The sequence below is a fragment of the Acinetobacter sp. YH12235 genome (assembly GCF_013417705.1).
GTDB lineage: Bacteria > Pseudomonadota > Gammaproteobacteria > Pseudomonadales > Moraxellaceae > Acinetobacter.
Map to the genome: position 1 here is coordinate 1 of NZ_VPDL01000014.1, position 57671 is coordinate 57671.

General features: G+C 42.4%; 49 protein-coding genes, 6 tRNA genes, 1 rRNA gene, 1 pseudogene and 1 riboswitch (1 of these 58 running past the window's edge). Of the genes and pseudogenes, 22 read left to right on the top strand and 35 right to left on the bottom strand.

Annotation, left to right across the window (positions count from 1 at the left end):
* The 11 genes from FTV13_RS15610 to secA all read right to left on the bottom strand — a co-directional run.
* Positions 1-70, bottom strand: a 16S ribosomal RNA gene (locus FTV13_RS15610); the annotation flags it as partial.
* A gap of 933 nt (positions 71-1003) precedes the next feature.
* A tRNA-Pro gene (locus tag FTV13_RS08780) sits at positions 1004-1080 on the bottom strand.
* 18 nt (positions 1081-1098) lie between these two features.
* Positions 1099-1174: transfer RNA gene (locus FTV13_RS08785), tRNA-His, on the bottom strand.
* A gap of 78 nt (positions 1175-1252) precedes the next feature.
* Positions 1253-1329 (bottom strand) — tRNA-Pro (locus tag FTV13_RS08790).
* Between the two features lie 18 nt (positions 1330-1347).
* Positions 1348-1423 (bottom strand) — tRNA-His (locus FTV13_RS08795).
* A 36-nt stretch (positions 1424-1459) separates the two neighbouring features.
* Positions 1460-1536 (bottom strand) — tRNA-Arg (locus FTV13_RS08800).
* A gap of 35 nt (positions 1537-1571) precedes the next feature.
* A tRNA-Pro gene (locus FTV13_RS08805) sits at positions 1572-1648 on the bottom strand.
* A 154-nt stretch (positions 1649-1802) separates the two neighbouring features.
* Entirely contained in the window at positions 1803-2870 is a 1068-nt protein-coding gene (gene nadA, locus FTV13_RS08810; protein ID WP_179993243.1) for a quinolinate synthase NadA, read from the bottom strand.
* Positions 2871-3022: 152 nt separating this feature from the next.
* Positions 3023-4243, bottom strand: a complete 1221-nt coding sequence (gene argJ, locus FTV13_RS08815) for a bifunctional glutamate N-acetyltransferase/amino-acid acetyltransferase ArgJ (RefSeq protein WP_179993244.1) — start codon at positions 4241-4243, stop codon at positions 3023-3025.
* Between the two features lie 154 nt (positions 4244-4397).
* Positions 4398-4751 (bottom strand): hypothetical protein, encoded by a 354-nt coding sequence (locus FTV13_RS08820; RefSeq protein WP_104426583.1) that lies wholly within the window; start codon positions 4749-4751, stop codon positions 4398-4400.
* A 153-nt stretch (positions 4752-4904) separates the two neighbouring features.
* Positions 4905-7631, bottom strand: a complete 2727-nt coding sequence (secA, locus tag FTV13_RS08825) for a preprotein translocase subunit SecA (protein WP_180011768.1) — start codon at positions 7629-7631, stop codon at positions 4905-4907.
* Positions 7632-7962: 331 nt separating this feature from the next.
* Between secA and FTV13_RS08830 the strand changes: the two are divergent.
* Positions 7963-8604: pseudogene (locus tag FTV13_RS08830) on the top strand (peroxiredoxin).
* Between the two features lie 647 nt (positions 8605-9251).
* The gene (locus tag FTV13_RS08835) at positions 9252-9842 is read left to right on the top strand and encodes a dual specificity protein phosphatase family protein (protein WP_179993247.1); all 591 of its coding nucleotides are present in this window, start codon (positions 9252-9254) and stop codon (positions 9840-9842) included.
* 5 nt (positions 9843-9847) lie between these two features.
* On the opposite strand, the gene FTV13_RS08840 is transcribed toward FTV13_RS08835, so the two are convergent.
* The 4 genes from FTV13_RS08840 to trpA are packed head-to-tail and all read right to left on the bottom strand — an operon-like array spanning position 9848 to position 13863.
* Positions 9848-10894 carry an SPOR domain-containing protein gene (locus tag FTV13_RS08840; RefSeq protein WP_373684505.1) on the bottom strand — a complete coding sequence of 349 codons (1047 nt, stop codon included), beginning with the start codon at positions 10892-10894 and terminating at the stop codon, positions 9848-9850.
* Complete coding sequence (gene folC, locus FTV13_RS08845; protein ID WP_166139533.1) at positions 10885-12168, bottom strand: bifunctional tetrahydrofolate synthase/dihydrofolate synthase; 1284 nt, start codon at positions 12166-12168, stop codon at positions 10885-10887. Before folC ends, FTV13_RS08840 begins: the two co-directional genes overlap by 10 nt.
* Entirely contained in the window at positions 12165-13061 is an 897-nt protein-coding gene (gene accD / locus FTV13_RS08850; RefSeq protein WP_166139531.1) for an acetyl-CoA carboxylase, carboxyltransferase subunit beta, read from the bottom strand. Before accD ends, folC begins: the two co-directional genes overlap by 4 nt.
* Before the next feature lies 1 nt (position 13062).
* Entirely contained in the window at positions 13063-13863 is an 801-nt protein-coding gene (gene trpA / locus FTV13_RS08855) for a tryptophan synthase subunit alpha (protein ID WP_004782187.1), read from the bottom strand.
* A 365-nt stretch (positions 13864-14228) separates the two neighbouring features.
* Between trpA and FTV13_RS08860 the strand changes: the two genes are divergently transcribed.
* The gene (locus FTV13_RS08860) at positions 14229-15560 is read left to right on the top strand and encodes a Na+/H+ antiporter NhaC family protein (protein ID WP_159124158.1); all 1332 of its coding nucleotides are present in this window, start codon (positions 14229-14231) and stop codon (positions 15558-15560) included.
* A gap of 40 nt (positions 15561-15600) precedes the next feature.
* Here FTV13_RS08860 and FTV13_RS08865 read toward each other — a convergent pair whose 3' ends face one another.
* Positions 15601-16638, bottom strand: a complete 1038-nt coding sequence (locus FTV13_RS08865; RefSeq protein ID WP_180011770.1) for an AraC family transcriptional regulator — start codon at positions 16636-16638, stop codon at positions 15601-15603.
* 140 nt (positions 16639-16778) lie between these two features.
* Here FTV13_RS08865 and FTV13_RS08870 point away from each other — a divergent pair, with 140 nt between their 5' ends.
* Positions 16779-17657, top strand: coding sequence for a metal-dependent hydrolase (locus FTV13_RS08870; RefSeq protein ID WP_180011772.1), 879 nt, complete (start codon positions 16779-16781; stop codon positions 17655-17657).
* Positions 17658-17723: 66 nt separating this feature from the next.
* On the opposite strand, the gene FTV13_RS08875 is transcribed toward FTV13_RS08870, so the two are convergent.
* The 3 genes from FTV13_RS08875 to FTV13_RS08885 form a co-directional block, all read right to left on the bottom strand.
* A complete protein-coding gene (locus tag FTV13_RS08875) occupies positions 17724-18716 on the bottom strand; it encodes a DUF2804 domain-containing protein (RefSeq protein WP_180011774.1) in 993 nt (330 codons plus the stop codon).
* A 361-nt stretch (positions 18717-19077) separates the two neighbouring features.
* Positions 19078-20322 (bottom strand): tryptophan synthase subunit beta, encoded by a 1245-nt coding sequence (gene trpB, locus FTV13_RS08880; protein ID WP_175966713.1) that lies wholly within the window; start codon positions 20320-20322, stop codon positions 19078-19080.
* Positions 20303-20947, bottom strand: coding sequence for a phosphoribosylanthranilate isomerase (locus FTV13_RS08885; protein WP_180011776.1), 645 nt, complete (start codon positions 20945-20947; stop codon positions 20303-20305). Before FTV13_RS08885 ends, trpB begins: the two co-directional genes overlap by 20 nt.
* 143 nt (positions 20948-21090) lie before the next feature.
* A riboswitch (cobalamin riboswitch) is annotated at positions 21091-21301 on the top strand.
* Positions 21302-21338: 37 nt separating this feature from the next.
* Here FTV13_RS08885 and FTV13_RS08890 point away from each other — a divergent pair.
* The 7 genes from FTV13_RS08890 to FTV13_RS08920 all read left to right on the top strand — a co-directional run bounded on the left by FTV13_RS08890 (position 21339) and on the right by FTV13_RS08920 (position 29217).
* Positions 21339-23177 carry a TonB-dependent siderophore receptor gene (locus FTV13_RS08890; RefSeq protein WP_180011778.1) on the top strand — a complete coding sequence of 613 codons (1839 nt, stop codon included), beginning with the start codon at positions 21339-21341 and terminating at the stop codon, positions 23175-23177.
* A 94-nt stretch (positions 23178-23271) separates the two neighbouring features.
* Positions 23272-23856 (top strand): cob(I)yrinic acid a,c-diamide adenosyltransferase, encoded by a 585-nt coding sequence (locus FTV13_RS08895; protein ID WP_179993255.1) that lies wholly within the window; start codon positions 23272-23274, stop codon positions 23854-23856.
* A gap of 145 nt (positions 23857-24001) precedes the next feature.
* Positions 24002-24715 (top strand): glycerophosphodiester phosphodiesterase, encoded by a 714-nt coding sequence (locus tag FTV13_RS08900; protein ID WP_104495371.1) that lies wholly within the window; start codon positions 24002-24004, stop codon positions 24713-24715.
* A 424-nt stretch (positions 24716-25139) separates the two neighbouring features.
* Complete coding sequence (locus FTV13_RS08905; protein WP_104495369.1) at positions 25140-26306, top strand: acyl-CoA desaturase; 1167 nt, start codon at positions 25140-25142, stop codon at positions 26304-26306.
* A gap of 138 nt (positions 26307-26444) precedes the next feature.
* Positions 26445-27890 carry a YdiU family protein gene (locus tag FTV13_RS08910; protein ID WP_180011780.1) on the top strand — a complete coding sequence of 482 codons (1446 nt, stop codon included), beginning with the start codon at positions 26445-26447 and terminating at the stop codon, positions 27888-27890.
* A 76-nt stretch (positions 27891-27966) separates the two neighbouring features.
* Complete coding sequence (locus FTV13_RS08915; protein ID WP_180011783.1) at positions 27967-28341, top strand: MmcQ/YjbR family DNA-binding protein; 375 nt, start codon at positions 27967-27969, stop codon at positions 28339-28341.
* A gap of 93 nt (positions 28342-28434) precedes the next feature.
* Complete coding sequence (locus FTV13_RS08920; protein ID WP_257218508.1) at positions 28435-29217, top strand: hypothetical protein; 783 nt, start codon at positions 28435-28437, stop codon at positions 29215-29217.
* 51 nt (positions 29218-29268) lie between these two features.
* Here FTV13_RS08920 and FTV13_RS08925 read toward each other — a convergent pair whose 3' ends face one another.
* The 4 genes from FTV13_RS08925 to baeS all read right to left on the bottom strand — a co-directional run bounded on the left by FTV13_RS08925 (position 29269) and on the right by baeS (position 33803).
* Complete coding sequence (locus tag FTV13_RS08925; protein ID WP_180011786.1) at positions 29269-30621, bottom strand: amino acid permease; 1353 nt, start codon at positions 30619-30621, stop codon at positions 29269-29271.
* A 219-nt stretch (positions 30622-30840) separates the two neighbouring features.
* On the bottom strand, positions 30841-31347 hold the full coding sequence (locus FTV13_RS08930; RefSeq protein ID WP_180011788.1) for a GNAT family N-acetyltransferase: 507 nt from the start codon (positions 31345-31347) through the stop codon (positions 30841-30843).
* Between the two features lie 90 nt (positions 31348-31437).
* Positions 31438-32124: a response regulator gene (locus FTV13_RS08935; protein ID WP_034704234.1), complete on the bottom strand. Its 687-nt coding sequence runs from the start codon at positions 32122-32124 to the stop codon at positions 31438-31440.
* Between the two features lie 14 nt (positions 32125-32138).
* Complete coding sequence (gene baeS, locus FTV13_RS08940; protein WP_180011790.1) at positions 32139-33803, bottom strand: sensor histidine kinase efflux regulator BaeS; 1665 nt, start codon at positions 33801-33803, stop codon at positions 32139-32141.
* A 137-nt stretch (positions 33804-33940) separates the two neighbouring features.
* Between baeS and FTV13_RS08945 the strand changes: the two genes are divergently transcribed.
* The 3 genes from FTV13_RS08945 (at position 33941) to FTV13_RS08955 (ending at position 38633) form a co-directional block, all read left to right on the top strand.
* Positions 33941-34570, top strand: a complete 630-nt coding sequence (locus tag FTV13_RS08945; RefSeq protein WP_180011792.1) for a hypothetical protein — start codon at positions 33941-33943, stop codon at positions 34568-34570.
* 309 nt (positions 34571-34879) lie between these two features.
* Positions 34880-36682 carry an acyl-CoA dehydrogenase C-terminal domain-containing protein gene (locus FTV13_RS08950; protein ID WP_159124145.1) on the top strand — a complete coding sequence of 601 codons (1803 nt, stop codon included), beginning with the start codon at positions 34880-34882 and terminating at the stop codon, positions 36680-36682.
* A 169-nt stretch (positions 36683-36851) separates the two neighbouring features.
* Positions 36852-38633, top strand: a complete 1782-nt coding sequence (locus FTV13_RS08955) for an acyl-CoA dehydrogenase C-terminal domain-containing protein (RefSeq protein ID WP_180011794.1) — start codon at positions 36852-36854, stop codon at positions 38631-38633.
* A 52-nt stretch (positions 38634-38685) separates the two neighbouring features.
* Here FTV13_RS08955 and FTV13_RS08960 read toward each other — a convergent pair whose 3' ends face one another.
* Entirely contained in the window at positions 38686-38892 is a 207-nt protein-coding gene (locus tag FTV13_RS08960; RefSeq protein ID WP_125279369.1) for a hypothetical protein, read from the bottom strand.
* Positions 38893-39065: 173 nt separating this feature from the next.
* Between FTV13_RS08960 and FTV13_RS08965 the strand changes: the two genes are divergently transcribed.
* Positions 39066-39563 carry a phosphate-starvation-inducible protein PsiE gene (locus FTV13_RS08965; RefSeq protein ID WP_159124143.1) on the top strand — a complete coding sequence of 166 codons (498 nt, stop codon included), beginning with the start codon at positions 39066-39068 and terminating at the stop codon, positions 39561-39563.
* A 91-nt stretch (positions 39564-39654) separates the two neighbouring features.
* Here FTV13_RS08965 and FTV13_RS08970 read toward each other — a convergent pair whose 3' ends face one another.
* Complete coding sequence (locus tag FTV13_RS08970; RefSeq protein ID WP_159124086.1) at positions 39655-40095, bottom strand: RcnB family protein; 441 nt, start codon at positions 40093-40095, stop codon at positions 39655-39657.
* Between the two features lie 178 nt (positions 40096-40273).
* Between FTV13_RS08970 and FTV13_RS08975 the strand changes: the two genes are divergently transcribed.
* Positions 40274-40726 (top strand): hypothetical protein, encoded by a 453-nt coding sequence (locus FTV13_RS08975; RefSeq protein WP_159124087.1) that lies wholly within the window; start codon positions 40274-40276, stop codon positions 40724-40726.
* A 76-nt stretch (positions 40727-40802) separates the two neighbouring features.
* On the opposite strand, the gene FTV13_RS08980 is transcribed toward FTV13_RS08975, so the two are convergent.
* Positions 40803-42266: a phospholipase D family protein gene (locus FTV13_RS08980; RefSeq protein ID WP_180011796.1), complete on the bottom strand. Its 1464-nt coding sequence runs from the start codon at positions 42264-42266 to the stop codon at positions 40803-40805.
* A 105-nt stretch (positions 42267-42371) separates the two neighbouring features.
* Positions 42372-44516, bottom strand: a complete 2145-nt coding sequence (gene znuD, locus FTV13_RS08985) for a zinc piracy TonB-dependent receptor ZnuD (RefSeq protein ID WP_180011798.1) — start codon at positions 44514-44516, stop codon at positions 42372-42374.
* A 140-nt stretch (positions 44517-44656) separates the two neighbouring features.
* On the opposite strand from znuD, the gene FTV13_RS08990 reads away from it, so the two are divergent.
* The 4 genes from FTV13_RS08990 to FTV13_RS09005 all read left to right on the top strand — a co-directional run bounded on the left by FTV13_RS08990 (position 44657) and on the right by FTV13_RS09005 (position 48583).
* Positions 44657-45421, top strand: a complete 765-nt coding sequence (locus tag FTV13_RS08990) for a DUF4184 family protein (protein WP_180011800.1) — start codon at positions 44657-44659, stop codon at positions 45419-45421.
* Between the two features lie 161 nt (positions 45422-45582).
* Positions 45583-47367, top strand: coding sequence for an aspartate--tRNA ligase (gene aspS, locus FTV13_RS08995; protein ID WP_034704264.1), 1785 nt, complete (start codon positions 45583-45585; stop codon positions 47365-47367).
* Between the two features lie 115 nt (positions 47368-47482).
* Positions 47483-47704: a hypothetical protein gene (locus tag FTV13_RS09000; protein WP_005232078.1), complete on the top strand. Its 222-nt coding sequence runs from the start codon at positions 47483-47485 to the stop codon at positions 47702-47704.
* Positions 47705-47722: 18 nt separating this feature from the next.
* Positions 47723-48583, top strand: a complete 861-nt coding sequence (locus tag FTV13_RS09005; protein WP_180011802.1) for a lysophospholipid acyltransferase family protein — start codon at positions 47723-47725, stop codon at positions 48581-48583.
* A 57-nt stretch (positions 48584-48640) separates the two neighbouring features.
* Here the strand turns inward: FTV13_RS09005 and FTV13_RS09010 are convergent, their stop codons facing one another.
* From FTV13_RS09010 to FTV13_RS09035, 6 genes are read right to left on the bottom strand one after another with little or no spacing between them, the layout of a single operon-like run.
* Entirely contained in the window at positions 48641-49756 is a 1116-nt protein-coding gene (locus FTV13_RS09010; protein WP_180011804.1) for a CDP-glycerol glycerophosphotransferase family protein, read from the bottom strand.
* A 7-nt stretch (positions 49757-49763) separates the two neighbouring features.
* Complete coding sequence (locus FTV13_RS09015; protein ID WP_180011806.1) at positions 49764-50153, bottom strand: adenylyltransferase/cytidyltransferase family protein; 390 nt, start codon at positions 50151-50153, stop codon at positions 49764-49766.
* Between the two features lie 15 nt (positions 50154-50168).
* Positions 50169-50939 carry a glycosyltransferase family 25 protein gene (locus FTV13_RS09020; RefSeq protein ID WP_180011808.1) on the bottom strand — a complete coding sequence of 257 codons (771 nt, stop codon included), beginning with the start codon at positions 50937-50939 and terminating at the stop codon, positions 50169-50171.
* Positions 50940-50949: 10 nt separating this feature from the next.
* Entirely contained in the window at positions 50950-51714 is a 765-nt protein-coding gene (locus tag FTV13_RS09025; RefSeq protein WP_180011832.1) for a glycosyltransferase family 25 protein, read from the bottom strand.
* Between the two features lie 9 nt (positions 51715-51723).
* Complete coding sequence (locus FTV13_RS09030) at positions 51724-52698, bottom strand: stealth family protein (RefSeq protein WP_180011810.1); 975 nt, start codon at positions 52696-52698, stop codon at positions 51724-51726.
* 54 nt (positions 52699-52752) lie between these two features.
* Entirely contained in the window at positions 52753-53526 is a 774-nt protein-coding gene (locus tag FTV13_RS09035) for a glycosyltransferase (protein WP_071320474.1), read from the bottom strand.
* Between the two features lie 183 nt (positions 53527-53709).
* Between FTV13_RS09035 and FTV13_RS09040 the strand changes: the two genes are divergently transcribed.
* Together FTV13_RS09040 and FTV13_RS09045 are read left to right on the top strand one after the other, a co-directional pair.
* Positions 53710-54879 carry a nucleotide sugar dehydrogenase gene (locus FTV13_RS09040; RefSeq protein WP_180011813.1) on the top strand — a complete coding sequence of 390 codons (1170 nt, stop codon included), beginning with the start codon at positions 53710-53712 and terminating at the stop codon, positions 54877-54879.
* Positions 54876-55898 (top strand): NAD-dependent epimerase, encoded by a 1023-nt coding sequence (locus FTV13_RS09045; protein ID WP_180011814.1) that lies wholly within the window; start codon positions 54876-54878, stop codon positions 55896-55898. The genes FTV13_RS09040 and FTV13_RS09045 overlap by 4 nt, the downstream gene beginning before the upstream one ends.
* A gap of 70 nt (positions 55899-55968) precedes the next feature.
* Here the strand turns inward: FTV13_RS09045 and FTV13_RS09050 are convergent, their stop codons facing one another.
* Together FTV13_RS09050 and FTV13_RS09055 are read right to left on the bottom strand one after the other, a co-directional pair.
* Positions 55969-56838 carry an ATP-grasp fold amidoligase family protein gene (locus tag FTV13_RS09050; RefSeq protein ID WP_071320433.1) on the bottom strand — a complete coding sequence of 290 codons (870 nt, stop codon included), beginning with the start codon at positions 56836-56838 and terminating at the stop codon, positions 55969-55971.
* 87 nt (positions 56839-56925) lie between these two features.
* Positions 56926-57671: the 3' portion of a branched-chain amino acid transaminase gene (locus tag FTV13_RS09055; protein ID WP_180002350.1), read on the bottom strand. 181 nt of this gene lie beyond the right edge of the window; only the last 746 of its 927 coding nucleotides appear in the window; the start codon falls outside the window, past its right edge; it ends in the stop codon at positions 56926-56928.

Consider the following 57671-nt stretch of genomic DNA (forward strand, 5'->3'; position numbering starts at 1 on the left):
CCCGCTCGACTTGCATGTGTTAAGCCTGCCGCCAGCGTTCAATCTGAGCCATGATCAAACTCTTCAGTTAAAATCATTTCGAACTTTATAAGTAAAGTTCTTAAACTTGGCTCATCAATTTTCTGACAAATATTTCTCAAATAAACTTCGAGTAATTTCTACCATTCAATCAATGAAAATAATTTCGATCAATCAACCAGTAAAAATCCACACAAGTTGTTCTTCATAATCTCTTAATGATCTTCTCACTACTTCGTCAGTAACAAGCTAGGTCGGCTATATTACTCTCTATCTCTAGAAAGTCAACCAGTAATGAAAATTATTTTTAAACTTTCTTTCTAAAACCCAACTCAACCATTTCATGCTAAGTTACTGTTTTATCAGAAGTTTTAATCTTCATCACCGCCGATGGATGTGCATTATAGACCAATCCCAAACAAGCGCAACCCCTATTTTTAAGAAAACACTTCAGTTGATTATTATTTCTACAAAAATGTCATATATGCATATTCTTTAATCTAAAAACCCTATTTTTTAGATATCTTTTTACTATTTCCATTTTTTAATTTAAAAAACAGGGACTATTTCGTTTCAGCTTAATAAAGTGCAATTTAGTTTTTTATTTCCATAGCCGCTCCTGCTTAAAATATTCTTCCAGCTCACTCGAATAAATATTTTTCTTATTTTCACAATCCCTATGGACCTCCCAATAAATGCGACTCACCCATAAAAAGATCTAGGTACATTTAGCTCGACTTATTAAAAACATAATTCTGGAATGAAGAATGAAGAATGAAGAATGAAGAATGAAGAATGAAGAATGAAGAATGAAGAATGAAGAATGAAGAATGAAGAATGAAGAATGAAGAATGAAGAATGAACTTAATAAATAACCAGTTTTTAATCTATTTTTATTTTGATTGCTAAATTTAATTCGTAGTTAAATTTCAGACATAAAAAAACCGCCTGATGCGGTATTTATATAATTAATCATTTTTATCGATGGTCGGAGCAGTAGGATTCGAACCTACGACCCCCTGGTCCCAAACCAGGTGCACTACCAGGCTGTGCTATGCTCCGATGTTCAACTCAAAGAGTTGGGGTGAATGATGGGATTCGAACCCACGACAACCGGAATCACAATCCGGGGCTCTACCAACTGAGCTACATCCACCATTACGGTGTCTTCATTATTTAGACATAAAAAAACCGCTTGACGCGGTATCATTTATCTTAACCACCATGAAGAAGATGGTCGGAGCAGTAGGATTCGAACCTACGACCCCCTGGTCCCAAACCAGGTGCACTACCAGGCTGTGCTATGCTCCGATGTTCAACTCAAAGAGTTGGGGTGAATGATGGGATTCGAACCCACGACAACCGGAATCACAATCCGGGGCTCTACCAACTGAGCTACATCCACCATTGCCTTGGTTCTTAAATATCAAGCCACCAAAAATGGCGCGCCTGACAGGATTCGAACCTGTGACCATCCGCTTAGAAGGCGGATGCTCTATCCAACTGAGCTACAAGCGCTTTACTGATGATTTTCACCATCCGCCTTGAAGAATTGGTCGGAGCAGTAGGATTCGAACCTACGACCCCCTGGTCCCAAACCAGGTGCACTACCAGGCTGTGCTATGCTCCGATTCATCTCAGCTTTCGTATCAAGCTTATCGCTTGGTACGGTGTGCATTCTAGGCGTGACGCCATAAGACGTCAACACCTATATTTAAAAAAAATCAAAAAAACACTTCAAGCGTTTATTTATCAAGCATTTCAGACATTTTTTATACAAAATCTTAGCGTTTCAAGCTGGCACTAAAATCCAGCATACGATCTAAAGGCAGTTTGGCTCGTTGAGCTAATGCGGGGTCAACATGAATCTCCTGATCACGATGTTGTAGAACATGCAAGATTCCATCTAGCTCGTTCATGGCCATCCAAGGACAGTGTGCACATGAACGACAGGTTGCTCCTTCTCCAGCGGTTGGAGCTTCAATCAAAATCTTATCTGGCACAGCCTGCTGCATTTTATAGAAAATACCGCGATCTGTTGCCACGATCAAACGCTGATGTGGCAAGGTTTGAGCTGCCTTGATTAACTGAGAAGTACTTCCGACTGCATCAGCAATTTCTACCACAGACATCGGTGATTCTGGATGGACCAGCACTGCCGCATCTGGATATAAGGCTTTCATATTAGCAATTCCGCGCGAACGAAATTCTTCGTGGACGATACACGCGCCATCCCAAAGCAGCATGTCAGCACCGGTTTTATTCTGGATATAACGCCCTAGATGCTGATCCGGTGCCCAGATAATTTTTTCACCTAAACTATCGAGGTGTTCAATAATCTCAACTGCACAACTTGAAGTCACGACCCAGTCAGCGCGGGCTTTAACCGCAGCCGAAGTATTAGCATACACCACTACAGTATGATCAGGATGCGCATCACAGAATTTGGTAAATTCTTCTACCGGACAACCCAAATCCAGTGAACAGGTCGCTTCAAGAGTTGGCATCAGGACGGTTTTTTCTGGTGAAAGTATTTTTGAAGTTTCACCCATGAACTTAACTCCAGCTACCACCAAGGTCGATGCGGGATGGTCACGTCCAAAACGCGCCATTTCCAATGAATCGGACACACAGCCACCAGTCAGTTCTGCCAGTTCCTGTATTTCAGGATCACAATAATAATGTGCAACTAGTACTGCATTCTGCTTTTCCAATTCGGCTTGAATCTGTGCAAATTTTTCCTGTTTGGCCTGTGCACTGATCTGATGCTCTTTGGGTTCTCCTAAACGATCTAAATGCGCCTGCACAATCGATTTGGCTTCATTGGCTATTAATTTGGTCGCATCATTCATAACAACTCTTACTCTACCCTCATGGTTCATTATTCAACGAACCTTTCACCCTACATCCCGGTCATCTCTAGCAAAATACTTTTTTGACCAGTCATTAAAAATCATAAGATATAAAAAAAGCCCCACAACGGAGGCTTTAGAAACAATCTGAATTATGAACGATAATCAGCATTGATCTTCACATAATCATAGGACAGGTCACAGGTATAGACTGTATCTTTTGCTTCACCACGTCCAAGATCAACACGAATCGTCATTTCAGCTTGTGCCATCACACGTGCACCTGCCTCTTCGGTATAGTCTGCTGCTGCACCACCATCCTTGCAGATTTGTACATCATCTAACCAAACCTGAATTTTTGCAACGTCTAAATTCGCCACACCTGCATAACCGATTGCAGCCAGAATACGCCCCCAGTTTGGATCAGAAGCAAAGATCGCAGTTTTCACCAATGGAGAATGCGCGATACTATAGGCCACGTCACAGCATTCCTGAGTATTGGCGCCACCTTCTACTGCAACTGTGATGAACTTAGTCGCACCTTCACCATCACGCACAATCAGTTGCGCAAGACGTTTCATGGTACGCATTAATACCTCAAGCACAGCTGCATAACGCGGATCTTCAACTGATGAAATTTCTGTTCCACCGGCCTGACCTGTAGCAATAAAAATGCAAGAGTCATTGGTTGAGGTATCCCCATCAATGGTAATGCGGTTGAATGACTGATTCACTGTCTCAGATAAAAGCTGTTGAACCAGTTCACGGCTGATTGGCACATCAGTCGCCACATAACCTAGCATAGTGGCCATATTTGGGCGAATCATGCCGGCACCTTTGGAAATCCCGGTCATGGTATAAGTAATGCCGTCCAGTTCGAACTGTTCAGATGCACCTTTTGGTGTAGTGTCTGTGGTCATGATGCCGGTTGCCGCATCGATCCAGGCATCATCACGCAATGACTCTAATGCAGGCTGCAAACCATTCAGAAGACGTTCCATTGGTAATTGTTCGCCAATCACCCCTGTTGAAAATGGCAATACTTCTTCAGCTTTCACGCCTGCAAGTTCAGCCAGTTTGGCACAAGTGGCTTCAGCATTTGCCATACCTGTAGCACCTGTACCCGCATTGGCATTTCCGGTATTAATCACTAAATAATGTGGGTTACCTACCGCCAGATGTGCTTTAGAAACATGTACAGGAGCAGCACAAAAAGCATTCTGGGTAAATACACCTGCAACATTGGAGCCTTCAGCCAGTTCAAATATCACCAGGTCACGTCGGTTCTGATAGCGTACATACGCTTCTGCCGAACCAATTCTCACCCCTTTTACCACATGCATCTGTGGCATAGATACGTCACCAACTGCCATTTTTAAATGTCCAATATTGAAGTTTCAGAAAAATACAGCTTAGTTGATCTTTATTAAAAAATCGAGCCAAAGCCAGATGAACACTCACTTTTCTTATGGTTTTTCACAATAAAAAACCAGTCATAGTGACTGGTTTTATTAAACTGGCTCAAACTTAGTTTTTAGCCAGTTGGGTTGATTCACTCAATAAAGCCTGTTTCGCCTGTTGCTGACTTGCCGCAGAAAGCGCAGGGTTAGAAGCAACAATACGGTCAGCATTCGCTGCATTGGCTGCTGCAATCGCTGCAGTCTGTAAAACGATTGGACGGTTTGAATTATTAAAGGTATAGCGAATGCCAGTACGCGGACTTGCAATGGTCACCTGACCATCTGTACCCGTCTGAACCTGAGCCGTAGTTGGACCAATGGCCTGCTGAACTTTAGCAGGTGTCGTTGTTGCTGTTTCAGCAAAACTTAAAGTCGGGATTGCCAAAGCAGCAACCATCATCGTTTTTAATACTTTTGTCATTGTTTCTTCCACTTTGCGGTGTTCAATCTGCCATTAAATACCATTTAATCCGGTACAGTGCAAACAGTATTCATCAGCTGAAAAGTCCATATACATAAAAAGATCAGGACCATTTGGTCCTGATCTTTTTATAGTTTAGAAACTTAGCAGAAATTAGATCTTGCCATGACACTGTTTGTATTTCAGACCTGAACCACATGGACAAGGTGCATTACGGCTTGCCGGTGCTTCAAAGACTGGTGCAACCGGATTGGCCTGCGCATTTTGTTCAGTAGTGATTGCATCTTCTTCAGCCAGTAATCCATCAAATTCCTGATGAGATAACTGCAAACGCATCGCTTCAGCCTGTGCCTGCTGCTGTGCTTCCATTTCAGCCAGCTCTTCAGGTGTTGGCACATGGATACGTGACAGATCAGTGATCACATCAGATTTAATGACACCCAGCATGTTTACAAACAGGTTGTAGGCTTCTTTTTTGTATTCCTGCTCTGGATTTTTCTGTGCATAACCGCGTAAATGAATACCCTGACGCAGGTAATCCATCGCAGCCAGATGCTCTTTCCAGTGACGGTCCAGAGAGTTCAGCATGAAATGACGTTCAAGTGATGCTGCAGATTCAGCACCCATTTGTTCACGACGTGAACGGTAACGATTTACCACTTCTTCAGTAATTCGCTCAACCAGTGCTTCTTCATCTAAACGACGATCCTGCTCTAACCACTGTGCAACTGGCAGATCAATCGATAAGTCTTCACGTAGTGCAAGTTCCAGACCTTCAATATCCCACTGATCATGAATTGATTCAGGCGGAATATAGTTGGCGATCATGCCCTGCATCACTTCACGGATCATCTCTTCGATATAATCCTGCAATGAACTTTCAGCCAGAATCTCATCACGCTGACTATAGATAATTTTACGCTGCTCGTTATTCACGTCATCGTATTTCAACAGGTTCTTACGAATGTCGAAGTTACGTGCTTCTACTTTACGCTGTGCATTTTCGATTGAGCGTGACACCATTTTGTGTTCAATCGCTTCATCTTCTTTTAAGCCCATTGCACGCATCATGGCAACCACACGGTCACCCGCAAAGATACGCATCAAGTCATCTTCAAGAGACAGGTAGAAACGCGATACACCCGGGTCACCCTGACGGCCCGCACGACCACGCAACTGGTTATCGATACGGCGAGATTCATGACGTTCAGAACCGATAATATGCAAACCACCAGAAGCAAGAACTGCTTCATGATTCGCTTCCCATTCTGCTTTCAGGCGTGCTTCATCTTCAGGGGTTGGGTTTTCAATTTTGGCCAGTAGCGCTTTCCAGTTACCACCCAGCAAAATATCGGTACCACGACCGGCCATGTTAGTTGCAATCGTTACAGCACGCGGTGCACCCGCTTGGGCAATAATATCTGCTTCACGCTCATGCTGTTTGGCATTCAGGACTTCATGTTCAATACCAGCTTCTTTAAGCTTGTCAGAAAGAATTTCCGACGCTTCAATAGTGGCCGTACCAATTAGGATTGGCGCAACACCAGCTTCATGAACACGCTGGATTTCCTGAATAATCGCGTTGTATTTGCCTTCACGATTCAGGTAGATCAAATCGTTCTGGTCATTACGGATCATTGGACGGTGGGTTGGAATGATTACCACATCCAGACCGTAAATTTCTTTCATTTCCGCAGCTTCAGTATCTGCAGTACCGGTCATACCGGATAATTTTTTATACAGACGGAAATAGTTCTGGAATGTAGTAGTTGCAAGGGTCTGGTTTTCCGGCTGGATTTCCAGACCTTCTTTTGCTTCAACTGCCTGGTGCAGACCTTCAGACCAGCGACGACCTGGCATGGTACGACCGGTGTTCTCATCGACGATGATCACTTCACCTTCATGGATGATGTAATGCACGTTACGTTGATACAGATAGTGCGCACGAATCGCAGCAGTCACATGATGCAGCAAATTCAGATTAGAAGCTGAATACAGGCTTTCACCTTCAGCCAGCAAGCCCATTGCAATCAATTCACTTTCAATGGTTTCAAAACCGGTTTCTGTAATTTCAACAGAGCGCTGTTTTTCATCAATCCAGAAATGACCGCCATCCGGTACTTTTTCTTCTTTCTGTGCTTTTAACTTCGGTGGAATGCTGTTGATCGCTGCATAAAGCTGGGAGGAGTCTTCACTTTGACCAGAGATAATCAGTGGTGTACGCGCTTCATCGATCAGGATCGAATCGACCTCATCGATAATAGCATAGGTCAGACCACGCTGTTTTTTCTCAGCCAACGAGAACACCATGTTGTCACGAAGATAATCGAAACCGAATTCGTTATTGGTACCGTAAGTGATATCTGCTTTATAGGCTTCAGATTTTTCTATCGGGTTCTGCATGGAATAGATAATCCCGATGCTTAAACCCAAGAATTCGAACAATGGACGGTTTAACTCGGCATCACGTTGTGCCAGATAGTCGTTCACCGTGATGACATGGACACCCTGCCCGCTCAATGCATTAAGATAACAGGCCAGCGTCCCCATCAGGGTTTTACCTTCACCGGTACGCATCTCGGCAATCTTGCCTTCATGCAGGGTAATACCACCAATCAACTGTACGTCGTAGTGACGCATTCCCATAACACGTTTTGCAGCTTCACGACAGACTGCGAATGCTTCAGGAAGTAACTTATCTAGGCTTTCACCCTTATTATATCGTTGTTTGAATTCTTCAGTTTTTGCAGATAAGTCTGCATCGCTTAGGGCTGATATCGTCGGCTCGAGCGCATTAATCTTGTCTACGATTTTACGCATGCGTTTGAGTTCGCGCTCATTTTTGGTACCGAAGATTCCTCCGATCAGACTTGCCAACATGAATAGACTCTCTAAATCTTGCTTGTCAAATAAATATGTTCTTAGTCGTTATTATGGTGCTAGAAATTTGAACTACAAGGGTTTTGCCAGAAAACCAATGAAAAAAACTCATCCTTCGTCCTAGCCCTGAGACCTAAGGCAAAGTAATGTAGCAAATTTTACCCATGCAATATAGTTAATTAGACGACTGATTTGTCTGATTCTGAATCGACAGCCTACTTCTTTATTCGGTTTATTCATAAGAAATTCTAAAAACACTATTTTTAATCATAAAAAAATTGGTTCATATTTATTCTCATCGACACATTACAAGATCAATTGAGGCAAGAAAATGAGTTTACGTTTAGGCGATACCGCACCGAATTTTGAACAGCAATCTAGCGAAGGCTTAATTAACTTTTATGACTTTCTAGGCGATAGTTGGGGCATTTTATTTTCACATCCAGCAGACTACACACCTGTATGTACCACTGAACTGGGCTTTACCGCGAAACTGAAAGACGAGTTTACAAAACGTGGCGTGAAAGCGATTGCGCTTTCTGTTGATGATGTTGAATCGCATCATGGCTGAATCAAAGACATTAATGAAACTCAAGGTACGACCGTTAACTTCCCGATCATTGCTGATCAGGACCGAAAAGTGTCTGAGCTGTATGGTTTCATTCACCCAAATGCCAGCGAAACCCTGACTGTACGTTCTCTGGTAATCATTGATCCAAACAAGAAAGTGCGTCTGATCATTACCTACCCTGCATCAACAGGGCGTAACTTCCATGAAGTATTACGTGTAGTTGATTCTCTACAGTTAACCGACAACCATAAAGTCGCAACCCCGGCTAACTGGCAACATGGCGATGATGTAGTGATTGTACCTTCACTGAAAGATGAGGAAGAAATTAAACAACGCTTCCCTAAAGGTTATAAGGCAGTAACTCCATACCTACGTCTTACGCCACAGCCTGAGCGAGGATAAGCGAAGCACTGCTTCGCCCGAGCGCAAGAGCCATAGCTATGCTATGGCTGGTAAGGAATTAAAAGGACTCCTTTTTAATTTTGCGCAAGGCAAGCGTAGCGCGCAGTTTCCATTGTACTGCCCTTGCGCAAGACGAGAAGCTATGCTTCGAGTGACAAAACTGAAAGCACTGCTTTTCAGTTTTGCGCAAAGCAAACGAAGTGCGCAGTATTTGAAGCACTGCTTTAATTTGTGACAAGACAAGCGCAGCGCGTAGCTTCCAAAACACCGCTTTGCTTGAATGCAAGACGAGAAGCTATGCTTCGAGTGATAATTTGAAAGCACTGCTTTAGTTATTCGTAAGACAAGCGAAACGCGTAGTCTCTAAAAGGTGGTACTTTTTCGCTCAAGAACCTCAGCTATGCTAAAGTTATACGGATAAGCAAAGTTACTGCTCTTTAACCATGACACCGAAAATTTAGAAAAAACTCTCCACCATGAAAATGAAGATCATCATGCATCAACCATCATTTTCATGTTTAGTTTGATACCCACCGACGAGCCGGGTTTTCGAACTTTTCCCATCAAGCCTGTCTTCGGACAGGCTTTTTTTTGCAAAAGCCGATATGCTGTTGAAGAGAATGATTAAAAAGAGGGTTTAACGCGCAATGAAAAATAATTATGTACTTCTTCTGGTTTCCGCGTTTGTTTTATCTGGCTGTACTCCAGCGCTGCCTGAACAGGAACGCCCAATGCACTGGGGACAGGGACTGCATGAAGAACATAATTTTTATCAGATTAGCGATGAACTTTACCGGAGTGAACAGCCGAGCGATGAACTGACGCCCTTATTAAAACGATATGCCATTAATGTGGTGATCAACCTGCGTTCACGCGATAAAGATACGGATATTTTGTCAAATGAAGACCTCAAGCTTAAACATGTTCCCATTCATACCTGGGCTATGAATCGCGAGGATTTACTGAACGTAATGCAGTTGATTCAACAGGCACGGCAAAATAATGAAAAAATACTTTTACACTGTTATCATGGTTCAGACCGTACCGGTGCCAGTGTGGCCATGTACCGGATTATTTTCCAGAACTGGCGCATTGAAGACGCAGTACGGGAAATGAAGCATGGCGGTTATGGCTTTCATTCCATTTGGCGCAATATTGAAAAATTATTTATCCCTGAAAATGTAAGATGGATTCGCGAGCAACTCACGAATCCATCTACAGAAACTTCGGTTAAGTAAGAGAATTAACGCTTATCTAGCGGCACCCAGTCATTCACCCAGGCTGATTTCATGTTCAGGCTGGCATCAGACGCGATTTTCTTACGCAGTGCATCTGCTGTTTCACGGTCTTTAGATGGACCGACCATGATACGCACACCTTTAGATGTCTGGCTCTTGGTGACCTTGTAGCCTTTGGCTCGCAGTTTGGCCGCAATGGCATCAGCATTGGCTTCATTGGCAGCCAGGGCCACCTGCACCATCCACTGTTTATCACTTTCACCTTCAAGAAGTTTACGGGCTTTTTCAGCTTCAGCCTTTTTCTTGGCCTCTTCTGCTTTATGTTTCTCTTCAGCTTTGCGCTTTTCTTCTGCCTTACGTTTTTCTTCTGCCTTACGTTTTTCTTCAGCAGCTTTATGCTCAGCTTCTTTTTTCTTTTCAGCCGCTTTGTGCTCTTCCTCGGCCTTACGTTTTGCTTCAGCTGCCTTATGCGCTTCTTCAGCTTTACGTTTCTCTTCTAGCTTACGTTTTTCTTCTGCAGCCTTCTGCTCTGCCTGTTTCTTGGCAGTATCAGCTGAAGTTTGGGCTTTTTGCTGCTCAAGTTTCTGCTGTTCTAACTTTTTTTGTGTAGCAGCCTTGTCTTCAGCCAGACGTTTTTGCTTCGTCTGTTCATCTTCTGCCAGCTCAGGTGGAATATTGTCTGAACTTTGCTGTCCCATACGATGGGCATTCAAAGCGGCATATTCTTCAGCCGCACGACGTGCTGCATCTGCCTCAGCCTGCTGCTGCATGGCTAAAAATTCAGCTGCACGAGCTTCCTGTTCAGCTACTGCTTTTTCGCGGTCACGACGCTGCTGTTCCAGCAGACGTTTTTCTGTTTCCACATCGACTGTTAAAGAACCTAATGAATTGTTGACTGTATCTTTTGATTCTACTTCTGCAGCCAGTGCCGGGTTTTGCTGACGATCCTGATGAATTTCATTTTGGCCTTTCAGGAGTAATGCTGCCAATAAAACACCACCACCTAGTAAAACAACGCCACCCATCCAGCGTTGTTTGTTATTCATTGACATTCTTCCAAATACTCCCATACCGCTTCTAAGGTATGAAATGATCCACATACCAAAATCAGCTGATTATTCTCTGTTTCATCCAGCGCTGATTTAAAAGCTAATTTTACATTGTCAAATTGTTCTATCAATTCACCTTGCAATGCATCAGTCAAAAGTGTGACCTCTGCCGCACGTGGCACAGATAATGGTGCAATTTTCCACAAATGAACAGTGTCTTTCAACAACTTGACGACAGAATTTATATCTTTATCTGCCAGCATGGAAAATACACAAATGACTTCTTTATATTTCTTTTTGTAATTTAAATAATTGCGTAATTGTTTTAACAGGAACTCTACCCCATGCGGGTTATGTCCGGCATCAAAAATTACGGTCTTATTCTGAATTTCTCGGACTTCAAAACGTCCCGGCAATTTAGCTGCCTGAATTCCTTCCGCAATCGCTGTCTGGTTGACTTCCAAACCACTCAGCAAGATCGCTGCAACCGCTGTCGAAATATTATCCAGCGCCAGTGAACCTGTTGGCAATTTTAAAGTCGTACCCGACGATGCAAAAGCCCAGGTTTTGCCATCTTCAAAGGCTTCATAGAAATAATCACGGTTGATAGCATACAACGGCGCATTGCATTCAGCAGCTTTATCCAGAATGGCTTGCGGAATATCTTGCTGACCACCAAATATCACGGGAATATTCGGACGGATAATACCAGCTTTTTCAAAAGCAATTTTTTCAATGGTATCACCGAGCCAGTCGGTATGATCCAGTCCGATATTGGTGATGACTGCAACATCCGGATTAACCACATTCACGACATCCAGACGACCGCCTAGTCCTACTTCCAGCACCCACACATCACACAGTTCATGTTTAAAAATCACAAATGCAGCAAGTGTGGTTGCTTCAAAGAATGACAGGCTTAAATCGCATTCGCGACGTGCCCGATCGACTTCAACAAAAGCATCAATCAGCAACTGGTCTTCGACTTCAACCCCACGTAATTTCACCCGTTCATTAAAACGATATACATGAGGAGACTGATACAGTCCGACCTTAAAACCCTGAGCATTGAGAATGGCAGCCAGAGTCGTGGTCGTTGAACCTTTACCATTGGTTCCGGCAACCGTCAGGACTTTAGCCTCCGGATTGATCACGCCCAGCTTTTCAGCCACAGGAATAACACGTTCCAGGCCTAAATCAATCCCCGTAACGTGAACATGGCTCCAATAATCGAGCCATGTATCAAGTGAATCAGTTGCTAATGGTGCTGTGTTCAAGGCAGGTTCATCAATTTCGTGATAATACGATAAACTGTATCACGTAATGCATGACGGTGAACAATCTGATCGATTACACCATGATCAAGCAAATATTCAGCACGCTGGAACGGTTCGTCCAGTTTTTCACGTACAGTTTGTTCGATCACACGTTTACCCGCAAAGCCGATCATGGCTTTCGGTTCAGCCAGATGCACATCACCCAGCATGGCTAAAGACGCAGTTACACCACCATAAACTGGGTGGGTCAATACCACCACATAAGGCAGACCTGCTTCTTTCAAACGCTGAATCGCTGCTGAAGTACGTGCCATTTGCATCAAAGACAGCATACCTTCCTGCATACGTGCGCCACCAGATGCTGCAAAACAGATCAGAGGTTGATGCATTTCAATCGCACGCTCCGCTGCCTGCACAAAGCGGTCACCCACTACAGTGCCCATAGAGCCGCCCATGAAGTCAAACTCAAATGCGGTTGCAATCATTGGCACGCCTTTCAGCAGACCTTGCATTACGATCAGTGCTTCAGTTTCACCTGTTTTCTTTTGTGCTTCCGACATACGGTCTGGATAAGCTTTGCTGTCGACAAATTTCAGTGGATCTTTGGCCGTAAATTCCTGACCCATTTCAGTCTGTACCTGATCAAAGAACCAGTTCAGACGGTCACGTGCTTTCATTTTCAGATGTTCATCGCATTGTGGACAAACATAAGCATTAAATGACATTGCAGTACGTGTCACCAAAGCATGACATTCAGGGCACTCAATGGTTGGCTCTGTGAATGTCGCTTTTAGGGTGGTTTGCTCATCAGGTACATGAATGCCCGGAACAATACGCTCCGTCCATGGGGTCGATGGGCTCAGAATTTTGCCTGATTTCACTTGTTGACTCATACTATAACTCATCGAGCGCTGCTCGAAGCTCCTTGACTTTATTCACCGTCGCAATAACGGCTTGTTCTGGCGCGAGGGTTGCAAACTGTTTTACAAACGCACTTCCCACAATAACTGCATCGGCAGCAACACCCATCGCTTTCGCAGATGCAGCATCACTGATACCAAAACCCACGCCTACAGGAACATCTGTCTCTGCCTTAATTTTCTGAATACGTGCAGCGGCTTCAGATACATCCAATGTCGCAGCACCCGTCACACCTTTCAACGACACATAGTAAATAAAGCCACTGGCCTGTTTCACTACATGCTGAATACGCTCATCAGTTGAGGTCGGAGCCAACAGGAAAATCTGATCCATTTCATATTTTTCCAGCACCTGCCCCAAATCTTGAGCTTCTTCAGGAGGAAGATCGACCAGAAGCACGCCGTCGACACCGCATTCATAGGCATAAGCCACAAACTTTTCATAGCCAATGACTTCAACCGGATTGAGATAACCCATGAGTACCACTGGTGTTTCGCGGTCTTTCAAGCGAAATTCTTTCACCATGTGCAGGGCATCCAAGGTATTAGTGCCACCGGCCAGCGCGCGTTCAGCGGCCAGAGCAATCACCGGACCATCTGCCATTGGATCTGAGAAAGGAAGACCCAGTTCAATCACGTCGACGCCAGCGTCCACCATCTGGTGCAGCAAAGGTACGGTTACCTCTGGATGCGGGTCACCAGCCATAACATAAGAAACTAAAGCTTTACGCTGTTGAGATTTAAGTTGTCCAAATCGTGTGGCTAAACGTGACATAGGGCTGAGCTTTCCTTAAGGTGTTTCAAACTTGAGACATTGACTATGTAGAAATACAAGACATCGCATTGTAACGCTATTTTTTGTACATTGAACAGTGTGCAACATCGACCTCTGGCATTTCATTTCCTGTGCGAGGATTTCAGAACAACCCGAAGGGATCTATTTACGATTATTTTGATTTTTTTCTCAATGATCAAAGATGCCTAATTTTGGCATTCCCTAAAATGTTGAATATTTAGATAAACTTATTTTTATCATGGAAAAATTAATAAAAATGCAGATGTTAGCGCATTCATTTAAAGTTTTCTGAAATTGCAAAACCTGTTTTATACTAGCCCCATTCTCTTATTTTTTTATCTCCTATGCAGACTGACTCTGAAGGTACAGTGCAGGCACGCGCCATTGCACTGTTGCCGCTTATTGTATTTTTAACCATCTTTTTAGGTAGCGGGATCTATCATTCTCTGATCGGAACTGAATTTGCGTTTTATCAGATTAAAGCGCCTGTTGCTGCCCTGCCCGCGATTATCTTGGCTGCATTAGTGTATCGTGGCAAACTCAATCAGGGTATTGAAGAATTTCTTAAAGGTGCCAGCCATCCTAACCTGATTCTGATGTTCATGGTATTTATGCTGGCCGGTGCTTTTGCCAGTGTCAGCAGTGCGATTGGCAGTGTTGATGCCACCGTACAGATGGGCCTGTCTGTCATTCCTCCGAGTTTTGTCTTACCGATGCTGTTTGTGATTTCGGCATTTATTGCGACGGCGATGGGTACCTCTATGGGAACCATTGCCGCCTGTGCACCCATTGCCTTTGGCTTTGCACAAGTGACCGAGATTCCGGTGGTTTATGCAATTGGCGCCGTGGTCGGTGGGGCGATGTTCGGTGATAACCTGTCCATGATTTCGGATACTACCATCGCTGCAACCAGCAGCCAGAAAGTGCAGTTACGTGACAAATTCAGCGTCAATGTCTGGATTGCTGTGCCGGCTTCTATCGTCACGATTTTGATCTATATCTTCAATACTGGTAGTTCTAGTCCAGTGGAATACAAGGACTTTAACTGGATCCTGGTCCTGCCTTATATTGCGGTCTTTTTACTGGCTTTTAGCCGTCTGCATGTTCTGGCGGTTTTAACCATCGGTGTCGTGTTATCGGGTTTATTCGGGCTATTTGCTACGCCAGATTTCAATATCCTCAAGCTGAACACTTCCATTTATGATGGCTTTGTCGGCATGTTTGAAGTGGCATTGTTATCCATGTTCCTGGGTGGCCTGTCTGCGATCATGCAACGTGAAGGTGGTTTACGCTGGCTGATCGAACGCATCTACGCGCTGACCCGCTTATTTAAAGTGGGCCGTCAGCGGGCCGGTGAAATCGGGATCAGTTTCTTGGTCGTATTTTCGAATCTGTTTGTAGCAAATAACACTGTCGCGATTATTCTGGCTGGTGATATGGCCCGTGAAGTGGCGAAAGAATATGGGGTTGATCCGAAACGTGCCGCCGCCCTGATGGATATTTTCTCCTGTGTGGTACAGGGGCTGATCCCTTATGGCGCACAATTATTACTGGCCTGTTCGATTGCCAAACTTTCTCCAGTCGAGCTAATCGGGGGCGTGTATTACTGCTGGATTCTGGCAATCTTTGCAGTGATCGCGATTGCTTTCCGATACCCTAAATTAAAAACAGCTTAAATTAAGTCATGAGATAAAGCGGCCAATGATGGCCGTTTTTTTATGCCTGATCCTGTTTTAATTGTTTTCTATATTGCAATAAAGTCTTGCCTGTTGCTGCCTTATAAGCGCGGGCTAAAGCGGACTGGTCAGAATAATCCAGTTGTTGGGCGATTTCGGTCAGGCTTAGGGGCTGATGCAATAAGCTTTCACAACGCCTGATCCTTTCCTGTTCCAACAATTTTTTAAAAGAACTACCTTGCTCATTTAGCTGACGCTGCAAGGTTCGAGTCGATACAAACAGTTGCTCGGCCAGCTGTTCAATTTTAATCGCCTGTTGTCTGCTTCTTAGATGCTCCGCAACCACTTTTTGAGCCTGAGTCAAAATACTTTCTACAGGTGGTTTGGCTGCAATCGCTTCTTCAGCTTGACGAATCAATAACTGTAATAACATTGGATCGGCCTGTTCCGATTTCAGGTTCAGTCCCTGTATATCCAGTTCAAAGCCATAATCCTGCTGTGAAAACTGCACTTCCGCAGCATAGAATTTTTGATAGTGAATTCGGGCAATTTCTGGCGCATGAGCAAAACGCACCCGACGCAAGAGCAAAGGATGATCCTGCAAAATAAAACGTCCCAATTGCACCATGGCTGCGATAGTTAGCTCATTCAGCAGGTTATAACGCTCATCCTGATAAATCCAATACAATTCAATACTCTGTGCATGCTGTCTTAGTTGCAATGGGACAAATTCACTCCCATCAATGACCAGTCGCTGAAAACGCATGATGTAGCCGATGATCTCAGGAATACTGCTGCTTTTGGATACCATATAGCCCAGCACACCAAAATGTTCTGGCCGAATACATTGCACAATTTCAAAAATTAACTGTGGACACGCTAGCTGTTTTTGGGTTCTTAACAGGATGCTATTGAGAAAATCCAGCGGAACTTGTGCATCAAAAGGCTGATCAATCAGTCCAATGAGCTGAGGTCGTAGATCTGCAAGAAACTCTGCGGTTAAAGGTTCTATATTTAAGCTACGCAAATAGGTGGCCCATAGTTGGATATAACCATTGGAGATTTTGATGTCCTGCATGAGCGCGTCCCTGTCTCCACTGCGAATGTATATTTTATTTTTCTCTGGCGTAAAATGTATAAAAATTGGCCATATCTGTCAAAACAATTTGTGCAATTCTGAACATACTGTCAGCATCTCCAGAAAAAGAATGAAAGCAGATGAACGCACCTTTAAAATCTTCTGTACAGCCTGTGGTACGCAGTAATCTTGATTTTAAGCTGAGTGAAATTCCGCGTTACTGGTTTGGTGGCGATCCATTCCTGACCCGTATGTTTGATGCACTGAGTCTGACCTTTCCAGACGGTGAACGTTATTTCATTCAGAGTGTGCGTCTGTTCCGTGACCAGATCAAAGATCCAGATCTGCAAAAACGGGTAGCTGATTTTATCCGTCAGGAAGCACAGCATGGTATTGCCCATGACAAGATGAATAACCTGATGCGGGAACAAGGCATGCCGGTTGATCAGTTTATTCAGCGTCTGAACTACATGATGAACTATGACCTGAAGAACCGTTCACCTGAGTACAATATTGCAGTCACTGCAGCCGCAGAACATCTGACCGCGCTCATGGCTGAAACTTTTTATGGACAAAAAGATACTTTAAGAAATGCCCATCCTTTTGTCCGTGCCATGTTTGCCTGGCATGCGATTGAGGAAATGGAACATCGTGATGTCGCTTTTGATGTGATGAAAGATGTGGCAAAAACGCCAGAATGGCTGCGTCAATACACCTTGCTCATCACGACTTTGCTGATGTTTGGTTTTACCATTTACCGTGCCAATGTCATGCTCAAACATGATGGCTTTAGCCCACTGCAACGCTTGCAAATGAATATCCGTGGCCTACCTTGGTTCTTTGGTAAAAAAGGGACTCTGACTCGTATGGGTAAACAGTATCGTGACTGGTTTAAAAAGGATTTCCATCCATCCCAGCACCCAGTGATTGCTCAATATGATGTCTGGGTAAAAACGCTGGCAGAAACCGGTGACCCGATTCAGGCAGGAGAAGCCTTCTGGCAAGCTGCAGAAGATTAAACCTCGAAATCAAAAGCCTTCGAGATTGAAGGCTTTTTTATGAATCCAAAACCTACAAGAAATAAGTTACCACTTGGCATAGTGCTGTTCTAAAAGTCCATATTCATTGACCAGTACAATCTCCTGACCATCTTGCCGGATGGTGCCTGATACTTTTGCCTGCCACTGGCTAAACTGACTGCCGACCAGACGCAGATTCAGATTTTCATAACGGCGCCAGCCCGTATGTACATTCAGGTTCAAGCAGCCATCTAATGACTGGATGTTCCAGCGTTCGTCAGATTCCTGCTGAAACAACACATCCGCCACAGGATAAATTTTACCATTTACCCACAAACAGTTTTCATTGCCAAAGCTTTCATTGACGCCGGAAGCGAGATTGATCCCGATACGGTTACGATTGGTATCCCAGAAATTACAAGATAGCCAGAACCAGGCAGTTTCAGGACGCAAAAAGCCGCAGGTATCATCCAGAGAAGCGAAGGTGCGCTCATTAAACTGGATGGTTTCACCCTGCTTATTTACGAAATAACCTTCACAACCCAAAGTGGTCAATTTCTGGGTATAGGTCCAGCCATTGATTCCGGTCGGACTGCACATACTCAGCGGGTCTGTACCTGCACAGAAAATTCGGGCACTAAGCTTGATTTCACCATATTTGGTCACATGGATATAACGCACCCCATTGGCATGCTGGATATCAATCTGAAAGGGAGATTTGTGAAAATAACTATGATTAAATAATGGCTGTTCGTCTAGCACCGTATTGCGCGAGAAGAAATTGATCGCATTCCATTCCTGCACTTCGTTGGTACTATGGTTATAGATGTAGAAAAAACTGTGCCCAGCCCAAGCGATATCCGCAATCGCAAGGCCAATTGTATAATGTTCGTGTTGAATACTACAGAATTTAAATTTTTTATATTTTAGTTGTTTACGCCATCCCTTGAGTACATCACCATAGGGATTTTTGTACTGGTACGCATTGTAATCAATACTTTTTGGAATTTCTTTGAAACGTCCGTAACGTGGTTGTCCATTTTCCTGAATTAAATCCATTAAGACATTCCATCTCAATCAAAAACTATTTTTGCTTGAAGCTATTATGCCGATTATTGAGATTTGATAAAGAATTTTTTAAAACCGTTCGTCAGCTCTTCCGGCCAATTCTGCTTAAAATAACCATTTTAATTTTCTGAATGAGAAACTGATTTTTTGCTGTTTTATCCAGAACTTGTATAATTTTTATACCACTTCCAGCCAGATTGATCCTTCCTCTTCATCTTTAAAAATTTTCTTATCTATAAAAATAAAAAAATCGTACTGAATAGCTTCAATACGATTTTTTTAATCCACCTTACTCTCCTTTTAGATAGGAGGGTTTTCACCCCTCTTTGAAAAAGAGGGATCGGAGAAAATTTTACATCTCAACCATTTCTACGCCATCAATACGGGCAACAGTCATCAAGTCTTTATCACCACGACCAGAAACGGTCGCAATAATGATTTGATCCTTGTCCATGGTTGGGGCAAGTTTAGTGACATAAGCCATCGCATGTGAGCTTTCAAGCGCAGGAATGATCCCTTCGATCTTGGTTAGATCACGGAAACCTTGTAACGCTTCCTGATCATTGATCGGTACATAGTTCACGCGTTCCATATCTTTCAGGAAGCTGTGCTCCGGACCTACACCCGGATAATCCAGACCGGCAGAAATTGAATGCGTTTCAATGATCTGGCCTTCTTTATCAGACATCAGATAAGTACGGTTACCATGCAGTACACCGACGTGACCCGCATTCAGTGGTGCAGAGTGCTTGCCAGTTTCGATCCCTAAACCTGCGGCTTCAACACCATACATTTTCACATCCTGATCGTTCAGGAATGGATAGAACAAACCCATTGCATTTGAACCACCACCGACACAAGCAACCAATGCATCTGGAAGGCGACCTGCCTGTTCCTGAATCTGACGGCGTGCTTCACGGCCAATAATGGACTGGAAGTCACGAACCAATTGTGGATATGGGTGTGGACCTGCCACGGTACCAATCACATAATAAGTTGAGTCAACGTTGGTAACCCAGTCACGCATCGCTTCGTTCATGGCATCTTTTAATGTTTTAGAGCCACTTTCTACAGGAACAACTGTTGCACCCAGCAGACGCATACGGTAAACGTTCATCGCCTGACGTTTCACGTCTTCAGCACCCATGAACACCACACATTCAAGACCTAAACGCGCTGCGATGGTTGCAGTTGCTACACCATGCTGACCGGCACCTGTTTCCGCAATAATGCGTTTTTTGCCTGAAAGTTTAGCCAGTAAAGCCTGACCAATCGTATTGTTTACTTTATGCGAGCCGGTATGGTTCAGATCTTCACGCTTTAAGTAAATTTGCGCACCACCCAACTCTTTCGACCATCGCTCAGCATGATATAAAGGACTAGGACGACCTACGTAGTAGGCTAGATCACGGTCGAATTCTGCCAGAAACTGTTTATCATCTTTCATGCGGAAATAAAGCTTTTCCAGATCTTGTAAAGCCGCCATCAGAGTTTCTGACACAAAACGCCCGCCATGGATACCGAAATGTCCACGCTCATCCGGGAATTGGGTATAGTCAATCACGGGCTTGTTGTGATTAGTACTTTGCTGATCCACGATGGACTCCTTGCATAAAGCGTTCTATGAGTTGTTGGTCTTTTATACCTTTTGCGGATTCGACACCACCACTAACATCAACAGCATAAGCCTGTGTGGTGTGAATTGCCTCCTCGATATTGTCCGGGTTTAAACCCCCAGCCAGGATCAAGGGAATATCTAATTGAGGGAAGGTGCTCCAGTCAAAGCTGTGTCCGGTGCCACCTTTTAAATCAGGATGCCAAGCGTCTAACAGTACTGCGCTGGCTCCTGCTGCCTGATAACGTTGAATTTCAGCGACTACGTCCAGATCAGGTTTGACCTGAATCGCTTTGTACCAGCGACGTCCAACTTGCTGGGCAATGGCCTGACATTGTTCAGGGCTTTCATCACCATGAAACTGTAGAATATCCAGCGGAACAGTTTTTAAAATATCCTGGATGTCATCTGCCGTACTATTAACAAATAAGCCCACCACTTGAATATAAGCTGGCACTGCTTTGACCAGCACTTCAGCCTGTGCCTGAGTCACGCTACGTGGGCTCGGTGAATAGAACACGAATCCAATGGCATCACAGCCGGCATCAGCAACAGCTTGGACATCTTCAACTCGGGTGATTCCACAGATTTTGGCACGGGTTCGCATATAGTGTTGGCTCTGATTTACCAAGATATCAAGTAATCTATGAGATTGGGGTGAATCATTGTAATGCAAATCATCGATCTTGCGTAAAGTTCATACGGATTATTCTTGATCTTGATTGTTTAAGTCATAAGCAGACTTTATACTTGCCACAATTTGCAACGAGTCAAGGCCTTAAGGCTTTAGGGAAGTTGGTGCAAATCCAACGCTGCCCCCGCAACGGTAAAAAATGAAAAGCTTGTCTTTATAAATCCTCAGGATTTACACCACTGCATCAATATGTGGGAAGGTGGATAAGTAAGTATGTTTCAATACTGCATTTAAGTCCGGATACCTGCTTGTTGTGTTCTTTAACTCAATCATTCACGGGGAGTGAATGTATGGAGCACATCTCATGTCTATTCCATTTCAACCTACTGCCTTGGTAGGTGCGATCGCACTTGCGTTGGGTTTTACTTCATCTGTTCATGCCGCCGAGCAAAAAGTTGCACAAGCAGCTTTAGATACCATTGTGGTGACCGCTACCCGATCTGAAGAAAAAATTGAAAATGTGCCAGCCCGGATTGCGATTATTGAACCGGCTGTTCTTGAGCAATCACCGATTAAGGCTCTTCCGGATTTATTACAAACAGATCCCAGCATAAATGTGGTGCAGTCAGGTGGGTATGGCCAGCAAACTTCTCTGTTCTTACGCGGGACTAACTCCAATCAAGCTTTGGTTTTACGTGACGGCGTTCGTTTAAATACCGCAACTACCGGTGCAGCTTCTATTCCGTTTCTGGATACTACAGACCTCAAGCAGATTGAAATATTAAAAGGTCCCGCATCCGTGCTGTATGGGACAGATGCGATTGGTGGTGTAGTTCAGTTCGTCACCAAAACACCTGAAAAAACCGGTGCTTTTGTATCTGGCGAGATGGGTGAAAACCAGACTTATAAATCACTGGTCGGTGCAGACCTCACAGAAGATGGAATCTATGCACAGATTCGTGGCCAGATTTTAGAAACTGATGGCACTCCGGTATTCAACATGAATGACAGTCGTGACTATAGCTATGACCAGAAAGGATATAGTGCAAAATTCGGCGTTGAAAAAGAGCGTTATGCTGCATCTCTAGATTACAGCCAGAATTCAGGAAATGGCCAATATAGCGACTGGGGTGTCTTTTCCAGCCAGAATTTCAAAAATGAAATCGTCAATTTAAAAGGTCAGATTCATCCCACTGAAACCACGGCCATTCATGCACGACTTTCCCAGTTTAAAGATGACCTAAATCAGGTCACATCTAACAGCTTTGTACACAGCACGACACAAGAAGCTGAAATCTATGGCAAATGGAATTTTAGCCCGACCCAGAATGTTTTATTAGGTCTGACCCAACGTAATACAGATGCCAAAACCCAAGCTATTGATGAAGACATCAATTCAACTGGTTACTACATTCAGCATCAATACCAGAATCATGGTTTCAGTACCCAACTCGGTCTGCGTGTCGAAGATAATGAAAAATTTGGTACGCATACGGTGGCACAAGGCGGGATTCGTTATCAGCTGCTTCCGAATACCAGCATTTATACCAATATCGGTTCAGCTTTCAAGGCACCCACTTTAAATGATATGTATGCCTTTGGCGGCAATGATCAGCTCAAACCTGAAGAAAGTATTTCTTATGAACTGGGAATTGATCAAAAATTACCATTCAATATTCTGGTTGGCGCATCAGCTTTTCATACGGAAGTCGATCACCTGATTAATTCAACCTGTATCAGCACTTGTGACGGTGACTGGGTCAACACCTTCCCTGTCTATCAAAACCAGAATATTGATGAAGCCCAAATGACAGGTGGTGAATTAACGGCGCAATGGAACAAGGATCAATTTTTTATTAATGCTGGTTACACATACGTCAAGACTGAAGATAGCAAACAGAATACCGAGCTGCTACGTCGTCCGCGTCAGTCTTTGACCTTATCTACAGGTCTACAAAATGCCGATTATGGTCTAAGTGCAGCATTGGTTGCGAAATCGAAAGCCAAAGATTTTGCTCGTGACATTCCAGGCTATGCACGTGTCGACCTGAATGCTTACTGGAATATCAATCCAACAGTAAAGCTCTTTACCAATATTGAAAATGTTGGTGATGTGAAATACAAAACCGTGCATAGTGCGGGCGACCAATACTATGTCAATGGTGGCCGTCTGGCTTCCGCTGGTGTCACTTTCAAATACTAGAACCAGCCAATCTAAATAAATACTTTTGAGAATCATGTCATGCCTATGGCATGATTCTTTTTATTTACAGCATTTAATCATTTAAGGAACTCTCATGGGTCACCGTTTAAGTAAAATTTACACGCGCACAGGCGATTCGGGCACTACCGGACTGGGTGATGGTTCACGTGTAGCCAAAGATGATTTGCGTATCATAGCGCTGGGTGATGTCGACGAACTGAATGCCATCATTGGGGTTTTACGCGCACAAATCGCGGCAAGCAGCATTCAGGATAAAGCGACTTGGGATAAATCTTTAAGCCTGATCCAGCACTGGTTGTTTGATCTGGGTGGTGAAGTGTGTATCCCTGGCTTTAACCTGGTTCAACCAGTCTCGATTGATTTTCTGGAAAATGACATCGATCGTATGAATGAAGCTTTGCCGATGCTGAAAGATTTTATTTTGCCTGCGGGTACTTTAGTTTGCAGTTTTGCTCATCAAGCCCGTGCCGTGTGCCGTCGTGCAGAGCGCAGCGTGATGTCAGTTCACTCACGCGACCAGAATATTCAGGCGACTTCCCTGCAGCTATTAAATCGCCTATCTGACTGGCTGTTTGTGGCTTCACGCACCTTGCAACGTGTTGAAGGTGGTTCTGAGGTGTTATGGCAAAAAAATATCAACGAAACCATTGATCAATAAATCCGCTAAAATGTATTAAATTGCACGGAAAATTCTGCGCCAACAGTATTTGCAACAAAGTGTTTCAGGCGCAGAATATTGCAATACTCCTATCACAACTCTTCATCATTATGTTTTCATCTTCACTTCTTCAGGTTATCGCAGCATGCGCATAATTGGACATCGCGGTGCGCGTGGGGAAGCACCTGAAAATACACTAGGCGGTTTTCAATATATTCAGGATATCGGGATTCGCGCAGTCGAATTTGACGTACGCCAGCTTAAAGACAATGCCCTGATCATCATGCATGATGATAATTTTGTACGCACTACCGGTTTGCAAAAGCCCCTCTACGAATGTAGCCGTCAGGATCTCAGTCAATATAATCACGCAGTAAAATGGTCAGAATGGAACAAGGTCGAAGCCACTCCTATGCTGGATCAGACCTTAACCGTGATTCATAACTTTGACCATATTGAAGTTGAAGTCAAAAGTGTAGCGAGCCAGGCCGATGCTGAAAAAATCACGCTTGAGCTTGAACAGCAGTTACAGGGTTATGAGCAGTCAGTCGTGATTACCAGTTTTGATCCTAAAATCCATCAGGCTTTGCAACAGCAAAATTCCAGTTTAAAACGCGGCCTTCTGATTGAAACAGATGTGAAATATCAGGCGATTGATCAAGCTTTAGAACTTGGCTGTTGTCAGATTGGCTGGATGAATGAGCTGGCCAGCAAAGATATTATTCAGGCTACACAAGCTGCCGAACTCACCATCAGCGTCTGGACCGTAAATGATGTTAATCGTGCCAAAGAATTACGCGACTGGGGTATTCAGGGTCTCATTACCGATTATCCGAAGTTAATGATGCAACATCTTTAAATGACCCAAAATGCAAGATTCTATATATAGATTATTTTTCTTTAAGCCTTGAAAAATAATTTAAAGAAGAATGCCTGTCTGTAATCTTGTTTAACTTTGGGTTACGGGTTTGCTTACAAATTTATTTCTCTGCAATCTAGTAGAAAAAATGAACATTCACTTAACTCATTTTAAGAAAATAAATTTGATTAAAAGCTTCAAAAATCTCAGTGATTTACTCGGAAATCAGAGCCTGTCTAGCCCGCGAAAATGGTAGTTTTCATCCTACTTATTCTGTTACCGATAAGTACAATACAACCGTACAATAATGCTAGTGATGCCCTAGGGGGCGTGCTAATATGAATGACTTAACCGCTGTTAAAATAAACAATAGCGGCCTCTGCTTTTTGTTATACCTTCCCAGGTTCCAGGAGTGCTGTTGGAGATGAATGCTCCCCTACCTCAAGCCCCAATTAACTGGGTCGCTGTGTTTGCTCTGGTAGTTTTACCCATTGTAGCTGTTATCGCGATTCCGTTATATGCGTATCACCATGATTTTAGCCTTGCCGCTTGGATCAGTATGTTTGTTTTGCTCGGCGTTAGCAGCCTGGGGATTACAGCGGGCTATCATCGTCTTTGGGCACATCGTGCTTATGAAGCGACTTTACCTTTAAAAATCATTTTAATGATCATGGGTACCTTTGCCGTGCAGAACAGTATTCTGTACTGGGGTTCAGGTCACCGTACCCATCACCGTCATGTCGATGACGTGGAAAAAGACCCATATTCAATTAATAACGGCTTCTGGTATGCACACCTGGGCTGGATGCTGCGTGACTATCCTGCTGCAGAACCAAACTACAAGAATGCACCAGACCTGCAAAACGACAAAGTCGTTATGTTCCAGCACAAATACTATGTGCCTTTAGTAATTGCAGTACACGCTGCGATTCTCTTGCCAATCGGCTGGGCTGTAGGCGATGTCTGGGGTGTATTATTATTGGGTGGTCTGGTTCGTTTAATCCTGAGCCATCACGTGACCTTCTTCATTAACTCACTGTGCCATATGTGGGGTTCACGTCCTTATACGGATGAAAACACTGCACGTGACAACTTCTGGTTAGCAATTGCAACTTGGGGTGAGGGTTATCATAACTACCATCACATCTTCCAGTACGATTACCGTAATGGCGTAAAATGGTGGCAATATGACCCAACTAAATGGTTAATCTGGACTTGCTCTAAACTGGGTCTGGCTAAAAATCTGCGCCGTATTCCAAGCTTTAATATCAAAAAAGCTGAACTGGCAATGAAGTTTAAATATGCCGAGCAGGATCTGGCGGTATACGGCCATAATGTCAATGAAGACATTATCAATGTGAAAAGTAAAATTGCTCAGGAGTATGAAGCCTTTACTCAAACATTGAATGACTGGGCCAAACTGAAAGAACAGGAAATACAGGTGAAAAAGGCGGCTGTAGCAGAAAAGATTCACCAGATGGATGACAAACTTAAAGTTGAATTCCAGCTGGTTGAACAGCGTCTTTCCCATCATCGTGAAACACTGAATCTGTTAGTACGTAATTTGAAAAAAGCGCCTGTCTCTCAATAAGATTTGAATTCTCAAAAAAGCTCCTGAAATCAGGGGCTTTTTTTATTTTTGTCTGTCTTACTTATACTTTCCTTTTACAACAGTTTTAAACAGAGATCTTTGTTATATTGCTTTTATTGCCTAAATATTTTGACTGCTATGTATTTTAATTCTCGATATCAAACTCTCCCTCCTCGCCTTTACCATCATCAGCCCCCACTGCCTTTAAAAGGTGCTAAAGCGGGACATTTTAATGCTGCGCTTGCTGAGCATCTGCAATGGTCTGAGGAAGATAAAGCACAATGGGTCGAAATCTGTAGTGGTCAAAAAACCTTTGCCGAGTTTGAACCTTTGGCCATGGTGTATGCTGGCCATCAGTTTGGACAATGGGCAGGACAACTGGGTGATGGACGTGGTTTATTGATCGCTCAGATTCTGGATAAAGATCATCAGACCATTGATCTGCATTTAAAAGGTGCTGGTGCAACGCCTTATTCACGTATGGGAGATGGTCGTGCAGTGTTACGCTCGGTGATTCGGGAATACCTAGCCGGACACGCCTTAAATGCACTAGGTGTAGAGTCCAGTAATGCGGTTGGTTTTACCTCTTCCGCTCAAGGTGTACAGCGTGAAAAACTGGAACCGGGTGCAATGCTATTACGGACGTCTGACTGTCATATCCGGTTTGGACATTTTGAATGGATCAATCAGTATCAGCCAGACCTATTGCCTGTATTCACACAAAAATGTATGGAATGGCATTATCCGCAATGTCTGCAAGCAGAACAGCCTATTCTGGCATTTGCCACTCAAGTCATTCAGCGCACAGCAGTGATGATTGCCAAATGGCAACTGGTTGGATTTGCACATGGTGTCATGAACACCGACAACCTGAATATTACCGGTTCAACGCTAGACTTTGGCCCGTATGGGTTTATGGAGCGTTTCCGTCCCAACTGGATTAATAACCACTCGGATTATCAGGGTCGCTATACTTTTCAGCAGCAACCAAGCATCGGCCACTGGAACTTGTGGATGTGGCTGAATAACCTGATTCCATTATGTCCTGAAAACTATGATGAAGAACAATGGAAACAGGATCTGGCCCAATGTCTGGAACATTATGAACCGACCTTCCTGGAACATTATAAGCATGGCCTAAACCAGAAAATGGGCTTACCGAGTTTTCACAAAGACAGCTTTGACTGCGCCATGGCTTTTCTCAGAATCTTACAAAGCGAGCAACTCGACTATACGCAAAGCTTTATTCGCCTGCAGAATCATGAATATGAAGCAATCAAGGATGATTGTTTGGATCGCCGTCAGTTTGAAGCATTCCTGACTCAATATGAAGCGATCCGCGAACATCAGAATACTGGAGAATTAGATGCCGCCATGCAACTCGTCAATTCACACTATATCCTGCGCAATCATATGGCACAGAAAGCCATTGAACTAGCTGAGCGGGATGACTTTTCCGAAGTCGATCGCCTGTTTAAATTACTAAGTCAGCCTTATTTAAAACAGCCAGATCTGGAACACCCTGAAGATCTAGGACCATTGCCGAGTGATGTGCCTGAAGTCATGGTGAGTTGTTCATCTTAATTTATTCACAAGACGACCAAAAACTGTGGATAATTTAAGCATTATCCACAGTTTTATTTCAGTTTATTCACAACTTATGACCCTACATCAAATCTCAACACAGATAGCGATAAGTTTACCTGAAGTCACTGTGACTCAGCCTTTCGGTGAAGGTTGTAAGGTATTCAAGGTGCTAGATAAAGTCTTTATGCTTCAGTTCTATCTCCAAGGCAAAGCTGTCATTAATTTAAAAGTAGCGCCTGATCATGGTGCTATGCTGCGAGATATTTATTCTTATATCTGTACAGGCTGGCATATGAATAAACAGCACTGGATTTCAGTGTATGAAGATAATGAACTGGATGAATCTCTGGTTGAGGATCTAGTACAGAATTCTTATGAATTAGTAATATTGAAATTAAAGAAAGCAGAAAAAGTACGAATTGACTTATTACGAACATTAGAAAAATAAGTCTGGAACTTCAACCTTATAAAATGGCCTCTCATCCATTACAATTATCTTGTTCAATCATAAGATAACGTGATTAAATCAAATAATATTAAGATGTTAAAAATCACTCAAACTATGATTAACCAACACAGCATATTAATTGATTTAAGATCAAAATTAATTGAAATCCCGACAGAACAAAAAGAATGTTTACATCATTTAAGTTATCCATTTATTCCATTCTTGGATGAAAATTTTTATTCATCAAAGAATAAGGTGTTGCTGGTTGGTCAAGAAACAAAAGGTTGGCAAAGTCGATTAAGTAACTTTTTAAATGAAGATATTAATTTCGACACTGTGATTCAAAATAGTGTTCGTCGTCATCAAGAGCTTTACTCTCAATCACCTAAGCATAGTAGTTTTTTACAATTTCTAAAAAAAATTAAAATTCAAAATCATCAAGAACCTATTCAATGGCTAAATTTTTATTTATTTGACTATAAAAAAGCCTCATTCAATACTTTAAGTAAAAATAAAACATATAAGGATATTTTCTTGTATCTTCAAGAATTGTCTATTCTAAATTTATCCCAGCAAATCAAAGATACTCAACCACGTGTTATTTTTTTTGTTGGACAGTACCACAATAATTTCCCTAAATTAGAGGAAAAATTACACCTTACTTCAAATGATCGATTGTTATTAAAAGAACCTATTGATAAATTCAGCATGAAAATTTGGAACGACGAGATTTTAATTCTAAGAGTCCCTCACCCAGCACATTTTAGTCGTATTTCTAATCAAGCTAGAAATGTTGCTTTAGAATATTTTAAAATTTTTGATCAATGTGAAACTATGGCTGAGTTTAAAGAAGTCATTCACCATAAATTAAAGTAATGCTTAGATGTATACATATGAAAATGGACTCATCCGAGTCCATTTGCTAGTTTAAGCCTCTTTCTTCACCAACTTAAACACCCCAAATAACAAGCCAATCCAGACAGGCAACATCAACACTGACAACATAAAGCCTTGCGTCCACATGATATATAAAATCATCAGCATAAAAGCTAAAACAAAATAGTTACTAAACGGCGCAAAGATTGCTGGGAATCTGGTTTGAATCCCCTTTCGTTTGATGGCTTGTCTAAATTTCAAATGAATCAAACTGATCATCATCCAGTTCAATACCGCAGCTGCTACTACAATATAAATCAGGTAACTCAATGCTTTTTCAGGCACAAAGTAATTCAAGATCACACAGCCAAAGATCAGAAATGCTGAGAACAATACCGCAGCCACAGGCACACCATGTTTATTTACGCTCTTAAATAATTGCGGTGCATTCCCTTGTTGAGCCAGCCCCATCAACATACGGCTATTGGCATACATGCCACTATTACAAACTGAAAGTGAAGCAGTTAAAATAATGAAATTCAGTAAATGTGCAGCCCATTCAATCCCCATCTGGCTGAAAATCATTACAAATGGACTATGATCTAAATCACCTAAATTCAGCTGATTCCATGGTACGAGTGAAAGTAATACGGCAAGCGAGCAGATATAAAATAAAAATACCCGAATCACAGTTTGATTCACGGCACGTGGAATGTTCTTGCCAGGATTTTCGGTTTCTGCCGCTGCCATACTAATCAGCTCAATGCCGCCAAAAGCAAACATCATAAAGGCGAGCATATAAAACAGCCCATCAAAGCCATTCGGAAAAAATCCACCATGAATCCATAAATTGCTGATCGAAGCAGTTGAGGTTGCATCAGCAGTGAGGAGCAAATATATGCCAAAGATAATCATTGCAATGATGGCAAAGACTTTAATCATCGATAGCCAGAACTCAGACTCACCATAAATTTTGACATTGGCTAGGTTGGCAAGGGTTACCGCCAAAAAGAAAATGAGTACAGATACCCAGGCTGGAATATGTGGCCACCAGTAATTGATATATTTGCCAATGGCGGTCAGCTCTGTCATTGCGACCAGAATATATAAAATCCAGTAATTCCAGCCGGTTAAAAAGCCTGGAAATTTACCCCAGTATTTAAATGCAAAATAACTGAATGAACCAGTCACAGGCTCATGCACAATCATCTCACCTAACTGGCGCATAATCAGGAATGCAATCAAACCACCAATCAAATAGCCCAGAATAATGGAAGGTCCTGCGGACTGAATAATCTGTGCGGACCCCAAGAATAATCCGGTTCCAATGGCCCCGCCCATAGCAATCAGCTGGATATGACGGTTCTTTAAACGGCGCTGTAGTTGCGGTGTTTCACTCTCCAAGACACGCTCTCATGATGAATAAAAAACCGAATTGTAGCGGGTATCCAACTAATCAACTAATACATAAATTTAAGTTATTAATTATTAAACTTTTATTTTTTGTATCTACTCAGATAAAAGAAATATAAATAATTGATTTCATAATAGATACTAGTTAAAAGCTATTTTACATTTCAAAACTCCATAACTTCTAAATAGAAATAGCTCGTTTTTGATGAATTATTGTGTCGCATTAAACGCCTCATGGTAGACCACTTCTCCCTGTGGAATAGATCCATTAAATGCAATGACTTGAAAATATTCTGGAGGAACATCCTTGAGGTAAAGTTCTGGAAAAGCCTTAAACCCGAAACGACCATAATATTGAGGATCACCGAGCACTACACATCCTTCAGCCCCCAACTGTTGCAGGCGATCTAAAGCTACCCGTATAAGTAAAGTGCCGATTCCCTGTCCTTGTTTTGCAGGTAATACCGAAATTGGGCCAAGACCGTACCAGCCAGTTTCACCTGAAGAGATAGTGACAGGTGAAATAGCCACATGGCCAACCAGCTGATTATTTTCAAGTGCAACTAGAGAAATCGTTAACTGCCCATGCGTGCGCAAAGCATTGACAATAAATTGTTCAGTATGACTTGAATGGTCAGTATTTTGAAAAGCCGCTCGGGTCAATTTAGCAATGGCTAGAATATCTTCTAGCCGTTCATCCCGAATGATGATTTTCATTATTTTGGCTCTCTTATATTGATCATTTTCAGAAATAAAAAAGCGAACAAACCAAGAAGTCTATCCGCTTTTCTTTAACGAATTCGAATATCAGTCTTCAGGATATTCAAAACGATACCCTACACCATAAACGGCCTGAATCCATTCATGACGATTTCCGGTTTCTGCAGCATCTGAAATTTTGCGACGCAGGTTCTTGATATGACTATCAATCACACGGTCTGCCACATCAAAACTGTCCGGATTGATATGATCAAGTAGCTGTGCACGTGAATACACCTGGCCGACATGTTCTAGGAACAGCTCCAGCAAACGGAATTCAGTCGGTGTCAGGTTCAAGGCTTTTTGCTGGTACCAGATACGCTGTTGTGATTTATCCATACGGAATAAATCATTGCTTTCCGGCTCAGCTTTACGGTCTAAACGGCGTAATACGGCTTGCACACGGGCAACCAGTTCTTTTGGACTAAATGGCTTGCAGATATAGTCATCCGCGCCCATATTCAAGCCCAGTACACGGTCAATTTCTTCAGTACGCGCAGTCACCATAATGATCGGCAAGTCTGACTGTTCACGCACTTTACGGCAAATGGTCAGACCATCCATACGCGGCACCATCAAGTCCAGGATCATCAGGCTCGGTTTACGCTGGGTAAAACTGTTATATGCTTCTTGCCCATCATGAAACACGCTGACTTCAAAACCAGCAGCCTCTAGATAATCTCGCACCAACAGGGCAAGTTCGACTTCGTCTTCAACCAGCATAATATGTTTCATGAATATATTTTCCTTTATGGTTTCATTTGTTTAGGAAAGCTCAGTTTGCATCGTAAACCACCTAATGGTGAATGTGCAAAGCTTAAGCTACCACCCATAGCCTGAGTAATTTTACAAGATAAGGCCAGACCCAAGCCTGTTCCACCGGTGGAACGGGTACGCGAATCATCAACCCGATAGAAACGTTCACCAATGCGAGCCAGCTGCTCATCAGTCAGACCGAATGGACTGTCATCGACATATAAGATCCATTCTTTCTCATTCTGTTCGGTATGGATATGTACCTGTCCACCGGCTTCTGTATAACGAATACTGTTGCTGAGCAGGTTGGCTACAATCTGCTTGAAACGGTCCAGATCTAGATCAACTTCAGCACCGTCACCTTCAATAGTCACTTTCAGATCAGCCTGTTCAAATTTAGGCTGGAAGTTCATCAATTCCTGCTGCACCACCTCCCATGGATTTACAGTTGCATAGTAAAACTGTAATTGCTGTGCATCAGCCTGCGCTAGAGCTGCCAGATCCTGAGTCAGTTTTTTCAGGCTGGTTACCTGTGCCAACATCGACGCAAAATGCTCTGGTGTCGGTTTACGGATTCCATCCTGCATCGCTTCAATCTGTGCCTGCAAGACTGCCAGCGGAGTTTTCAATTCATGTGAAGTATCTGCTACCCACTGACGGCGTGAAGTTTCATGCTGATCCAGAATCACTGCCAATTGATTCAGCTCATTAGACAGATCACCCAGCTCATCATTACGTTTCACTTTCACTTGATGTTGATAATTACCGCGAGTCAATTCACGTGTTCCGTTCAACAAACGCTGAATCGGTTTTTTAAAATAAGTTGCCAGTAATAATGCAGCAATCAGACTGGCTAGAATACTTAAACCATAAACTAAAAATAGGTAACGTTTCTGATTACTAAAGAAATTAATACTTAAAGCATCATCTTGGTCTAAAACCGGTTTCAAACCGAGATAACCGACCACCTGGTTTTCGACCATAATTGGACGATAGGAAATCTGCTCATCTGACGCCTCACCTACTACAAAACGCCGTTTGGCATCATAGAGTGACAGGCGTGAACTTAGACCCAGACGGTCTGGCATCTGGATGAACTGCTTCTTGCCGGTAGGCGGCTGAACTGACTGTTGACCGCCATTATTGTCTTTACGGTCGGTTCTAAACAGGTTCTGATTGGAACTAAGTGGAAATCTTAAACCTTCAAAGGGCTGGAATTGTGAAGGCAGGTTAGATGCCAGAATACGCAATTCTTCTTCATTGACTGAACGCGATGTCAGATTTGGTTCAACCATACTTGAAGGCGCTACAGTGGCTAAGGTCTGCTCCTGAAAGTAACGCTGCTGTAAGGCAATATCATACTGACGCCGCAACCACCAGCGCGATAAACGGTCATAATCATCCGGTGCAGCTTCACCTTCAATTTGCAGAATCTGCGCCTGAATGGCGTTACCCCAGTCTTCATATACCGTATAGACATCAGCCAGATTCTCGATTACATGATCCAGCTTCTGCATTTCTACATCCGCCACATAGCGGGTAAAGTTGCGCTGCATATTCAGGTGCAATACGCCCAGACTCACCGTGGTAATTACCAGGGTGGTCAATAAAACAGTCAAAAACAGACGTAATGCAATCGGAATACGGCGAATCTTCAAAGTAAAAATCTCAGTTTTTCTTCTCTATATTCATTATTGTAGCGAACACAGACTTAAAAAACTCTCCATTGTTTCTTCATCTTTATTATTTAATCTTTACTCATCAAAAAGAATCAGCTCTTGAATGGGGTAAAAACATGAAAGCAATGACAAAAATCGCCTTAATCAGTGCCAGCGTTTTATCGATGGGTGCATTGACTGCCTGTCAATCTACTAGCAACGTGAATGAGCAGAAAGATCATTCTCGTATGATGAAACATCATGAAGGTCAAAAACAGCATCGTCTCACTCCAGAGCAACGCGAACAATTCAAAGCCGCTCGTGCAGAACGCATGCAATTGCATAAACAGATTCAACAGGCCTGTGACGGTAAAGCTGTAGGTAGTGCAGTCCAAATCAAGGCGGGTGATAAAACCATTGATGGGCAATGCAAGATTTCTTTCAAACCTGACCATAAAGGCATGAAAGTTCAACGTGGTGAATTCCGTGGCATGCGCGGTGAACATCGTCCGATGCGTGGTGAATTCCGAGGTGGTATGAACCGTGGAGAAGCATTAACGGATAGTCAACGTGCAGAAATGGTTAAACAGTATGATCAGCGTTTATCAGAACGTCAGGCTTTACAAACTGCGTTTGCCAACGCTTGTAAAGGTCAAACTCATGGCAAGGCAGTTCAAGTGAAAGCGGGTACTCAAACTATTGATGGTCAATGTATCGTGCACTTCCAGCCGAATGCACCCCTCAAGATGACTAAAGCTGCATCTTAATCTTCTTCTACGTTTCTTATTCCTTCAAATTCAGGCACCTTCGGGTGCTTTTTTTTATAGCTGACTCCTCAGTCCTCTTTTGACCATTCATGTTCTGCTAATTTCTACAAAAGTCTTTGCAGTCAATATGTTTACTGTTCTGTGCAGATTAATCTTTGACTTTATAGTCACCAAGAAAGCCGCCTGAAAGCTTGTATGGCTGGGCAAGATGTTGCACGATTAGATTCATAGCAATACGTGTCACTGAAGGCACGTTTCAATTAATTTAGGATGATAACGCTGGTCTAAACCAGTATTGAGGAAACCGATATGCCACAATACAAAGCGCCCTTACGTGACATGCAATTCGTTCTACACGAATTATTAAATGCTGAAGAACATTACGCAAAACTTCCTGCGTTTCAAGAAAACGTAAGCCGTGAGTTGGTTGATCAGTACCTAGAAGCTGCAGCTGACTTCTGTGAAAATGAATTATCTCCTCTAAACCAAGTAGGCGACCGTGAAGGTTGTACCTGGAATGACGGCGTTGTAACAACACCGACTGGCTTTAAAGAAGCGTACCAAAAATACATCGAGCTAGGCTTCCCTTCTCTTTCTGCTGAAGAGCAATACGGCGGTCAAGGCTTACCAAATTCTTTAGGTATCACTCTTTCTGAAATGGTGGGTACTGCGAACTGGGCATGGGGTATGTACCCTGGTCTATCTCATGGTGCAGTTCGTACTTTAGAACACCACGGTTCTCAAGAACAAAAAGACGCTTACCTGCCTAAACTGGTTTCAGGTGAATGGACAGGTACCATGTGTCTAACTGAATCTCATGCAGGTTCTGACCTCGGCATCATCCGCACTAAAGCTGAACCACAAGCTGATGGTAGCTATGCAATCTCTGGCGAGAAAATCTTTATCTCTGCTGGTGAACACGACATGGCAGAGAACATTATCCATATCGTACTTGCTCGTCTGCCTGGCGCGCCTAAAGGTACTAAAGGTATTTCTCTGTTCATCGTACCAAAATTCAACCTGAATGCTGACGGTTCAATCGGTGAGCGTAACGGCGTACGTTGTGGTTCAATCGAACACAAAATGGGGATCCATGGTAACGCAACTTGTGTCATCAACTTCGATAACGCCAAAGGCTTCCTGATCGGTCCTGAAAACCGTGGTCTGAACTGCATGTTCACCTTCATGAACACTGCACGTATCGGTACTGCTGTACAAGGTCTGTCTGCATCTGAAGCGGCGTTCCAAGGCGCTTTAACTTATGCCAAAGACCGTCTGGCAATGCGTTCTCTTTCGGGTCCTAAGGCACCTGAAAAAGAAGCTGATCCAATTATTGTTCATCCAGCTGTACGTAACATGCTTTTAACTCAAAAAGCATTTGCTGAAGGTGGTCGTGCACTGGTTTACCTGTTGGCTCAATATGCTGATGTGGTTGAACAAGGTACTTCTGAAGAAGAGCGCAAGTTCGCTGACAATATCCTGTCGCTATTAACTCCAATCGCAAAAGCATTCCTGACTGAAACTGGTTCAGAAGCTGCGAAACATGGTGTTCAAGTCTTCGGTGGTCACGGCTTTATCTCTGAGCATGGCATGGAACAAATCGTACGTGATACACGTATTGCCTGCCTGTACGAAGGTACGACTGAGATTCAAGCACTGGATCTGTTAGGCCGTAAAGTACTGGGTACTCAAGGTGCGATGTTGAAAGACTTCACTAAGATCATCCACAAATTTGCGGAAGCGAACAAAGACAATTCTGCAATGAAAGAATTTGTTGAACCGCTTGCGGCATTGAACAAAGAATGGGGTGACCTGACCATGCAGATTGGTATGCGTGCGATGCAAAACCCTGAAGAAGTGGGTGCAGCTGCAGTAGATTACCTGTACTTCTCTGGTTATGTAACACTGGCTTACCTGTGGGCTCGTATGGCACTGGTTGCTCAAGAGACTCTTGCTGCAGGTACCACTGATGCAGACTTCTACAATGCTAAATTGACGACTGCACGCTTCTACTTCAAGAAAATCCTGCCACGTGTTCGTTCACACGTTGACGTGATTGCAACTGGTGTAGAACCGCTTATGTCTTTAGATGCTGAACATTTCGCATTCTAAGCTGATGCAGTTTTAAATGCATAATAAGAAAAAGGACGGCCATCTTCAGGCAGTCCTTTTTCTTTATAAAGAGTTACAGAATTAACCTTTAGTCGTCTAACATTCAGATTTTTAATGCTTTAGACTGAGCCAAAACAATCCAATTAAACAATAAAACAGGTGACATACTATGCCAATTTATAACGCGCCACTTGCTGACATGAAATTCATCCTGAATGATGTTTTCAATGCAGAACAGTTCTGGCAGGCCAATGAAAATCTTGGCCACTTGGATACTGCCACAGCAGAAGCCATTCTTGAAGAAATGGCGAAGTTTGCGCAAAACGTCATGCTTCCTCTGAACCGTACCGGTGATGAAGAAGGCGCAAAATATGAAAATGGCAATGTCACCACACCTGCTGGCTTTAAAGAAGCATTCAAACAATATGCTGAAGGTGGCTGGATCGGTCTGGGTGCCGATGCAGAATGGGGCGGCCAGGAAATGCCGAAAATGCTTACCGTACTTTCTGATGAAATGCTGTTTGCAACTAACCCATCTTTCATGCTCTACCCGCTTCTTTCTGTGGGTGCAGGTATGGCTTTAAACAGCTATGCATCTCAAGAGCAAAAAGAAACCTACCTTCCTAAAATCTACTCTGGCGAATGGTCAGGCACCATGTGCTTAACTGAGCCACATGCCGGTACTGATCTGGGTATTATCAAAACCAAAGCTGAACGTAATGAAGATGGTACGTACAGCATTACTGGTACCAAAATCTTTATCACGGGTGGTGACCACGATCTTGCTGAAAACATTATTCACCTGGTGCTGGCAAAAACACCTGATGCGCCTGCCGGCTCTCGCGGTATTTCCCTGTTCATTGTACCAAAGTTCCTGGTCAATGAAGATGGTTCAATTGGTGAACGTAATCCAGTTGGTCCTGGTTCAATCGAACACAAAATGGGGATCAAGGCCTCTGCAACATGTGTAATGAACTTTGACGGTGCCAAAGGTTACCTGGTGGGCAAAGAAAATGAAGGTCTGGCCGCCATGTTCGTGATGATGAACTACGAACGTCTGTCTATGGGCATCCAGGGCCTAGGCGCCTCAGAATTTGCTTATCAAAATGCTGCGCAATATGCGACAGATCGTTTACAGGGTCGTAGTGCCCTTGGTGCTCAATCACCGGCTAAACCGGCAGACAGCATTTTAGTACATGGTGATGTACGTCGTATGTTGCTGAATGTTCGTGCGAACAACGAAGCATCTCGTGCATTTGCGGTGTATGTCGGTCAGCAACTGGATATCACCAAGTTCTCGACTGATCCTGAAGCCGTAAAAAAAGCCAATGACCGTGTGGCACTGTTGACACCAATCGCGAAAGCTTACCTGACGGATACTGCATTCCAGGCAACCCTAGATGCACAAATGGTCTTTGGTGGACATGGTTATATCCGTGAATGGGGTATGGAACAATGTATCCGTGACCTGCGTATCTCACAGATTTATGAAGGAACCAATGGCGTTCAGTCACAAGATTTAATCGGCCGTAAAACCATTAAATGTGGCGGTGCGTACATCGGTGAATACATCGAAGAAATCCGCGACTTTGCGAACCAGTTAGATGCAGACCTGAACTTCATTAAAGATGCAACTTTAGATGCAGCTACTGAAGTAGAATCATTGACTCAGTTTGTGCTTGAAGCTGCTGGCGAAAATGCAGAATTCCCGAATGCTGCAGCGGTTGATTACCTACATGCAGTAGGCCTATTGAGCTTCTCTTATATGTTTGCGCGCATTGCCAATGCTGCAAAAGACAAAGATGGCGAGTTCTACCAAAACAAACTGGCACTGGCGCGTTATTTCACGCAACGCATCTTGCCTGAACTTGCACTGCGTATCACTAAAGTGAAAGCCGGTTGTGAAGTAGTGATGAATTTCTCTGAAGATTACTTCACGACTCAAGCTTAATCTTGACGTGAATCCATATAAAAAGCCCTGCATCTGCAGGGCTTTTTATGCACTATACTTTTTCAATCAAGATCGTATCTGGTTGCGTCGTTATTTTAGGATTGAAATGCTTATTCACTATTTTAATTCCCCCTTGCGACTCTAAAGATTCACACAGTTCAAGTACCTTCTGCATCTCTTCAGCCTTGATCCCCGTGCCCAGGATTAATTTTTTTCCTGCTTCTAATTGACTAATTTTTGTTTGAATTTTGTCCAACATTTTTTTCTCCTATTTATTCAATGTAGTTCTCATACAATATAACAAGTTAGTGCAAAAAAAGTGCAAAAGTTCGAATAATTTCACTTTTATTTTATTTTTCTCTTTTTGTGCATGATCTTTGCTAGTTCTTTCCTGTTCATATGTTATTTCACATGAAAAATCTGGAGGAGAACATGAGTAAATCTGAGTCTAAAGTAAAAAGAATAGAAACTCTCCTCGACCGTTTTGGCAACCTTGCCGTTGAAAGTTTCCATTATCTTGCGCTGTTTATTATTGGCTGTATGGTGATCTGGTCCGCAGGTCATACCGTATTTGACATCTTGGCCGTCAAACAGTTTGCCACCATTGATGATATTCTTTTGCTGTTTATCTATCTGGAACTTGGTGCCATGGTCGGCATCTATTTCAAGACCAATCATATGCCGGTTCGGTTCCTGATTTATATTGCGATTACTGCCCTGACCCGTTTACTGATTTCTGATATTCAGCATACACACAAAGCCAGCATGGATCAGGTTATTATTACCGGTTCGATTCTGATTTTGGCTTTTGCCATTCTGGTGGTCCGTTATGCGTCCTGGACCTATCCATCCGTTATTCGCGACAAGCATAGCGAAAAGCCATTACCAGAAGGTAAAACTCCACGACCTGAGGATGATGAGTTGGCATAGTCATAGAAAAGTTCCCCTTTGCAAAAGGTGAGAAGCACTGCTTCGCAAGAGGGTAATTAATCACCCCTCCTAACAAGAGAGGGAATTTCTTTTAACGGTTATTCATCAACACATAACGACCATTTTCATAAATCCAGTAACTTCCGCGTGGTGGTGCCGGCAATCCCAAACGCTGCCAGTCAGTAATCACTGTATATCTCGAACTTTCAATGTAGGCCACATTTGGATCACCATTAACCCAACTATAGCTATTGGAATTCTGGTAAATCGTGGTCGGTGCCTGATACTGGATATTGAACCCGCTTTGGCTCTGTGCAGGAGGATAATAGCCGCCATGGGATGGACGTTGCGGATAGTAAGGCCGCTGCGAATGAGGAGGTTGCGGTGCATAATGAGGACGTGATGGAGGACGATGTTGAGGTTTAGAACGATCAACACCAGTATAGCCTACCCAGGCATTATCCGCCCAAGCGGGCACCGCAATACCAAACAGGAATGAAGCCAGCAATGCACCTGAAGCTAATTTTTTCATAAGTGCGTCCTCCAAAGATTTCTGACCATATTTTAACCAAAATCCATGCAGAAAATATGGATAAATTCCCTGCTGCTGCAAAGTTTTGTAATTGATTCCATGACTTTAACAGGCTTGCGTGATGAGCGCTGAAGTGCGTATGCTAATATCACTTTTTTAATGCTTTGAGTTGCATACTGTGTCTGATTTAAATTTCGATCGTTTATATGAATATTTTTGCAAGGTACCCAGTGTTCAAAAAGGACTGATTGATAGCTATGGCTCAGATGGGAAACAGGCCTGGTGGTTTAAATTTCAGATCAACGTTGATCATCCTTTAGCATGGCAAACTGTGCAGGAACTGGGTCATGTCCTGAACTATATTTCTAAAAATGAGCGCCTGCCGACTCAGTTTCTTCCAGTTTCTCCACCGCCTTATATGAATGGTGTCGCTAAAGATTTCCTGTCTTGGGTCATTCAGTGTAATCATGCCGACTTCCCACCAGATGTAGTGTGCGACTGGCTAGAAGCACGTTTGCCAAATCCGGTGGATGATGAATCTCAATGGAAAATCAAGACTGATATTTCTGAACTGGATGAGCTGACAGATAAAGAACTGGATCAACTGGTTCCGCCGAATCCAGAAAAATAACTCCCCTCATCCCAACCTTCTCCCATAGGGAGAAGGAGTTCCCTCTCCTTTCAGGAGAGGGCTAGAGAGAGGCCAATCAAAACGTCGACCAACCACTCCATTCCATAAAACGGTATAACCAGTATTTCCAGAATGACTCTTCAGCATATTGAGCATAGTCTACGCTCATGGAACGGCCATTCAAATTAGACCAGGCCGTATTGAAATACTGCTGCGCATCGCTAAAGACTTCCGCCTGAGGCTGTCCCACCACACGCAAATTGGTTTCCAGATTATAATTTTTCAGATTACGTGCCGTGAAATTGGCGGAACCTAAAATCATTTCAGCTTGCTGGGCACCATATTTCATCAGAATTTTGTTATGACATTGCTCGCCTTGAGTATTACACCAGCGTACCGGAATACCAGCTTTATGCAGTTCTGAAGCCACCTGCCGGTTAGGAATGCCATTTTTTTCACGACCAAATGCATCTTTATTTGGATCAAGTAAAACCCGAAGTTTCACTCCGCGCTCATGCGCTGCAATTAACCCTTTCACAATCTTACGTTCTGACAGATAGAACATGGCCAGATCAATCTGCTCATCTGCTTTCGCCGTTTCAAGCAGCTTTAGAACTCCCTCATAAATGGCTTTTTCAGTTAGCACCTGAACTTGAGGCTGTTTTTTTTCTGCTTCAAACTCACCTGCAATCACAGCCGGCATATTGGCTTGAGACATGATCCCGACCGCCTGTTCTGTCGCAAGAATATCAATCGCTGTTCTGCCCCAGACCAGTAGACCAATATTGGAGTGCCGTGAACTGCCATCATGTGGGTTCATTGAGGTAACCAGTGCTTTCCAGCCCTGATCTGTATCCACGACCAGTGTTTTACGATGATTGGCTTTGAAATTAAACAGGTCGAAATAACTGCGTAAGGTCACTTTTTCTGGACCAAATGGATTCGGCAACCAGCCTTTTTCCGGATTATTGCCAATCCCCTGACAGCACAGATACCAGAAACCTGACCAGCTTGGATTAGAAGCACGCAGCGGTGTCAGATTGGTTTCGATTACATCTACTCCCGCCTGACGCAGTTCACGATAATGCTGTGCTGTAATTCCACCGTAGACAGAATTAATCGGATCGGTAATAAATTTGATTTCCACTTCAGGCTGCATTAATCGCTTGTTAAGTAAGGCCTCTGTGAGCTGTTTGCTGAGTGCCTGATGTTCCTGTTTAGAGGCACCGGTCTGCTGATTAAACAGAAACATATCCAGCACGATCAGGGATTTTGCTTCCTCAACCATTTTCAGCATTTCATTAAAAATCTGATGATCCAGTTGTTGCTTGCCCTGTGCATCCAGATAAGTCTGATCGACCAGAAATTTCACCTGTGCATGGCGCAGCTTACCCGTGTAATTCAGCCCTTCAGGTAAGGGTTTATAAGTATGATAAATTGCTGAAGCCAGATAACTGGCCATCAGCACACCAATGATCAAGGCCGCATAACGGCGGTTTGACCAGTTCAGTTTATTGTGAATTCGTTGAAAGATACGCATAAGAAAAAACCTAACCCAATATACTCAGGCTAGGTTTAATCTGATGATTTTTCAAGTCTATTTCAGTGACAGTACTTGGATTCGGTCAGTTATTTCATCTGAATCCTAGAAATCATATTGTACGCCGACTGTGAAATTACGTCCGACTTGCGGAATATTCGACAGGAATGAGCTATGCGAATAGACCTGATCATCCAGCAGATTATTGGCTTTGAAATACACCCGATAAGCATTTTTATCGGCAATCGTATTGGCATAGCTTAGGCCAAGATTAACCATATTGTAGCCTTGGGTTTCATCTTCATAACTGGCGATCTTGTCCTGATTAAAGACATGATAATACTCAGCCAGACCTGACCAGCCATCGGCAAAGTCTGCTTCAACCTTGGTTCCTAAGCGGCCTGCCGGTACACGTGGGGCATTCTCGCCTTCGATTTTACCGCGCACATAGTCACCAAAGACACTGAGCTTATACATGTCATTGATCTGATAACCAGCTTGTGCTTCCGTACCATAGAATCGAGCTTTGTCTTGTGTATAGTCGACCAAGCGGAAGTCACCTTCACTATCAGTCGTTGAACCATAAATGTAGTTATCAAACCAGTTGTGATAGACATGCACATGATAGTCTAGCTTATCGCCTTCATAATGCAGACCTAATTCAAGATTATTTGATTTCTCAACATCTAAATCCTGATTCCCACGCTCATAAGTATTGGTGGCAAAGTGAACCCCATCTGCATAAAGTTCTTGCGCCAAAGGCAAACGTTGCTGATGCGAGCCAACCACAGAAAGCTTATAGTTTGGCGCAAATTCCCAATTGGCTGCTGCTGAACCTGAAACACCGGTATCTGAGTAATTTTTTTGAGTTGAATCCACATCAATTTTTTGATGTTCTACTCGTGCACCGAGTTCAACATGCACATCCCCGATCTGTTTGTGCTCAAGACCAAATAAACTATATTTTTCAGTTTTGGTATCTGCCATCAGAACACTACTATGGGAATGGCCCTCATGTTCCTCTGTACCACCGGCAAGATTAATTTTTTGCTGGCTATATTGAGTACCAATGACCCCTTCCCAACCAGCGACTGGTTTATGCACAAGTTCTAAACGAGCATCATAACCTTTACTTTTAAAGTTACTAATGACTTCATTTTCTTCCAGTTCATCGTGCTCATAGTCAGTAAAGCTGGCATGGGCACGCAACTTGTCAAAACCGGCAAATGGGTTATTTAACTCAGTGCGCATATCATAACGATGTGATTCCAGATCAACCCATGGACCACCATGTGCGTGTTCTTCTTCAACTGCATTTGGATCTGGTTGCGGTGCTGGGCCATGTCCGCCACAGTGCAATTCATTACCATGTGGATGACAGTCATGATATTCATGACTATGCCCTGGCAAACCATATTGGTCTTGACGGTTGCTATAAGATAGACCAACAAAACCACGATCATGAATCCATGATCCACCAATATTGACTGTTTGTCCTTCTGCAAAGGTATTATCTACACGGCGGGCTTTTTCACGATGAATTTCTTCAATTTCATTTCCATTTTCATCTTCTTCATGATGAGAATGTTCTGTGAAATAACCTGCATGAGCAATATAGTTATTAGCTTTACGTTTTGAACCTTCTACACGTAGAGCAAAGTTTTCACCAATACCCGCTGTCACACCAGCACTTGCCAGTTTTTCGTCACTACCTGAGTTATAACGCAGGCCGACTGTACCTTCCAGACCATCTGCCGGCATTTGGGTCGGAATTTTTTGATCGGTGGCATTCACCAACCCACCGACTGTACCGGCACCGTAAAGTAATGTAGATGGACCGCGAATCACTTCGACCTGTTTCGCCAGAATCGGATCAACGGTGACAGCATGATCCGGAGACAAGGTCGAAACATCAGCAGTTTCTGAAGCATGCTGCAACACTTTCACACGTGGGCCATCCTGACCTCGAATGACCGGACGACTTGCACCTGTACCAAACTGATTTGAATAGACACCCAATTCATCTGCCAGTGCATCACCAATAGTCGTCGCACGCTCAGATAATGCTTTTTGATCCACCACATGATCCGCAACCGCAAAATCTGCTGCGGTTTGTATCAATGGATGGGCCTGAACCTGGATGGTTTCCAGCGTTTGTACAGCTACTGTCGCTTCTTCTTGTTGTGCGAATGCTGATGGTGTAATAACCGCAAAAATAGAGAGTGTTATTAAATTCTTATGAAAAGACATGACCCAAGCTCAAAATGACTAAAATAGAATAATGTTATAATATAACATTTCATTATTTTTGCAATCGTTTACGATAACCAGTGATATATTTTATTAGAATGCTCTTTGAATATTTTTTATTACATTAAAACATTATTTTTATGCCCTTTACCTTATCGCATGCTGTGCTTGCTCCACCTATTTCACGTTTAAGCGGTAATCGGCTACCGATTGCTGCGTTGGCGATTGGCTGTATGGTGCCCGATTTACATCGACTGTTTACTTCGAGCAATTCAAATATCACGCATTTATGGTCTTCGCTGATTCATCCAGACCTCTGGATTGGGCTGGCTTTCTGTAGCATCTGGTATCTGGTTTACCGGCCAGTGATTTATCGTTTCATTGGCATACAGCATGATTTAAATATTCATAATCTATTTTCAGCGTTCAAATTTATTTGCGCTATGTGTATTGCAGTGATGATTGGGACAGCAACCCATATTATTTGGGATGGTCTCACCCATGTGGATTTTCGAACCTTTGCCTTTTATGACATTCTCAGCCAGCAGTATCAAATTTTAGGACGAACTTATCCTCTACACCGGATTTTACAGATCGGGACTTCTGCTCTCGCCCTGCCTTTTATTCTGTGGATGAGTCTGCATTACTATAAAACTCATCGGCAATATCTAAGCGTCAGTCACAAGATCCTCATCTTTTGCTGGGGTTTATTAGGCCTATCTACGCTCACAGGTTTATTTTCGACATGGGACTATATGCGCTACATTCCGGATGATGCTTGGCGATCTGATCTGTATTATTTTACCGGCCGCTCTATCAATGAATTTAGCCAGGGCTTTTTAATCACTTTTAGTCTGGGCTGTCTGCTATTTTTATTTCTGGATCGTGATCGGCGTATGGGCTAGGAAAATCTCCCACTTCCTGCTTATTCACTTTAAAATGATACTGTTTTTGCCTCAAGTTCTTGTGACAACATGCCCAAAGAGGCATAATCCTACCTTTGCTAAAGGCGGTACGCTGTTTACGTATACGCTTCCTTAACCCATATAGTTGGATTTTTAACGCTATGATGCGAACTCATTACTGCGGTTCTTTAACCGAAGCTCAAATTGACCAGACCGTAACATTATGCGGTTGGGTACACCGTCGCCGTGACCACGGTGGTGTCATTTTCCTTGACATGCGTGACCGTGACGGTCTTGTTCAAGTGGTTATCGACCCAGATACACCTGAAGCGTTTGCAACAGCAGACAAAGCACGTTCTGAATACGTATTAAAAATTACAGGCCGTGTACGTCGCCGTTATGCGGGTACTGAAAATGCCAACATGGTGAGTGGTCAAATCGAAGTATTGGGTAAAGAAATCGAAGTTCTTGCTCAATCTGAAACTCCTCCATTCCCATTAAATGACGAAAATACAAGCATTTCTGAAGAAATTCGTTTGAAATATCGTTTCTTGGACATCCGTCGTCCTGAAATGATCGATCGTTTACGTTTCCGTTCTAAAGTGACCAACCTGATCCGTAACTATTTAGACGATCACGGTTTCCTAGACGTTGAAACTCCGATCTTGACTCGTGCGACCCCTGAAGGTGCGCGTGACTACTTAGTTCCAAGCCGTGTATCTAATGGTAGCTTCTATGCTCTTCCACAATCACCACAGCTGTTCAAACAGTTATTGATGGTAGGTGGTGTAGATCGTTACTACCAAATCGCAAAATGTTTCCGTGACGAAGACTTACGTGCGGATCGTCAGCCTGAATTCACTCAAATCGACATCGAAACATCGTTCATGAGCGATGACGATATTATGGATTTGATGGAAGGTATGACTGTTAAGATGTTCGACGAACTTCTTGGCATCAAATTCGACAAATTCCAACGTATGCCTTATTCAGAAGCAATGCGTGACTACGCTTCTGACAAACCAGACTTACGTATTCCTTTGAAACTTGTTGACGTTGCAGACTTGATGCAAGACGTCGAGTTCAAAGTATTCGCAGGTCCTGCTAAAGATCCTAAAGGCCGTATCGTTGCGCTTCGCGTTCCAGGTGCGGGCTCACTGCCACGTAGCGCAATCGATGAATATACTAAATTCGTTGGTATTTACGGTGCGAAAGGTCTGGCTTACATCAAAGTTAATGAACTTGAGAAAGGTATTGAAGGTCTTCAATCACCTATCGTTAAATTCATCGAGCCAATCGTGCTGGATCTGTTGAAACGTGTTGGTGCTGAAAATGGCGACATCGTATTCTTCGGTGCAGACAAAGCCAAAGTTGTGAATGATGCAATGGGCGCACTTCGTGTGAAAATTGGTCATGATATGAACCTTGCAACTTGCGAATGGGCTCCGCTTTGGGTAGTTGACTTCCCAATGTTCGAAGAAACTGATGATGGTAAATGGACTTCTGTTCACCACCCGTTCACGCTTCCTAAATCAAGCGTTGAAGATGTGAAGAATAATCCAGGCGAAGCATTGTCTGTTGCTTATGACATGGTATTGAATGGTACTGAAATCGGTGGTGGTTCACTGCGTATTTATACTTTAGAAATGCAAAAAGCGATCTTTGAAGCGCTGGGTATTTCTGAAGAAGAGGCAGAAGAGAAATTCAGCTTCTTGCTAAATGCGCTTAAATTCGGTGCGCCTCCGCATGGTGGTTTGGCATTCGGTCTGGATCGTCTGGTGATGTTGATGACTGGTGCATCTTCAATCCGTGATGTGATTGCATTCCCGAAAACCAAAACTGCTGAATGTCCATTGACTCAAGCACCTGCACCAGTTGAATCAACTCAACTGCGTGATTTGGGTATTCGCTTACGTGAAAAACCAAAAGCCGAATCTCAAGAATAATTTCTTGATGATTTGAGTAAAAAAGCCCTGTTCTAACAGGGCTTTTTTATTGCATTGAGAAGCCTGCACGACAGTGGCATAATAGCTTCAGTTTCTATTTTTAGGTAATTTGGCAATGGCGATGCGTCCTGCTGTTCGTAACCGTGGCATCATGCTGATCGTGTTTTCAGTCGTACAATGGCTGTTCATGCGCTATATCCTTGCAAACAACCTGTTTAACCTGGACACCAATGACCGTATTGTGTACTTCTGCCTGAGCAGTATTTTAGGTGCACTCGTCATTTTTGTAGGTTTGATTTATATGGTGCTTAAAGGCAATCCTGATCAAGAATCTTAATCAGGCAAGCTGCACACCATGTACGCATTACTCAAGAACTTCTCCAAACTCCCGTTAAGATTCATTCAAAATTTGGCGAAAAGTGTTGGATCACTTCTCTATATCACGAATTCATCGATTCGCCGTACTACAGAAATTAATTTAGGAATTGCCTATCCTGAACTGTCAGCAACGGAACGCACACGACTGGCAAAACGAAGTGTTCAAAGCCAATGCATGACCTATGCCGAGTCAGTCAAAATTTGGGGTTCTGAACCTGAGTTCGCATTAAAACAAATCCGGAATATTCATCATCCAGAAATTTTTACTGATGCACTGAAAAATCCGAATGGAACTTTGGCAGTCGTTCCTCATTTTGGCACTTGGGAGCTACTTAATGCCTGGGTGAATCAACACACTAGTCCAGTCATCATGTATAAGCCAAGTAAAAATCCTGATGTCGATCGGTTTATGCTCGAAGCACGGCAGCGTTTAAATGCTACCCTTGTTCCAACTGATGAAACGGGAGTACGGGCTTTATTCAAGCATTTAAAACAGGGTGGATTCGCTGCCATTCTTCCTGACCATGTGCCCAAAGAAAGTGGTGGTATTTACTCACCTTTTTATAGACAGAATGCTCTATCCTCTACCCTACTGTCTAAGTTGGCTGCAAAAACCCAATGCTCTGTGATTGGCTTGAGTTGTCTACGTCATGATGATCTAAACGGCTTTGATATTCATGTAACTAAATTATCAATTGATATTCTATCTAAAGACTTACAGCTTTCTGTAGATACCTTAAACAAGGAAATGGAGCGAATGATTAACATTGCTCCAGAGCAGTATTTGTGGGGGTATAAACGGTTTAGGAAAATTGAGGGAAAGAGGTGTTTATATTAATGAATATAATAATAACCAAATCCCATTAATTATCATATTTCTCCAAGCTAACCCATGCTAAAGCTCAGATAGGTATTGATAGAGTCTTTTATTGTTAACATCAGTTAATCCCAAACCAAACTGATCGATAGTTATTTTACGTTTAATTTGATAAAAATCCTGACCCTCTATTAGTTTAGACATTATATTAAGCAATTCTTGCTGATTATAAATTTTATGCCCACAATCAATATCTTCAGCCTCAGAATAAATCTCTCTACTTTTAGATTTATATTCTGACTCATCAAATACATAAAATAAGATAGGCCTATCAAATACAAGATAATCAAAAAATATAGATGAATAATCTGTAATTAAAAAATTTGCTTCTGCAAGGCACTGATTTGGATCATCCTTACTATCTACAAGCACAATATACTTAAATAATGTGGTATCAATATCCACTTTTGTATTTGGATGAAATTTAATTTTAAAAATACAATTATGCTCGGCGCAGAATTGATTGATGAGATTAAAATCTAAAATATCTTTTTGAATAAAGTTTTTCTGATTATCACGCCAAGTCGGTGCATATAAGAACTCAATTTTTTTTGAGGTTTTACTCATACTTTTTAAGAAAATAGATCGCGGATAAGGAAAATTCAAAATCTGTTTTTTCTGCATATGAAATGCAGATTTAAAAGAATATTCATAAACATATTTTGAAGGACATAACACATAATCATGACCTCTGTAAATTTCAGGATGCTTAATCCTACTTTTAAGAGTGTGATTAAATTTTTTAGCTAATGGTCCCTGATGAATATCAAATTCTATTTTTTTCAATGGTATACCATGCCAAAGATTAATACAATTTGCCTTACGACTATATTGATACCCAATATCTGATACATAACAAGTATAAATAAAGTTCTTTGCCGTTAGAGCATGCAGCTTTGCTTTAAAACTACCTTTTAAGTAACATTCATAGCCTAATGATGTCACTAGATTATATTCTTTTTTATTTTTGGCAATCCAAATTTTTCTGATTTTTTGAGGATTATGGCTATCCAAGAACAAATAGCGAGCATTATCACCAAAATTTGTATGGCTAGCAAACACCCATTTTTTCTGGTTTCTTCTTATAAAACCAGAAAAAAAATAAATAATTTTTTTAAATAATTTATCAATCACAAAAACTTTACTCTTTAATAATTTCAATGATTTCAGTCGTTGAAATAGAAGGAGTTCTATGTAAATATACCACTTCACAAATGTCTTGAAACTCATCAAAACGTCCAGCCCAGTCATCCCCCATCACAAGAATATCGGCCTGATACTTTAAAATATATTCTCGCTTCTTTTCCAAAGATTCTTCAAAAAATACATCATCTACGAACTTCAGTGCATGAATAATTTTAGCTCTAGAATTCTGACAATAAATCGGATTTCTTCCTTTCTTATTGAAATTCAACTGATCCGTAGAAATCCCCACAGTAAGATGATTACCTAAATCTGCTGCTCGCTTAAGAATATTTAAATGCCCGATATGAAATAAATCGAACGTACCGAATGTAATAACTTTCTTCATTTTATAACCAAGCAATTATTTAAAACTTACTTTCTGCCCAACCAAAGTATATTTTACTTGCTTGAGTACACGTATAATTTCCAACTGAATTTTTGCCCACCCCTTCTTCTTCTGCTTACGCATACGCGCTTTACGTTCAGCAAGCAAATCACTTGAGAGAACTGTCTTCTTTTCAGGGAATAGCATCATCTCCTGAATACACAGCGCAGGTGCCATCTGGTAAACAGAATGAATTTTCTCTCGGATAAATTCATCAAACATGACTTGATCTAAAGGAATTAACTGGATCTTCCGCACATAATCCAAGTATTTTTTTGCCCCTTTCAAGCTTAAAATATAGCCCGCTGTCCCTAAGTTTTTTCCCATTAACTGAATAATCTGACGCGATCCATTTGCGATATCTATCTTAGGACCACTTAAAAAGACCTTATCGGCAAATGCTTCAAGTTTGATAATATCCCAGTCATTTTGAATCCAGTCATCCTGACTCAGAAAATAGTCAGCATTTTCTCCCAAATATACATCATCTTCAAAAACTGCCAAATGCGGAATCTGCTCATCTACCATTTTTTGCCAGATCGATACATGACTCATAAAACAAGCGAGCTCGCCTGCCGTAATAAAATCTTCATGCACATTTAGAGACATTTTCGCAGCAAGTGGTTTTGCCAAATCCGGAGTTAATGCATCAAAAAATTCAAAACCGATATTCTGTTTACCAAATTCTTTTTGAATGTGTTCACGACGTGCAGTTGCTGTTTTTAGGCTAATTACAATGTTTTTCATACAGATTTACTTACTTTGAAGCCATTAAGTGTCTGAGTGCATAATAGCGATCACGCCACATGCGCTTTTGCTTCTTCAAACCATGGGACAACCCACGATTTTCTTTTTGTTTACGTGATACCCCTTGGGAAGCGACTGTCCCTAAAATATCACTGTCTAAACCTGCAGGTCGAACCAAGGCTGGCCACACACCTAATCCCTTTCCATTTTTACTCAGCCAGGTCTGAAAGAAAATATCGACAGGCATATTTATGTGCTTACCTGCTTCTAAAAATGCTTGAGCACCTTGGCGTGACCAGATCAAACCTAATCCGCGAATTGGAAAATAAAAAGCATGCCACATGCTCATATCTTCAATCTGGGTAATATCTTTCGCCAGCTTTTTCTTTTTGGCTGCAATATTGATTAAGTACCAATCTAATTCTTTATGCTGATCCAGATATTCCAACACACCATCCAGCTTTGTTTTAAAGTCTGGATTAATTTTCATATCATCTTCAAGCACAACCAGATAATCTGTATCAGTATTCAGAAACTTCTCTGCGCAACCATAATGACTCAGATAACACCCCAATTCCGAGTTCATCAGGCTACGTCCAAGAATCTGTTGCGCACCTTGATCATCATAGTTGGCAAATTCAGTTAAAGCCTTGCCGCGGCCATCGACTGCAGAGAAACGCTCAAAAGGCCAGTGCACTGCATCTAGTTGCTGAGTCGCCCGTTCAAGCCGTTCATGACTACCATCCAGATTAATCAGATAAGTAATTACTTTCATCATGAACCTCTAAGCTAAAATTGAATTTGGCAAATAACCAGCCAGTTTTCTCTGCATGGCATTACTGATCTGCTTTGCATCTGCTGGCTTCAATTGATCCAGACTCTGGATACAACCATATTTTATTGCAGAATTATCTAAAGCTGAAACGAAACTGTCGAGGCTATCTTCATTTTTCAGATAAGCCAGTTCAATATCCGGCTTCAGCTCAGCTTGCTGCTTTTGAATCTTGATATGATTCATCAGTGAAATGGGATTAAGCTGCTCTACACTGCGGAACTTGTATTTAATCTGGGTTTCCAGCAGCTGCGGATGTTCCAATAAATAATCTTTCAAAGCATAACGATCGACAATATGTGGATAATGATGGATCTCAAAAAACTTTTTGAAACCCAGGATATCTGCCCCTAACATTTGTGCAATCATGTGCTTCGGCTGAATCGGCTTGCCAAATTGACGCTGCAAAAATTGGCGATATTTTAACTTTGTTTTCAACGCAAAACTGCTTTGCCAGTGGCCATAGATCACCAAATGATTACCGTTTAGAAAATCTTCTGGCTGCGCAGTTGAATTAAAGAAAAAGTCATCATTCAAATAAATAAAGTAGTCTGATAATCCTTCAATGTTCCAGAGCATACTTTCAATGGATCGGGTATTGAAAGTGGGCAAATGCTGCTCATAACCTCTAAAAATTTCCCGATGATCCACTACACGAATTTTATCGGCAGTACACAGGCCTTGTGCAGTAAATTCATCAATAAATTCTGGGCGCTGGTTATCGGTCACTACAAAAATATTGCGGCAAAAAGGTACATATTTCAGGATTGAAGCAATGTTGTAGTAGATTTCATTATTACTGGCGAAACGGGTGTCACTGACTGCATCTGATGCATCTTCACCAGTCAGATATTTATGCCGTTTCTTTTTTAATTCCAGATCATTGCCATCCACCCAGGCAATTACAATATCAATTTGCTGCTGCATTTACTTCATCACTTTAAAATAGGTACCGGATTGCTTAATTACTATACTTAATAATTATTGCCACGCATCCTTGATCCATTGCGATGGCAGAACATAACGGTACCATTTACCACCGCCGCCGTTAATTGCGTCAGGTGGATTGATTTCACCATGGAAAATAATAATTTTGACGCCTTCGGGCTTCACAGGCGGCTTGAAATAAGCCATTGGAATTTTTTGCAGGCAGTGATATTTATAGCTCTTGCACCAGGAATCCGGCCAGTAACTCAGTTTCTTTTCCTGATCGACATACCAGGATAAATAAGCCTGCTCATTACGAAACTTCTGACGGATTTCATCAAAATGTTCACGGAAATATGGCATTAAACCAGGAAAAGCTCCCAGCTTGAAACGATAAACCGAGCTATTCCCGGTAATACGCCATGGACGTTTCCAGTCATGAATAATCAGGAAATCACCCGGATGGGTAAAGAAACTGTCAATATTATCGACAATCACAACATCTAAATCGAGGAAAAGTGCATTTCCTTTTAAACCATATAAATCAGGTTCAAAGGTCGATAACTTATTCCAGCCACGTTCAGGACTACCTGCTGGCAAGGCCAATGGCGGAATAGGAAAACATTCAACAGCAGGATCAATGCCCTCGGTACGGTCTGTCAGACACACCATTTTAAAGTCAACCGTAGTATGACGCTTGACCATGTTGTATAAACGATTGACGTACTCTGCCCCATATTTGGTGCCCCACTTCATGCATAGCACAATATTCTGTTCAGACTGTGTATGAGCCTGACCTGACAGTGAGTCGTTTACGTTTTCCTGCATGTATTCATCTTCCACCAGCATTCTGCGCCATATCATACCATCTCTAAAGCAAAGTTACTCCCCCGCTTTTCAACACCTTCATAATACTCAAAATACTTTATGGTATGATATGAAACCGCCTTGAGAACACCACTATTGGCTTGGGCTCTGGCTCCCCTATTAAAAATACATAATCAGGTTGATATGAAAATAGCAGTTGCAGGCACCGGTTACGTCGGCCTTTCCAATGCCATGATCTTCTCACAACATCATGAAGTCGTGGCATTAGATATTATTGACAATAAAGTTGAAATGTTAAATCAGAAGATTTCTCCGATTCAGGATCCTGACATTTTAACTTTTTTAAGTGAAAAGCCACTAAACTTCCGTGCAACAACTGACAAATATGAAGCTTATCAGAATGCTGATTTTGTCATTATTGCGACACCGACGGATTATGATACCAAAACCAATTATTTTAATACCCAAAGCGTCGAAAGCGTTATTCGTGATGTGACCGAGATTAACCCTCAAGCGGTCATGATTATTAAATCTACGGTTCCTGTAGGCTTCACCAAAACGGTTAAAGAAAAATTTAATACAGAAAATATTATTTTCTCTCCAGAATTCTTGCGTGAAGGTAAAGCTTTACATGACAACCTTTATCCATCACGTATTATTGTTGGAGAGAAGTCAGCGCGTGCTCAACAATTCGCAGATATGCTGATTGAAGGTGCAATAAAAAAAGACAGTCCTGTTCTGTTCACTGACTCAACCGAAGCAGAAGCAATCAAGTTATTTGCCAATACCTATCTGGCTATGCGCGTAGCTTTCTTCAATGAACTGGATACCTATGCACAAACGTTCGGTTTAGATACTCAGCAAATTATTGAAGGTGTCTGTCTGGACCAACGAATTGGCAATCACTATAACAACCCTTCCTTTGGTTATGGAGGTTACTGCCTGCCAAAAGATACCAAACAGCTATTGGCGAACTATAGTCAGGTACCTAGCAATCTGATTCAAGCTATTGTGGATTCTAACCGTACCCGTAAAGACTTTATTGCCGATTCTATTTTGGCAAGGAATCCGTCGGTGGTCGGGATTTATCGACTGGTTATGAAAAGTGGCTCAGATAATTTCCGTGCCTCTGCCATTCAAGGGGTAATGAAACGCCTTAAAGCCAAGGGGGTTGAAGTCATTGTTTATGAACCGGCATTAAAAGAAAGCGAGTTCTTTAAATCTGAAGTGATTACTGATTTAGAAGCCTTTAAACAGCGGGCAGATGTGATTATCACCAATCGTCAATCCAAAGATTTGAGTGACGTTGAAGATAAAGTGTATACCCGTGATATTTTTGGAGGCGATGAATGAAAATTCTGGTAACAGGTGCAGCAGGTTTTATTGGATTCCATGTTTCCAAAAAGCTTTTAGAACGTGGTGATGATGTGGTCGGTTTTGACAACATGAATGACTACTACGATCCAGCTTTAAAACAGGCACGTGTAGATCTGCTAACTCAAACAGCGGAACAGCAGTCGGGGCAGTTCGACTTTTATCATGCCAACCTTGCAGATAAAGCCGCAGTTAACAAGTGTTTTCAGGAACATCAATTTGATCGCGTGATTCATCTTGCTGCACAGGCAGGCGTACGTTATTCGCTTGAAAATCCGATGAGTTATGTGGAAAGCAATATTGTCGGTTTTACCAATATCATTGAAGCCTGTCGCTATGCCAAAACACCACATCTGACTTATGCCAGTACCAGTAGTGTGTATGGTGCCAACACCACCATGCCTTTTAGTGAAAAGCATGGTGTCGACCATCCGATCCAGTTCTATGCAGCAACAAAGCGTGCCAATGAATTGATGGCACATAGCTATAGCCACCTCTTCAAACTGCCAACCACAGGCTTGCGCTTCTTTACTGTCTATGGTCCTTGGGGGCGTCCGGATATGGCTCTCTTTAAGTTCACCAAGAACATTATTGAAGGCAAATCTATTCCAGTTTTTAATCACGGCAACCATACGCGTGACTTTACCTTTGTAGTGGATATTGCTGAAGGTGTGATCCGTTCTAGCGATCAAATTGCTGAACCAAATCCAGCTTGGGACAGCAACCACCCTGATCCATCTACAAGCAATGCACCATTCCGAATTTTTAATATCGGCAACAACTCACCAGTGAAACTGATTGAATATATCCATGCCATTGAAAAAGCAGTCGGCAAAGAAGCCATTCTGGACTTACTGCCACTACAACCCGGTGATGTACCAGATACTTTCGCTGATAGCTCAGCACTAGAACAAAGTGTAGGTTACAAACCTTCTGTTTCTGTTGAAGATGGCGTAAAACAGTTTGTTGACTGGTATCGCGATTTCTATCAGGGTTAATTATATTTCAAGCACTTTAAGCTCAATCGAACTTAAGGTGCTGATATAAATAAATCAAATTGCTACTTATTTACCAAAGTAGTCCTAACGTTTCATCCCACTGTTTTGGTTCAATCACCATACGACCCGCATTCGGTGTTAAGGTAATTTCACTAAAATATACAGTATCTTTCGTTAATAAAAAATCTATCCGACTATAACCATACTTAAAACAAAGCTGTTCAGCGAGTTCAAGCATCTTCACAAACTCGACTGGCTCTTTCACATCCAGAGGTGTGTTTTTCTTACCATCTACAGTAAAAGACTGAAGCTCCCACAATGTATTATAAATATTGGAGTACTCAATACCATCTGCACCTGTGATATCCACTTCTATAAACTTAGGTTTCCCCTGAAAACAATGCACTCGACATGTTGTAATCGTCGATTGTGTAATTTGATCTACATATAATTCAACGTATTTTTCAATCATAATTTTGGGAGTGATATTCTTATAATGCCACTCTCTTTTTCTGTAATACATGTTCATACTTAGACTACGATTCATCTTCTTTTTCACATGAGGCATGTCTAAAGTATCTTTTTTTTTGCATATGACAGCACTACCACTATCATGTGTACATTTCAGAACAAATTGCTGTGGTAAAAGATCAAATTTAATGTCTTCAAAATAATGATGAACACCTAGAAGTGGAACTAGGTATTGTGTGCCTATACGATTCGCAACCAAATCACGCACTGCATGCTTATCTGCCAAAACCGTATAGAAAGGACAGCGATCATAAATCATCCGAGCAGTCACTTTTTCATTAAACGTTTTAGGCTCGTTAAAATCAGGGACATACCCTAATTTTTTAATGAATCTTTTCTTTAAATATTGTTTATCTGATACAAATAAACTTCTAACAATTTTTGCCTTATAAATTAACGTATTTAACATTAGAATAAATCATATAACCCTCATTATTATGAGAATTATAACAAATAAAAAAGGACTCGAATGAGTCCTTTTTCTTTATAAATCAACTTATTTTACGTAAGTTAACCAGTGAGCATATTTAGGGTCTTTACCCTGAACTGCATCAAAGTATGCTTTCTGGATTTGAGTGGTGATTGGACCACGTACACCTTCACCAATTTGACGGTCATCATATTCACGGATTGGCGTTACTTCGGCTGCAGTACCAGTGAAGAAAGCTTCATCTGCAATATAGAATTCGTCACGGGTAATACGGCGTTCTACTACTTCATAGCCAAGATCTTTAGCAATAGTAATAATCGATTGACGTGTAATACCATCTAATGCACCACCAGCGATGTCTGGAGTGTGAATTACGCCATCACGTACCAGGAATACGTTTTCGCCTGAACCTTGGCATACATAGCCTTGTGGATCAAGCAGCATTGCTTCGTCATAACCAGAATGTGCCACTTCTTGGTGAGCAAGAATCGACAATGTGTAGTTACCAGATGCTTTGGCCTTACACATGGTCACGTTTGGATGATGGTGTGTGAATGATGAAGTTTTTACACGAATACCTTTCGCCATCGCATCATCACCAAGGTAAGCACCCCAGCTCCACGCTGCAACTACAGCATGAATAGTATTGTCAGTAGCAGCAATACCTAATTTTTCAGAGCCAATAAAAATAATTGGACGTAAATAGCAAGATGCCAATTTATTTTCACGAACCACATCAATTTGAGCTTGTTCTAATGTTGCATGATCAAATGGAACTTTCATTTGATAAATTTTTGCAGAATTGAGCAAAC

Bases quoted from the DNA above. Each gene is read 5' to 3' on its own strand.
- nadA (WP_179993243.1), bottom strand. From the start codon at position 2,870: ATGAATGATGCGACCAAATTAATAGCCAATGAAGCCAAATCGATTGTG.
- argJ (WP_179993244.1), bottom strand. From the start codon at position 4,243: ATGGCAGTTGGTGACGTATCTATGCCACAGATGCATGTGGTAAAAGGG.
- FTV13_RS08820 (WP_104426583.1), bottom strand. From the start codon at position 4,751: ATGACAAAAGTATTAAAAACGATGATGGTTGCTGCTTTGGCAATCCCG.
- secA (WP_180011768.1), bottom strand. From the start codon at position 7,631: ATGTTGGCAAGTCTGATCGGAGGAATCTTCGGTACCAAAAATGAGCGC.
- FTV13_RS08835 (WP_179993247.1), top strand. From the start codon at position 9,252: ATGAAAAATAATTATGTACTTCTTCTGGTTTCCGCGTTTGTTTTATCT.
- FTV13_RS08840 (WP_373684505.1), bottom strand. From the start codon at position 10,894: ATGTCAATGAATAACAAACAACGCTGGATGGGTGGCGTTGTTTTACTA.
- accD (WP_166139531.1), bottom strand. From the start codon at position 13,061: ATGAGTCAACAAGTGAAATCAGGCAAAATTCTGAGCCCATCGACCCCA.
- trpA (WP_004782187.1), bottom strand. From the start codon at position 13,863: ATGTCACGTTTAGCCACACGATTTGGACAACTTAAATCTCAACAGCGT.
- FTV13_RS08860 (WP_159124158.1), top strand. From the start codon at position 14,229: ATGCAGACTGACTCTGAAGGTACAGTGCAGGCACGCGCCATTGCACTG.
- FTV13_RS08865 (WP_180011770.1), bottom strand. From the start codon at position 16,638: ATGCAGGACATCAAAATCTCCAATGGTTATATCCAACTATGGGCCACC.
- FTV13_RS08870 (WP_180011772.1), top strand. From the start codon at position 16,779: ATGAACGCACCTTTAAAATCTTCTGTACAGCCTGTGGTACGCAGTAAT.
- FTV13_RS08875 (WP_180011774.1), bottom strand. From the start codon at position 18,716: ATGGATTTAATTCAGGAAAATGGACAACCACGTTACGGACGTTTCAAA.
- FTV13_RS08885 (WP_180011776.1), bottom strand. From the start codon at position 20,947: ATGCGAACCCGTGCCAAAATCTGTGGAATCACCCGAGTTGAAGATGTC.
- FTV13_RS08890 (WP_180011778.1), top strand. From the start codon at position 21,339: ATGTCTATTCCATTTCAACCTACTGCCTTGGTAGGTGCGATCGCACTT.
- FTV13_RS08895 (WP_179993255.1), top strand. From the start codon at position 23,272: ATGGGTCACCGTTTAAGTAAAATTTACACGCGCACAGGCGATTCGGGC.
- FTV13_RS08900 (WP_104495371.1), top strand. From the start codon at position 24,002: ATGCGCATAATTGGACATCGCGGTGCGCGTGGGGAAGCACCTGAAAAT.
- FTV13_RS08905 (WP_104495369.1), top strand. From the start codon at position 25,140: ATGAATGCTCCCCTACCTCAAGCCCCAATTAACTGGGTCGCTGTGTTT.
- FTV13_RS08910 (WP_180011780.1), top strand. From the start codon at position 26,445: ATGTATTTTAATTCTCGATATCAAACTCTCCCTCCTCGCCTTTACCAT.
- FTV13_RS08915 (WP_180011783.1), top strand. From the start codon at position 27,967: ATGACCCTACATCAAATCTCAACACAGATAGCGATAAGTTTACCTGAA.
- FTV13_RS08920 (WP_257218508.1), top strand. From the start codon at position 28,435: ATGTTAAAAATCACTCAAACTATGATTAACCAACACAGCATATTAATT.
- FTV13_RS08930 (WP_180011788.1), bottom strand. From the start codon at position 31,347: ATGAAAATCATCATTCGGGATGAACGGCTAGAAGATATTCTAGCCATT.
- FTV13_RS08935 (WP_034704234.1), bottom strand. From the start codon at position 32,124: ATGAAACATATTATGCTGGTTGAAGACGAAGTCGAACTTGCCCTGTTG.
- FTV13_RS08945 (WP_180011792.1), top strand. From the start codon at position 33,941: ATGAAAGCAATGACAAAAATCGCCTTAATCAGTGCCAGCGTTTTATCG.
- FTV13_RS08950 (WP_159124145.1), top strand. From the start codon at position 34,880: ATGCCACAATACAAAGCGCCCTTACGTGACATGCAATTCGTTCTACAC.
- FTV13_RS08955 (WP_180011794.1), top strand. From the start codon at position 36,852: ATGCCAATTTATAACGCGCCACTTGCTGACATGAAATTCATCCTGAAT.
- FTV13_RS08960 (WP_125279369.1), bottom strand. From the start codon at position 38,892: ATGTTGGACAAAATTCAAACAAAAATTAGTCAATTAGAAGCAGGAAAA.
- FTV13_RS08965 (WP_159124143.1), top strand. From the start codon at position 39,066: ATGAGTAAATCTGAGTCTAAAGTAAAAAGAATAGAAACTCTCCTCGAC.
- FTV13_RS08970 (WP_159124086.1), bottom strand. From the start codon at position 40,095: ATGAAAAAATTAGCTTCAGGTGCATTGCTGGCTTCATTCCTGTTTGGT.
- FTV13_RS08980 (WP_180011796.1), bottom strand. From the start codon at position 42,266: ATGCGTATCTTTCAACGAATTCACAATAAACTGAACTGGTCAAACCGC.
- znuD (WP_180011798.1), bottom strand. From the start codon at position 44,516: ATGTCTTTTCATAAGAATTTAATAACACTCTCTATTTTTGCGGTTATT.
- FTV13_RS08990 (WP_180011800.1), top strand. From the start codon at position 44,657: ATGCCCTTTACCTTATCGCATGCTGTGCTTGCTCCACCTATTTCACGT.
- aspS (WP_034704264.1), top strand. From the start codon at position 45,583: ATGATGCGAACTCATTACTGCGGTTCTTTAACCGAAGCTCAAATTGAC.
- FTV13_RS09000 (WP_005232078.1), top strand. From the start codon at position 47,483: ATGGCGATGCGTCCTGCTGTTCGTAACCGTGGCATCATGCTGATCGTG.
- FTV13_RS09005 (WP_180011802.1), top strand. From the start codon at position 47,723: ATGTACGCATTACTCAAGAACTTCTCCAAACTCCCGTTAAGATTCATT.
- FTV13_RS09015 (WP_180011806.1), bottom strand. From the start codon at position 50,153: ATGAAGAAAGTTATTACATTCGGTACGTTCGATTTATTTCATATCGGG.
- FTV13_RS09020 (WP_180011808.1), bottom strand. From the start codon at position 50,939: ATGAAAAACATTGTAATTAGCCTAAAAACAGCAACTGCACGTCGTGAA.
- FTV13_RS09025 (WP_180011832.1), bottom strand. From the start codon at position 51,714: ATGAAAGTAATTACTTATCTGATTAATCTGGATGGTAGTCATGAACGG.
- FTV13_RS09030 (WP_180011810.1), bottom strand. From the start codon at position 52,698: ATGCAGCAGCAAATTGATATTGTAATTGCCTGGGTGGATGGCAATGAT.
- FTV13_RS09035 (WP_071320474.1), bottom strand. From the start codon at position 53,526: ATGCAGGAAAACGTAAACGACTCACTGTCAGGTCAGGCTCATACACAG.
- FTV13_RS09040 (WP_180011813.1), top strand. From the start codon at position 53,710: ATGAAAATAGCAGTTGCAGGCACCGGTTACGTCGGCCTTTCCAATGCC.
- FTV13_RS09045 (WP_180011814.1), top strand. From the start codon at position 54,876: ATGAAAATTCTGGTAACAGGTGCAGCAGGTTTTATTGGATTCCATGTT.
- FTV13_RS09050 (WP_071320433.1), bottom strand. From the start codon at position 56,838: ATGTTAAATACGTTAATTTATAAGGCAAAAATTGTTAGAAGTTTATTT.